The 56,998-nt window shown below is 69.1% G+C and carries 46 protein-coding genes, 2 tRNA genes, 1 pseudogene and 1 riboswitch (2 of these 50 running past the window's edge); of the genes and pseudogenes, 23 read left to right on the forward strand and 26 right to left on the reverse strand.

What is annotated here, in order from left to right; all coding sequences use genetic code 11:
• Together M1105_RS07970 and M1105_RS07975 are read left to right on the forward strand one after the other, a co-directional pair.
• On the forward strand, positions 1 to 114 hold the 3' end of the coding sequence (locus M1105_RS07970; protein ID WP_249579817.1) for a P-loop NTPase family protein. 984 nt of this gene lie to the left of the window's left edge; the window shows 114 of its 1,098 coding nt (coding positions 985-1,098); its start codon lies off the left edge, out of view; the stop codon is at positions 112 to 114.
• A complete protein-coding gene (locus tag M1105_RS07975; RefSeq protein WP_249579818.1) occupies positions 111 to 1,793 on the forward strand; it encodes an ATP-binding cassette domain-containing protein in 1,683 nt (560 codons plus the stop codon). The genes M1105_RS07970 and M1105_RS07975 overlap by 4 nt, the downstream gene beginning before the upstream one ends.
• Positions 1,794 to 1,850: 57 nt before the next feature.
• On the opposite strand, the gene M1105_RS07980 is transcribed toward M1105_RS07975, so the two are convergent.
• The 5 genes from M1105_RS07980 to M1105_RS08000 form a co-directional block, all read right to left on the reverse strand.
• A complete protein-coding gene (locus tag M1105_RS07980; RefSeq protein ID WP_249579819.1) occupies positions 1,851 to 2,552 on the reverse strand; it encodes a copper resistance protein B in 702 nt (233 codons plus the stop codon).
• A 4-nt stretch (positions 2,553 to 2,556) separates the two neighbouring features.
• Positions 2,557 to 4,416 (reverse strand): copper resistance system multicopper oxidase, encoded by a 1,860-nt coding sequence (locus M1105_RS07985; protein ID WP_249579820.1) that lies wholly within the window; start codon positions 4,414 to 4,416, stop codon positions 2,557 to 2,559.
• 67 nt (positions 4,417 to 4,483) lie between these two features.
• Positions 4,484 to 5,044, reverse strand: coding sequence for a cupredoxin domain-containing protein (locus M1105_RS07990; RefSeq protein WP_249579821.1), 561 nt, complete (start codon positions 5,042 to 5,044; stop codon positions 4,484 to 4,486).
• An 85-nt stretch (positions 5,045 to 5,129) separates the two neighbouring features.
• Complete coding sequence (locus tag M1105_RS07995; protein ID WP_249579822.1) at positions 5,130 to 5,492, reverse strand: hypothetical protein; 363 nt, start codon at positions 5,490 to 5,492, stop codon at positions 5,130 to 5,132.
• A gap of 685 nt (positions 5,493 to 6,177) precedes the next feature.
• Entirely contained in the window at positions 6,178 to 6,381 is a 204-nt protein-coding gene (locus tag M1105_RS08000) for a hypothetical protein (RefSeq protein WP_249579823.1), read from the reverse strand.
• 480 nt (positions 6,382 to 6,861) lie between these two features.
• Here M1105_RS08000 and M1105_RS08005 point away from each other — a divergent pair, with 480 nt between their 5' ends.
• Positions 6,862 to 8,082 (forward strand): outer membrane beta-barrel protein, encoded by a 1,221-nt coding sequence (locus M1105_RS08005; protein WP_249579824.1) that lies wholly within the window; start codon positions 6,862 to 6,864, stop codon positions 8,080 to 8,082.
• A 614-nt stretch (positions 8,083 to 8,696) separates the two neighbouring features.
• Entirely contained in the window at positions 8,697 to 9,263 is a 567-nt protein-coding gene (locus tag M1105_RS08010; protein WP_249579825.1) for a hypothetical protein, read from the forward strand.
• Positions 9,264 to 9,999: 736 nt separating this feature from the next.
• On the opposite strand, the gene M1105_RS08015 is transcribed toward M1105_RS08010, so the two are convergent.
• The gene (locus M1105_RS08015; protein WP_249579826.1) at positions 10,000 to 10,398 is read right to left on the reverse strand and encodes a hypothetical protein; all 399 of its coding nucleotides are present in this window, start codon (positions 10,396 to 10,398) and stop codon (positions 10,000 to 10,002) included.
• A gap of 255 nt (positions 10,399 to 10,653) precedes the next feature.
• Between M1105_RS08015 and M1105_RS08020 the strand changes: the two are divergent.
• Positions 10,654 to 11,793: pseudogene (locus tag M1105_RS08020) on the forward strand (integrase core domain-containing protein).
• Between the two features lie 454 nt (positions 11,794 to 12,247).
• Here M1105_RS08020 and M1105_RS08025 read toward each other — a convergent pair.
• The 6 genes from M1105_RS08025 to dctP form a co-directional block, all read right to left on the reverse strand.
• Positions 12,248 to 13,498, reverse strand: coding sequence for a peroxidase family protein (locus tag M1105_RS08025; protein WP_249579827.1), 1,251 nt, complete (start codon positions 13,496 to 13,498; stop codon positions 12,248 to 12,250).
• 437 nt (positions 13,499 to 13,935) lie between these two features.
• Complete coding sequence (locus tag M1105_RS08030; RefSeq protein WP_249579828.1) at positions 13,936 to 14,118, reverse strand: hypothetical protein; 183 nt, start codon at positions 14,116 to 14,118, stop codon at positions 13,936 to 13,938.
• A gap of 135 nt (positions 14,119 to 14,253) precedes the next feature.
• On the reverse strand, positions 14,254 to 15,807 hold the full coding sequence (locus M1105_RS08035) for a response regulator (protein ID WP_249579829.1): 1,554 nt from the start codon (positions 15,805 to 15,807) through the stop codon (positions 14,254 to 14,256).
• Between the two features lie 10 nt (positions 15,808 to 15,817).
• Complete coding sequence (locus M1105_RS08040; RefSeq protein WP_249579830.1) at positions 15,818 to 16,183, reverse strand: Hpt domain-containing protein; 366 nt, start codon at positions 16,181 to 16,183, stop codon at positions 15,818 to 15,820.
• A complete protein-coding gene (locus tag M1105_RS08045; RefSeq protein WP_249579831.1) occupies positions 16,180 to 19,908 on the reverse strand; it encodes a hybrid sensor histidine kinase/response regulator in 3,729 nt (1,242 codons plus the stop codon). Before M1105_RS08045 ends, M1105_RS08040 begins: the two co-directional genes overlap by 4 nt.
• A gap of 95 nt (positions 19,909 to 20,003) precedes the next feature.
• The gene (dctP, locus tag M1105_RS08050) at positions 20,004 to 21,065 is read right to left on the reverse strand and encodes a TRAP transporter substrate-binding protein DctP (protein ID WP_249579832.1); all 1,062 of its coding nucleotides are present in this window, start codon (positions 21,063 to 21,065) and stop codon (positions 20,004 to 20,006) included.
• Positions 21,066 to 21,589: 524 nt separating this feature from the next.
• On the opposite strand from dctP, the gene M1105_RS08055 reads away from it, so the two are divergent.
• Positions 21,590 to 21,736: a hypothetical protein gene (locus M1105_RS08055; protein WP_249580168.1), complete on the forward strand. Its 147-nt coding sequence runs from the start codon at positions 21,590 to 21,592 to the stop codon at positions 21,734 to 21,736.
• Positions 21,737 to 21,958: 222 nt separating this feature from the next.
• Here the strand turns inward: M1105_RS08055 and M1105_RS08060 are convergent.
• From M1105_RS08060 to M1105_RS08075, 4 genes are all read right to left on the reverse strand, one after another.
• A tRNA-Arg gene (locus M1105_RS08060) sits at positions 21,959 to 22,035 on the reverse strand.
• Positions 22,036 to 22,156: 121 nt separating this feature from the next.
• The gene (locus M1105_RS08065; RefSeq protein ID WP_249580161.1) at positions 22,157 to 23,542 is read right to left on the reverse strand and encodes a sensor histidine kinase; all 1,386 of its coding nucleotides are present in this window, start codon (positions 23,540 to 23,542) and stop codon (positions 22,157 to 22,159) included.
• 53 nt (positions 23,543 to 23,595) lie between these two features.
• Entirely contained in the window at positions 23,596 to 25,020 is a 1,425-nt protein-coding gene (locus tag M1105_RS08070) for a dihydrolipoyl dehydrogenase family protein (RefSeq protein WP_249579833.1), read from the reverse strand.
• Positions 25,021 to 25,059: 39 nt separating this feature from the next.
• Positions 25,060 to 25,806, reverse strand: coding sequence for a TVP38/TMEM64 family protein (locus tag M1105_RS08075; RefSeq protein WP_249579834.1), 747 nt, complete (start codon positions 25,804 to 25,806; stop codon positions 25,060 to 25,062).
• Between the two features lie 293 nt (positions 25,807 to 26,099).
• On the opposite strand from M1105_RS08075, the gene rpmH reads away from it, so the two are divergent.
• The 5 genes from rpmH to M1105_RS08100 all read left to right on the forward strand — a co-directional run bounded on the left by rpmH (position 26,100) and on the right by M1105_RS08100 (position 27,478).
• Positions 26,100 to 26,234: a 50S ribosomal protein L34 gene (gene rpmH / locus M1105_RS08080; protein WP_249579835.1), complete on the forward strand. Its 135-nt coding sequence runs from the start codon at positions 26,100 to 26,102 to the stop codon at positions 26,232 to 26,234.
• Between the two features lie 101 nt (positions 26,235 to 26,335).
• A complete protein-coding gene (rnpA, locus tag M1105_RS08085) occupies positions 26,336 to 26,707 on the forward strand; it encodes a ribonuclease P protein component (RefSeq protein ID WP_249579836.1) in 372 nt (123 codons plus the stop codon).
• A complete protein-coding gene (yidD, locus tag M1105_RS08090) occupies positions 26,704 to 26,946 on the forward strand; it encodes a membrane protein insertion efficiency factor YidD (protein ID WP_249579837.1) in 243 nt (80 codons plus the stop codon). The genes rnpA and yidD overlap by 4 nt, the downstream gene beginning before the upstream one ends.
• A gap of 47 nt (positions 26,947 to 26,993) precedes the next feature.
• Entirely contained in the window at positions 26,994 to 27,332 is a 339-nt protein-coding gene (locus M1105_RS08095; protein WP_249579838.1) for a DMT family protein, read from the forward strand.
• Positions 27,333 to 27,393: 61 nt separating this feature from the next.
• A tRNA-Leu gene (locus tag M1105_RS08100) sits at positions 27,394 to 27,478 on the forward strand.
• A 12-nt stretch (positions 27,479 to 27,490) separates the two neighbouring features.
• Here M1105_RS08100 and M1105_RS08105 read toward each other — a convergent pair.
• The gene (locus M1105_RS08105) at positions 27,491 to 28,300 is read right to left on the reverse strand and encodes an inositol monophosphatase family protein (RefSeq protein ID WP_249579839.1); all 810 of its coding nucleotides are present in this window, start codon (positions 28,298 to 28,300) and stop codon (positions 27,491 to 27,493) included.
• The gene (locus tag M1105_RS08110) at positions 28,297 to 29,094 is read right to left on the reverse strand and encodes a DeoR/GlpR family DNA-binding transcription regulator (protein ID WP_249579840.1); all 798 of its coding nucleotides are present in this window, start codon (positions 29,092 to 29,094) and stop codon (positions 28,297 to 28,299) included. The genes M1105_RS08105 and M1105_RS08110 overlap by 4 nt, the downstream gene beginning before the upstream one ends.
• A gap of 190 nt (positions 29,095 to 29,284) precedes the next feature.
• Between M1105_RS08110 and M1105_RS08115 the strand changes: the two genes are divergently transcribed.
• From M1105_RS08115 to M1105_RS08135, 5 genes are read left to right on the forward strand one after another with little or no spacing between them, the layout of a single operon-like run.
• On the forward strand, positions 29,285 to 30,238 hold the full coding sequence (locus tag M1105_RS08115) for an ABC transporter substrate-binding protein (protein WP_249579841.1): 954 nt from the start codon (positions 29,285 to 29,287) through the stop codon (positions 30,236 to 30,238).
• Positions 30,239 to 30,285: 47 nt separating this feature from the next.
• On the forward strand, positions 30,286 to 31,311 hold the full coding sequence (locus M1105_RS08120; protein ID WP_249579842.1) for a quaternary amine ABC transporter ATP-binding protein: 1,026 nt from the start codon (positions 30,286 to 30,288) through the stop codon (positions 31,309 to 31,311).
• Positions 31,311 to 33,341, forward strand: coding sequence for an ABC transporter permease (locus M1105_RS08125; protein WP_249579843.1), 2,031 nt, complete (start codon positions 31,311 to 31,313; stop codon positions 33,339 to 33,341). The genes M1105_RS08120 and M1105_RS08125 overlap by 1 nt, the downstream gene beginning before the upstream one ends.
• Complete coding sequence (locus tag M1105_RS08130) at positions 33,338 to 34,213, forward strand: choline/ethanolamine kinase family protein (protein WP_249579844.1); 876 nt, start codon at positions 33,338 to 33,340, stop codon at positions 34,211 to 34,213. Before M1105_RS08125 ends, M1105_RS08130 begins: the two co-directional genes overlap by 4 nt.
• Positions 34,214 to 34,220: 7 nt before the next feature.
• A complete protein-coding gene (locus M1105_RS08135; protein ID WP_249579845.1) occupies positions 34,221 to 36,671 on the forward strand; it encodes a GcvT family protein in 2,451 nt (816 codons plus the stop codon).
• Between the two features lie 232 nt (positions 36,672 to 36,903).
• On the opposite strand, the gene M1105_RS08140 is transcribed toward M1105_RS08135, so the two are convergent.
• The 4 genes from M1105_RS08140 to pdxR form a co-directional block, all read right to left on the reverse strand.
• A complete protein-coding gene (locus tag M1105_RS08140; RefSeq protein WP_249579846.1) occupies positions 36,904 to 38,025 on the reverse strand; it encodes an NADH:flavin oxidoreductase/NADH oxidase in 1,122 nt (373 codons plus the stop codon).
• A 310-nt stretch (positions 38,026 to 38,335) separates the two neighbouring features.
• Positions 38,336 to 39,151, reverse strand: a complete 816-nt coding sequence (gene thiD / locus M1105_RS08145) for a bifunctional hydroxymethylpyrimidine kinase/phosphomethylpyrimidine kinase (RefSeq protein ID WP_249579847.1) — start codon at positions 39,149 to 39,151, stop codon at positions 38,336 to 38,338.
• Positions 39,152 to 39,189: 38 nt separating this feature from the next.
• A riboswitch (TPP riboswitch) is annotated at positions 39,190 to 39,289 on the reverse strand.
• Positions 39,290 to 39,508: 219 nt separating this feature from the next.
• Positions 39,509 to 41,284 (reverse strand): sulfoacetaldehyde acetyltransferase, encoded by a 1,776-nt coding sequence (gene xsc / locus M1105_RS08150; RefSeq protein ID WP_249579848.1) that lies wholly within the window; start codon positions 41,282 to 41,284, stop codon positions 39,509 to 39,511.
• Positions 41,285 to 41,458: 174 nt separating this feature from the next.
• Positions 41,459 to 42,943: a MocR-like pyridoxine biosynthesis transcription factor PdxR gene (gene pdxR, locus M1105_RS08155; RefSeq protein WP_249579849.1), complete on the reverse strand. Its 1,485-nt coding sequence runs from the start codon at positions 42,941 to 42,943 to the stop codon at positions 41,459 to 41,461.
• Positions 42,944 to 43,020: 77 nt separating this feature from the next.
• Here pdxR and M1105_RS08160 point away from each other — a divergent pair, with 77 nt between their 5' ends.
• Positions 43,021 to 44,364, forward strand: a complete 1,344-nt coding sequence (locus M1105_RS08160) for an aminotransferase class III-fold pyridoxal phosphate-dependent enzyme (protein WP_249579850.1) — start codon at positions 43,021 to 43,023, stop codon at positions 44,362 to 44,364.
• Positions 44,365 to 44,549: 185 nt separating this feature from the next.
• Here the strand turns inward: M1105_RS08160 and M1105_RS08165 are convergent, their stop codons facing one another.
• The 4 genes from M1105_RS08165 to M1105_RS08180 all read right to left on the reverse strand — a co-directional run bounded on the left by M1105_RS08165 (position 44,550) and on the right by M1105_RS08180 (position 49,233).
• Positions 44,550 to 45,020 carry a c-type cytochrome gene (locus tag M1105_RS08165; RefSeq protein WP_249579851.1) on the reverse strand — a complete coding sequence of 157 codons (471 nt, stop codon included), beginning with the start codon at positions 45,018 to 45,020 and terminating at the stop codon, positions 44,550 to 44,552.
• 37 nt (positions 45,021 to 45,057) lie between these two features.
• Positions 45,058 to 46,320, reverse strand: coding sequence for a sulfite dehydrogenase (gene soxC / locus M1105_RS08170; RefSeq protein WP_249579852.1), 1,263 nt, complete (start codon positions 46,318 to 46,320; stop codon positions 45,058 to 45,060).
• A 256-nt stretch (positions 46,321 to 46,576) separates the two neighbouring features.
• Positions 46,577 to 48,586, reverse strand: coding sequence for a M3 family metallopeptidase (locus M1105_RS08175; protein WP_249579853.1), 2,010 nt, complete (start codon positions 48,584 to 48,586; stop codon positions 46,577 to 46,579).
• A complete protein-coding gene (locus M1105_RS08180) occupies positions 48,583 to 49,233 on the reverse strand; it encodes a glutathione S-transferase family protein (RefSeq protein ID WP_249579854.1) in 651 nt (216 codons plus the stop codon). The genes M1105_RS08175 and M1105_RS08180 overlap by 4 nt, the downstream gene beginning before the upstream one ends.
• Before the next feature lie 143 nt (positions 49,234 to 49,376).
• On the opposite strand from M1105_RS08180, the gene M1105_RS08185 reads away from it, so the two are divergent.
• The 6 genes from M1105_RS08185 to M1105_RS08210 all read left to right on the forward strand — a co-directional run.
• Positions 49,377 to 50,318: an aspartate carbamoyltransferase catalytic subunit gene (locus M1105_RS08185; RefSeq protein ID WP_249579855.1), complete on the forward strand. Its 942-nt coding sequence runs from the start codon at positions 49,377 to 49,379 to the stop codon at positions 50,316 to 50,318.
• Complete coding sequence (pyrC, locus tag M1105_RS08190; protein WP_249579856.1) at positions 50,315 to 51,604, forward strand: dihydroorotase; 1,290 nt, start codon at positions 50,315 to 50,317, stop codon at positions 51,602 to 51,604. The genes M1105_RS08185 and pyrC overlap by 4 nt, the downstream gene beginning before the upstream one ends.
• A complete protein-coding gene (gene plsY, locus M1105_RS08195; protein ID WP_406600609.1) occupies positions 51,594 to 52,214 on the forward strand; it encodes a glycerol-3-phosphate 1-O-acyltransferase PlsY in 621 nt (206 codons plus the stop codon). The genes pyrC and plsY overlap by 11 nt, the downstream gene beginning before the upstream one ends.
• Positions 52,215 to 52,283: 69 nt before the next feature.
• Complete coding sequence (gene dprA / locus M1105_RS08200; RefSeq protein ID WP_249579857.1) at positions 52,284 to 53,513, forward strand: DNA-processing protein DprA; 1,230 nt, start codon at positions 52,284 to 52,286, stop codon at positions 53,511 to 53,513.
• Between the two features lie 283 nt (positions 53,514 to 53,796).
• Positions 53,797 to 56,505 (forward strand): type I DNA topoisomerase, encoded by a 2,709-nt coding sequence (gene topA, locus M1105_RS08205; protein WP_249579858.1) that lies wholly within the window; start codon positions 53,797 to 53,799, stop codon positions 56,503 to 56,505.
• A 17-nt stretch (positions 56,506 to 56,522) separates the two neighbouring features.
• Positions 56,523 to 56,998: the 5' portion of an alpha/beta hydrolase family esterase gene (locus M1105_RS08210; protein ID WP_249579859.1), read on the forward strand. It continues 472 nt past the right edge of the window; the window shows 476 of its 948 coding nt (coding positions 1-476); it begins with the start codon at positions 56,523 to 56,525; its stop codon lies beyond the right edge, outside the window.

The following is a 56,998-nucleotide window of genomic DNA, read 5'->3' on the forward strand; positions in this document are numbered from 1 at the left end:
CGCGAGGCGCTGGCCGACCCGGCCTTCGCGGGCGAGCTCTTCGCGCGTGCGGTCTCGGCCGCCACCGGGCCCCGGCAGGGGGCCCTTTCCGCCGGCGGAGGCCTTGCGGCATGAGCCGGCTGCCCCGGATCGCGGCCGAGAGGCGCGGGCGGCGGATAGCGGTGCTCGCGCTGCTGGCGCTCGGCCAGGCGGCGGCGACCGGCGCGATCGCCTTCGCCATGCGCGACGTGTTCGCGGCCTTCGGCGAGGCGGGGGACCCGCTGCCGGCGGCGGCGCTTGCCACCGTCGCGGGCGGAGCGATCGCCATCGCGATCCTCAGGGGCGCCGAACATGTGCTCGGCGACCGCCTGGGGCACGACTATGCGGCGGCGCTGCGACTGCGGCTGTTCGAGCATGTCGCCCGGATGCCAGCGCGCGTGGTGGCGGGGCGCCGGAGTGGCGCGCTGTCGCTCCGCTTCGTCGGCGACCTCGCAGTCGTCCGTGGCTGGATCAGCCTTGGGGTGGCACGGCTCATCTCGGCCGCGATCGTGCTGCCGCTGACGCTGGTCGTGCTCGTTCTGCTCGACCCGCGGCTCGCGGCGACGGCGGCGGTGCCGCTGGGGCTGTGCCTCGTCCTGATGGCCGCGGCCGGCGCGGCGCTCGGGCCGCTGCACCGGCGGCTGCGAGCGCGCCGGGCCCGGCTTGCGGCGGATGTGAGCGAACGGCTGCCGCATGGGCCCGAGTTGCGGCTCCTGGGCCGCGTCGCAACCGAGCGCCGGCTGATCACGCGGCGGACGGAACGGCTGGCCGACGCCTCGGCGGCACGGGCGCGCGGCCTGGCGATGCTTCGCGGCGTGCCCGACATCGCGTCCGGGATCACCGGCGCGACCATTCTCCTCGTTTCGCTGAGGGGCGACATTCCAGCAGGCACGGCCGCGGGGGCGTTGGCTGCCCTGGGGATCGCCGCGCAGACCCTTCGCGACCTCGCGACCGCCTGGGACCGACATCGCGCCTGGGCCGAGGCGCGCGGGAAATGCGAGGCGCTGCTGGCCGAGCCACGCCTCGCCGCGTCGGGACGTGGCCAGCCCGCCGAACGGCCGGGTGATGCCCCGCCCGCCATTCGCTTCCGCCGCGCGGGATCGGCGCAGCTTCGCGGCATCGACGCCGAGGCGGAACCCGGCCGGCGCATCGCCGTCCTGGGCGCGAGCGGCGCCGGGAAGTCGACGCTGCTGGCGCTCGCCGCCGGGCTCGAGGCGCCGTCGCGCGGCCGGGTCCGGGTGGGCGGCGTCGCGCCCACAAACCTCACCGCGGCAGAGCGCCGGCGGATGGTGCACCTCGTCGGACCCCGCTCGCCCATCCTGGCCGGCAGCCTTCGCCGCGCGCTGACGATGGGCGCGGCGGTCGCCCATGACGACGCCGCGGTCGAGGCCGTGGCGCGCAAGTTCGGGCTTGCGCCGGTACTCGTCCGGCTCGGCGGGCTGGACGGGCGGGTCGGCGAGGGCGCGCGCACCCTGTCGGCGGGCGAGCGAAAGCGCCTGCTGTTGGCGCGCGCGGCCCTCTCGGGCGCGCACCTCCTGCTCCTCGACGAGCCGGACGAGACGCTGGGCTCGGAAGGCGCGGCGCTGGTCGCCCGGCTGCTGGCAGGCACCAAGGCCACCTGTCTCGTCGCGACGCACAGCCCAGCCGTGGCGGCCATGCTCGACGGGGCCTGGTTCCTCGATGCCGGCCGGCTGGTCGAGGCGGGCGAGATGACGGAACTGGCGCGAGCCGACGGGCCGACCTCGCGGTTCCTGCAAGCGCGCGAGGCGGCATGAACGGTCGGTTTCGTGGAAACGACGACCCCGGCGCCGTCAGGCGCCGGGGTCGATAGCTCAGAACATCACCCTGACGCCCGCGACGAAATAGACCGCTCCCGCATCCTCGCCGTCGGCCCGCGCAAGATCGGCGGTTTCGCCGAAGCTGCGCTCGTAATGGACGCCGACATAGGGCGCCACGGCCCGGTCGATCACATCGTAGCTCAGCCGCGCCCCGACCTCGAGCCTCGGACCCCATGCGCCGACGCCGATCGGCTCGTCGTCCGTGAACGGCAGTTCGAACTCGACGCTCGGGGTCAGGATGATCCGGTTGGTCAGCAGCGCCTCGTATTCCGCCTCGACGCGCGCGAAGGGCTCGTCCGAGACGAAGAGGTCGGCGTCGATCTCGAACCATTGCGGCGCGAGGCCATGCAGACCGACGACGCCGTGGACCCGGTCGGGGCCGGCGGGGGTCGAGACACGGACGCCGACGACAGCGTCGAAGAAGTCCGTGATCGGGGTCTGGAGCCGCAACTGGTTCTCCAGCTTCTCGAAGGCGTCTTCATCGAGCGCGTATTCGCCATCGCTGCGCCAGACGACCTTGAGCTCGTCCGTTCCGATCAGCGCGTCGGCATCCCACGCGAGGATGTCGGACCCCTCGCCCAGCCGGTATTCGAGCTGCTCGGCCTGGAAGCCCCAGATCAGCGGCTCGGCGAAGGCCGGGCCGGCAAGCGAGAGCGCCGGCGCAACGGCGCCGGCAAGGACATGGTGCAGACGCATCCGCTCAGCCCCCCGCGCCCCTGGCATGGCCGTGACCGTGCCCGGCGCCGAGATCGACGGCGGTGCCCTCGGGGCCGCCCTCGACGATGACCTCGCGCATCATGCCGGCTTCCATGTGATAGGCGAGGTGGCAGTGGAACACCCACCGCCCGGGGGCGTCGACCTCGACCTCCATCGCGACCGTGGTGCCGGGCGGCACGCTCACCACATGCTTGGCCGGGTTCCAGGCGCCGTTCCCCGTGTCGAGGATGGACCACATGCCATGCAGGTGCATGGGATGCGTCATCATGGTCTCGTTGACGAAGGTGAAGCGCACGCGCTCGCCATATTGCAGGCGGATCGGCTCGGCATCCTCGTGCTTCACGCCGTCGAAGGACCAGATGTAGCGCTCCATGTTTCCGGTCAGCCTCAGCTCGATCTCGCGGGTCGGCGCCCGCTCCGGGTAGAGCGGCTTCTGCGCCTTGAGGTCGGCGTATGAGAGGAACCTGCCGCCGTCCGCCACCACGGGCGTCAGACCGCTGCCCGGCGCGTAGAAGCGATCGGCTGGCGCGGCTCTATGCCCGCCATGCGCCATGCCCTCCATCACGCTCCCGTCGGGCATGGTGTGGGTGCCGCTGTCGCTGCCCATGCCGGCATGGGCAGCGCCGGCCATGACCGATCCGTTGGGCATGACATGCGTGCCCGCGGCGGCATCCCCCGCCGCGCCATGGTCCATGCCCTGCATCATCGTGCCATCCGGCATGACATGGCTGTCGCCGGCCGTGGCGCCATGACCCATCGACCCGTGATCCATGCCGCCATGCGCCATGCCCATGTCAGCCATGGTCAGCCGGGGCGGCTCGCGCAGCGCGGGCACCTCGGCCTCCATCCCCTCGCGCGGTGCCAGCGTGCCGCGCGCCATCGCCGTGCGGCCCACCGACTCGGCCAGGATCGAATAGGCGCGATCCTCGGTCGGGCGGACGATTACGTCATAGGTCTCGGCCACAGCGATCCGAAGCTCGTCGACGGTCACGGGCTGCACGTTCTGGCCATCGGCCTGCACGACGGTCATTTTCAGGCCGGGAATGCGGATGTCGAAATAGGCCATGGCAGACGAGTTGATGAAGCGCAGCCGCACCCGCTCGCCCGGCTCGAACAACGCCGTCCAGTTGCCCTCGGGGCCCTTGCCGTTCATGAGGGGGGTGAAGCCCTGCACGTCCTCGACATCGGTGGGCATCATCCGCATCCCGCCCCAGTCGGCGCGGTCGGACAGGGCGGCGCCGAGCCCCTCGTCCGCCGCGTCTCCGAGGAAGTCGAAAAGCGTGCGCTGCTGCCGGTTGTAGTAGTCCGGCATCATCTTGAGGTTCCGCATGATGCGGCTCCCGGGATGGGGATGCGCGTCGGTCAGCTGCACGACGTAATCCCGGTCGTAGCGGAAGGGCTCGCGCGTCGCGGGCTCGATCACGATCGCCCCATAGGCGCCATCGGCCTCCTGGAAGCCCGAATGGCTGTGGAACCAGTAGGTTCCGGCCTGCACGATCGGGAAGCGATAGGTGAAGGTCTGACCCGGCGCGATGCCCTCGAAGCTCACCCCCGGCACGCCGTCCTGCTGATAGGGCAGGATCAGGCCGTGCCAGTGCACGGACGTCCACTGGTCGAGATTGTTCGTCACGTTGATCGTGACGTCCTCGCCTTCCCTGAAGCGCAGCACCGGCCCGGGGCTGGCACCGTTGTAGCCGATGCCGGTCCGGGTGAAGGCGCCGGTGTCGATGCGGACGCGGTCAACGGTGAGGTCGTAGGTGCCGGCCCAAGCCGGGGCGGCCGACAATGCCGCGCCGACAGCGGCGGCGAGCACTCCGGCACGAAAGCGTGTGATCCTGGTCATTCGACCCTCTTCGATCGGGTATGGAGGCACGCGCGGCGGGCGCACCGCGCGGCCATTCCGCGCTGGTTCACGAGCCGGCGTCGAACTCGAAGCTGCCGACCATGCCGGATTCGTAATGGCCCGGCACGGTGCAGCCGAAGTCGAGGCGCACCTCGGTATTCTTCGGGAAGGTCCAGATCAGCTCCGCGGACTTGCCCGGCTCGATGAGCGCGCTGTTCGCATAGTCGTGGTCCATGCTGTGGCCCATCGCCTTGGACATCGCCTTCGCGGCCTCGCGGTCAAATCTGTCTGCCTTCAGCACACCGTGATCGACCATCATCTGCATCTCGGGCATGTGCTCGGCATGCATCTGCGCCGTGCCGATGTTGAACTCGTGGACCAGCGCGCCGGCATTGCGGACCTTGAAGCGGATCGTCTCGCCGGCGCGCACGCTGATCGCCTCGGGCTCGTAGTAGTTGTCATGCATGATGACCTCGACGGTGCGGGAGGCGGCGGACGCCGTCGCCGGCTGGCCGTGGATGCCGCCATGTCCGCCGTCATGGGCGCCCGCGGCATGGGCGATCACGGGCGCCGCCAAGATCATCAGGGTCGCGGCGACGCAGCCGCGCAGAGTCGTGGTGAAGGGCATTGCTTTCCTCGCTTGCCTGTTTCGTGCCGATGGTGGGACGCGCCGGTCGCGATGGGCCACGGGACGCGTTCCGGGGATCGACGGCTCAGCTGCGAGGCGGCGGCGTCTCGGCTTCCGGACGAAGTCCGCGCGTGGGCGCACCGCCCCCGGCCGTGAACGCGTCGGGCACGCCCGCGCCGATCAGGACGGCGACATCCGGGCAATCGATCACGAGCGCATTGCACCCATGCGGCAGGGCCTGGCAGCAGCTTGTCTGGGCAGCCTGCTCGGCGTCACAGGGATCCGCGTCGCAGTCCCACTGGGCACGGTCGTGAGATGCATGCTGATGCGCGACGGGTGCCTCGGCCCCGGATGCGGGCAAATGGGAATGATCGCGACCCGCCCCCGAGATGAGGACGACCGCGACGACCGCACCGATGATGATCCGCAATCCGCGCATTGGCGCCATGTAAGGGTTCCCGTAGGTGGAAGGTCAAGACGCGGCGCCACGCCAAGTGCCCTCGGACGAAATTTTCCCCGGCTGGGCAGTGGATCGAGCGAGCCCGGCGGCCCAGAGGCGCGCCACCGACGCAAGCGCCACGCAGGGCCCAATCGAAGTTCCTGCATGTCGCCCCTGCGCGCCCTGGGGCGTGCCGGAAAGCCCGGCCAGGGCAAGCGGGCTGCGAACGGCGGCAGACGAAGGCGCGACGCGGCCCCTTCGCGCACCCGGCTCGCCGACCTGTCCGGCAGGGGCGAGCCTGTCGGCGAGAGGGGCGGGGCAGCATCTTGGCGGGGCTGACCCTCGCGAGCGTGCTTGGCGCGCCGCCGTTCTGGCCCGCGACGGAGCATGCCCAACTCGCCCACGCGCATCATGACATGCCGCCGAACAATCCCCACCTTGTCAGGCATCGGCGCGGGCCGGATGCCCATGCGGTGGTGATCGACGATCCCCACCCCGCCTGGCAGGACCACGCAAGCCCTGCGAGGAGGGATCGCCTGTGGCCCCACTCGCCCGACATTCCCCTCGGGCCAGCGACGGTTGGCGGGTCGCGGGCAACGGCCGAGAGGCCCCCGATGGCGCCCATTGGCTGGACGACACCCGATCGCAGCCGGTCAATTCCGCTCAGGGGCGCCGCGACGGCGATTGCGGGGGCTCAGGCCTTCCAGCGGCGGGTGCGCTCGAACCGGCCACGAACCGCGTCGAGTTCCGCCTGGAGATCGGCGAGAAGCTGCTCGACCTCGGCCTTCTCCCATTCGTAGGCCGGCGTGCTGAGATTGCCGATCGTCGAGATCGCCTTTACGGCCTTCTCCTTGCGTTTCCCGCTCATGCTCAGGAACTTTTCGCGCTTCTCGCTCACTGGTCTCTCCAACTCCGATTTCATCATCCGGTCATGCTGCGTAGCCGAGCAAGGCGAGAACGCCAAGCCTTTCGCGTCGCGGAGCGGGGCTCGAGCACATGATGAAGCCGGGCAGTCGCGTCCGAAGGGCGCATGTGCCCGCCAACGAGATCCTCGGCGAGCATCGGTCAGCCTCCACGACCTCCACGCCGCGGCCGTCGCGCGGGTGGACCTCGCGTGCCAACCCGCCCGGTGTCGCGATCGACCTCGCACGTCACGCGAAAGGGGCCTGCCGATGCCGCATTTCATCGCGGAACTGCGCGGATCAGCCCGAGAGCGCGGCAGGTCCCGCCGGTGCCGAATGCTGATTGAATCTGTGCCTTCCAAATATATGCGGCCGGATGTCGACGCAGGCGGCTCGCCAGACACCGATTGCCGTGTTCTTCATTTGCATTGCTGCTTCGCTCAGCATGTCATCGCAAGTCCGCAGGGGGTGGAACGGTGAGCGCAGACTTCTGGCGTTATGGACATATCGGGCTCGCGGTCTTGCTGGCCAGTGTCAGTGCAGCCGCGTTGGCACAGGATGCTTCATCCACGGGTGGCGACTGGGACCTCGACGCCCGGCTGAAGGTCGGCGAGAGGTACGACGACAACATCTTCTCGACCGAGAACGACAAGCGCGGCGACTTCATCACCGTGATCGAGCCCGAAGTGACGCTCGAAGGCGGCAACGAGACCTACCGCCTTGGGCTGACCGCCGCGGCCGAGATCGGTGTCCATGCCCGCGAGCCGGGCGAGGACTACGAGGATTTCCTGCTCCGCGGCGAGGGACGCGTGAACCTTGGCGCCGAGAGCTTCCTGTTCGGCGGCGCCGACTACGCCTGGCTGCACGAGGAGCGTTCCTCGGCCGATGACGTCGATGGCACCAGGCCCACGAAATACACCGAAGCGAGCGGCTTCGTGGGCGCCTCGCACGACTTCGGCGATGTCGGCCTGCGCGTCGGCGCGAACCTGCGGCGCTTCGACTTCGGCAACGTCGCCGCCGCCGGCGGGGGCGTCATCGACAACAACGACCGCGACCGGCTGATGGGCGTGCTCGGCGGCGCCTTCCTCGGCTATCGTGCCGATATCGGCAGCATCCTGCTGGGCGTCGAACTCGAAGGCGACATGGGCGCGGCCGACTGGCACCACGCCTCGAACCGCAACTTCGGCGTCGAGCGCAAGGACAGCATCGGCGGCAGCGCCATCCTGGGGTTCCGCACGCGCAACGACGTCCTGCTCTACGCCCGCGCAGGCGCGGTCGGCACCAGTTTCGAGACGACCTATGCCACCGGAGGCGCGGCGGCCTCGGACACCGAGCGGCGCCTGGGACTGCGCGGCGGCGCCGGTGCGGAATTCCCGATCGGCAACGGCTTCTCGGGGCGGATGGAATACGTTCTCACCTCGTATGGCGACTACGACTTCGGTGTCAGCGCACCCGGCGACAACTTCGCCAACATGGAATCGGTCGCGCGCATCGGCCTCGTCTACAGCCTTGGCGAGCGCGAGGCGCGTGCGCCCCAGCCGGCCGACACGGATACCGCGGGCGAGCGGTGGAGGCGCCACCACAGTGCGGTCCGGCCTCATTCAGCGCCAGGATGGAGGCCACCGGCGCACGAAGCGCGCATCCCCGTCGACCAGACGCCGGTGAGGCACCAATCTTCAAACCGGACCACTCGGTAGGGGCCGCTCAGTTGCGATACGCGGAAAAAACGAGCGGCTCTTGAGCGCACTGAGGCTATCTATGCGCTCTACAGGCAGTTGTGTGACGAGGCCGGCAGCGATCACGTCCCCTACCACCACGCAGCTCAGTGCGCCAACGAGTGCGGACTCACGACGTCACGCGGAAGCCCCTACGACGCCGCCAAGGTGCGCGACGCGGTCCTGCAATACTGGAAACGCGAGCCGGCGAAAAAAGATCGAGAACGATCCTGAGTCATTGCGGCAGCCTCTACAGCTCATTTGGCGCGCTCACAGGGCTCGCCAGAGAGCCAGGAAGCCGTTCGCGGCCTTCTGGTGGTTTGGGCAGCACACTCGAGAGATGTCAGCCTATCACCGGCCCAGCGCGCCTCTGGGCGCTGCGGTCTTGAGGCTCGTAAGGGGGAAAAGCCACCCTCCGCACAATCCCGCGCCGGGCAAACTTTCCTGTCACAGAAGGCGTGATCGATCTTCCCAACCGGGAAATCGAATCCATGTCGCATCAGCCCCGGCAACCTGGCCGGTCATGCGTCCTCCTGCCACTGTTCGCCCGGTGGCACCCGCGATATACGCGTCCCGAGGGTGAAACGGAGGGGAACATGAGATTATATGGCGGACTTATTCTCGTGGGCGCGCTTCTGCTCGCGGCGTGTGCGGCAGACACGCAGCCACTGCCACAGTCGGCGGAGCGCGAAAGCCTCATAACCCGGCGCGCCGTGGTCGAGACGGTCGACGTCGAGGGGCGCCAGGTGCTTTTGCGGGGAGAGAGCGGCCGAATGCTGAGCATCACCGCCGGGCCCGATGTCCGCAATCTCGCCCAGCTCGAATCCGGCGACGTGGTGAAGCTCCAATACTACGAGGCGGTCGCGGTCAAGATGGCCGACCCGTCGAACCCAGGCGACCCGACGGCCGTCGCAGTGGTCGAACGAGCACCCGAGGGTGAGAGGCCCGGCGGCGCTGTCGGCAAGGCGGTGAACCTTGTCGTGGACTTCATTTCCTATGACCCGGCGAGTTCCGTCGCGACGTTCTCTCTGCCCGATGGCACAGTGGAAACTGCGGTCGTGAAGCCCGAGATGCGGGAGTTCGCTGCTGCACGAAAGTCCGGGGATCGCATCGACCTGACGATCACGCGCGCCTTGGCGATCTCGATCGAGGAATCCCAGTAGCCGCCGTTGACGCGAAGGACCGACACGACAGGCTGCAAGGGCCTCCCTTGATGAACGCCATGCTGAATGGCGCTCAGCTTTACCACCGTCGCGACGAGAGGATCGTCACCCCACTGCCCTCGGAGTTTCACAGAGTCGCCATCGAATCCGGGTAACAGCAGCCCTGCCGCGAGGGATTGGCGGCATGTCGGTTATCGTGGGCACCGGGCGGTCAGCGCGCTAGAGCGAGCTGACCGCCCTTTCCATTTGCAGCGCCGCTTTGCGGGCACCAGCGCAGTCCTTGCCTCACCGGGCAAGCACCCGGTCTGCCTCGGATCAACTCGCATCATTGCTCAGCGGCTCCCACGGGCGGAGCCATGCTCTCGGCGGCACGGCGGGCTCGGATGCGCGGTTCAGCAGTGGCTGGAAGCGGGCGGAGATCACGGATGTTGACCGCCCACCGACCTTGCTCCGCATAGATGCGACGCGATCACAATCAATCAAGGAGAGACGCATCACGGCCCTCAGCAGCAGCCGGCATGCCATGCAACACTCCACAATGGGCCGCAGGGCCGCCCAGCATCCGACATGCACAGTGGATGGAATGGACACGCCACCAAACTGCTTGCTTACAGGCGGTATGTCCTGCTTGCGTGGCGTTCCGCGGCTGCCCTCATTCTCCTGGAGGGTAGCCGCGCGTTACTCTTCGGGGCAAGTGCTCAAGCTTTCGCGAACGCCGACCGGGGCTCATGCCGCGTCAACCGGCCTCGATCTTGTCGGAAACTTCATTCCAACGCTCCAAGGCGCCATTGATGAAGGCTTCCAACCAGGTTTCATCTCTCGACCAGCTTGCAACCTCCGAGACCCGCGGAATCTGTCTGTCGATCTCGTTGAACAGCGCGACAGCATTATCGAGTTGCATTGCATCGCCGTCGTGCTTGCCAGCCCTGACGGCGCTCAGAAACATGATCTGCTCGTAGGTCGCATAAGCCATCAGCCATTTCGCGCCGGACTTTTTCGCGTCGATTTCGAGATTCTGGCGATACCTCACTCGCGATGTACGCAGTCGCGCGATCGCACTCTCGTCGTCGAGTGCAAGCGCGCTCTCCTTCTGAGATTTCTCCGCCGCGGTCGCAGCGCCATTGTTCATGGTCATGAACCCACCCCCAACATCGAGCGCACAAGGATGAACTTGAACGCATATCAGGTCAACGCCCGCCCCGTCTCGGCTCCGCGGTCCGCCCTCGCACGTTCTGCTTGAATGTGGCGTCGGTCAGCCCCGCCCGCAGCCCATCGGAGGCTTTATGGAATGCCTCGTCCGTCACTTCGCGGAACCTGTCCATTGAGCCTCCGGCATTGAAGTGACCCGCCCTGAAGTATGGAATGATCCCAGTTTCGAGAAGAGCGGACGATGGCGAGGAAGCGGTTCAAGCCCGAGGCGATCGTTGCGAAGCTGCGGCAGGTAGACGTGATGCAGTCGCAAGGCTTGTCGGCTTCGGAGGCGGTCCGGCAGATTGGCGTGACCGAGGTGACCTATTACCGCTGGCGGCGTGAGTATGGCGGGATCAAGAGCGGCCAGCTGAAGAGGCTGAAGGAGCTCGGGAAGGAGAACCAGCGGCTGCGGAAAGCGGTCTCCGATCTCACGCTCGACAAGCTGATCCTGACCGAGGCGGTCAAGGGTGCCGCAGGCCAGCGTAGCGCTATTGCTGAGCCCTTCGCGCCGCCGGCTTTGCATCGACAATGTGCGGCAGACCCTCAGCGTCAGCGAGCGCCGGATCTGCCGCACGCTTGGCCAGCATCGGTCGACCCAGCGGAAGTTACCGCGAGGCCGTGTGGACGAGGCGCAAGTGACGGCCGACATCCTGGAGTTGGCCCGGCAGTACGGTCGCTACGGCTACAGACGCGTGGCAGCCTTGCGGCGGCGAGCCGGCTGGGTGGTGAACGACAAGCGTGTCGAGCGGATCTGGCGGCGTGAAGAGCTCAAGGTGCCCCAGAAGCAGCCGCAGCGAGCCAGGCTCTGGCTCAACGACGGCTCATGCATCCGGCTGAGGCCGGAACGACGCAACGATGTCTGGTCCTATGCCTTAGAGCATGACCGGACCCATGACGGAAAGGCATTCAGGATGCTCAACATCATCGACGAGTTCACCCGGGAGGCGCTGATGATCCGCAGTCGGCCATGGCCTCCTCAATCGACCGCTTCCCAATGTGCTATGGCGCCGAGTTCACTGCCCAGGCCGTCAGGGACTGGATTGCGGCGGTCGGAGCAACGACCGCCTACATCGAGCCCGGCTCGCCTTGGGGTGAGACCGCGAAGCAATCGATCCAGTGGATCGATTGTAGGTCGAACGGATACTGCGAGAGCTTCAATGCGCGCCTACGCGACAAGCTCTTGAACGGCGAGATCTTCTTCTCCCTCCGCGAAGCCCAGGTCGTCATCGAGCAGTGGCGCCGCCACTACAACAAGATCCGCCCACACAGCGCCCTCCGATGGCAACCGCCCGCACCAGAGGCAATCGTCCCGGTCGACCAAAGACCGGCGATCCACTAACAATGAAACTGGACAACTCAGTGGGGGCCGCTCAGTCGAACGACGATGTCGGGAGCACGGCCGGCTCGCGAGCGGGATGGCGGACCAGCAATGCTCCAATTACGCGAGCCGATCACCATTGCCATCGGCCAAAGCAGGATAAATGCCGAGGAGATCGCCGAGGGCTGTCCATCCGGGGGGTCACCACGGGGCTTTCTCGCACAAGACTTCGAGCCGCTCGGTTTGACCTTGCTGGGGGCGCGCACCCCGGCCCTCCGGAGCGCTTGCGACATCAGCGGCCTGCCAAAGAACGCCGCCCCGAGCTGATCCCGAGGATTTGAGCCGCCGACCCCGCGCCGTGAAGTGCCATAAGCTGGCAGCGGGTTGGTCGCATCGTTGCGCGTCCGCGCCGGCTGATGCGCTGCACGAGGTGCCCATCGACTAGAGCACCCCGTGCGTTCGGTTTCACATTTCGTCAGGCCGCCGAGACGATCTTCCCGACCGTGTCGTAGGCACTGTCCGGGACCCAGTTGCGGTTCCCGCCGAGATAGCTTGCCGGGTCGAGCTCGAGCAGGCCGATGATCACCTCGGCGACGATCCGGGCGCCTACGGGGCCGAGACCCTCGGACTTGTCGAACTTCCCGGGCTCGGTTTCGCGGCCGATCTCCTCGGCCTCCGCAAGGATGTAGAGCCAGAGCGGCGCGCCCTCGGTGATGCGATCGCCCGAAAGCTCGCCGATCTTCTTCATCACCTTCTTGATCTCGTTGTCGGGGCGCTCCATCAGCTCGGCGATCTTGTCGCCGCCCGGCAGGAGGAACGAATTGCCCCGCAGGAGATTGCGGGTGGCAAGCGACGCCTCGCCCGACGTGATGAACGGCAGGGCAAGGAGGTCCGTGGCAAGTTTCGTGTCGAGCTTCTCCGCCTTCTGCACCGATCCCGGGCCGCCCGTCTCCAGAAGCTCGCCCCATTCGACGACGGCACTCTGCGACGAGACGGGAGAGAAACCCTCACCAAGCACCGGGCCGAAGAACTCGTGGACGCCCCCGCCTTTGCGGATGTTGATCTTCATCGGAACCATCGAGTGGCCAAAGCGGTAAGCCGCCACCGAGAATTCGACCGGGATGTAGGGCTCGAGGCCACAATAGAATTTCCGCCCGCAGGCCAGGATGTCGGTGACCACGCCTGCGCCGCACATCGTCACGAGAAAATCGTTCACCACGGCCCACTGGTAGTGCCAGGTGACATCGCGGCGGGCTTCCTCGAACAGCTCGACGCCTTCGTGCCCGGTCGAAGCGTGAAGGTCTTCGCAGCGCTTGTTGTGGAACCGGATCATGGCCAGCTGCATCTGGCTGATCACCCGGTTCTCGTCGTTGCGAGGGTCACCGATTATTGCCGGGCCGCGGCCGCCGCCGGGAACGGCCGGCGCGCGGAAGAGATCGGCGGCGGCGTTGGCGTCCGCTCCCGGCTCGTCCGCACCCGTCAGAAGCTTCGCCCCACGGAAGGGGCCAGAGTTGTGATAAAGGAAGGGATGCGGCTCCGGCCCCGCCCCGTAGATGCAGTCGAGATCGAGGGTCGGCGTGCGCTGGTTGGTGATGTCGCCCGGATCGTTCAGCCGGCCGAACTGTGACATCACGTCGAGCGTGATGTCATGGTCGACGAACTGACCGAAGATGACCTGACCCACGGCGACGGACTTGGTGCGGTTCTTGCCGGCCCCACCGTCCATCGGTCCGCCTTGGCGTCCAATGTCCGCGAGAACATCGGCGGGAACGTAAGCGGGTGGAAGATGGGGAAACATGCGTCCGAAGCGGTCAGACCGCTCGCGGTCGTGACCACGCATGCAATATGCGCCCTGCCCAGTCAGCGGCTGGAGCCCGTGATGCTTGGCCATTCAAGCTCTCCCTAGAATGAATCCATCGTCAAAATCAGCCGTTACGGAACGCTCAGCGAGACGCAGCAGAACCGATTTTTCCCGGAAGGCGCTGTGACGGGAGTCATGTGGCTGGAAGCTCGGGAAGATGGAGAAGCGAACTCGCGAGGCGCGGGAGAGTTCCACCGACCGCTGCTTCACTGCGAGAGCCGTGACTGGCGAGGGTCCGCCGAGGTTTGCGAACCGGCGCGACCGCGACCGCGGGCGAGCACAGCCCATTCAGCCGCGGCCTCTCACCCCGCCGGGCCACGCCTGCGCCACGCGATGATCTCGAAGGCCCCTTCAAGCAGTCGGCGCTCGAAGGCGTCGAAGGCATCCTCCGTGACGTCCTTCGTCGCCGCGTGCAACGTGTCGAGGAGCTCCACCTCGTGCAGCTCGATCGGGTCGTAGCCGCTGTCGCTGATCAGCGCCGCCAAGGGCGTTCACGGGGTGCTATTGCGGGCGCAATCCGAAGAATCCCAACAGTGTCGGGTTCCTCGATCTCGAGCGTGCGGGCCCACCAACCATGAAACTGGACCACGTGGCGGGCGCCGTTAGCCGTCGCGCCACAACTATCTGCGGTCGAGCGGGACCGTTACGGCAAACTCGTCGCCCGCCTGCTTGGGCTCGACCAGAAGGAAGCCGAGCAAGACGAGGCCGAATGCGGCCCAGGCGATGATCGGGAGTTGCTCGCCCAGAAGCAGCATGCCCCAGACGATCCCCGCCAGCGTCTGGGAATAGGCCATCTGACTGGCAAAGACCGCGCCCGCGGTCGCGACGAGATCGAGGGCCAGCGCGATCGCGATCCCCGAGGCGGCGCCGAGAACGAGGATGATGAGTTCAAGCCGGCCAAACCCAAATCCGGGCCACAGCATCATGCCTGAGCCCGAAGCGATCGGCATCAGCACGGCCGCCGAGAGCGCCATCATTACCCCCACGGTCGCGAAGGAACCCAGATCACGCGGCCGCCAGGCCATCAGCAGCGTGTGAATGGCAAGCAGAAGCGGCAGACCAAGCGCCGCCAGAAGCCAGATGCCATCGCCCTGCCCCTTGCCCGCACCGCCGAACACAAGCACGCTCGCGACCGCGGCGAACCCGAGGCCCAGCCCGGCGAGGCGCCGGAGATTTGGCCGCTCAAGCGCGATCAATGCGGCGAGGCCGAAAACCATAAAGCCTCGCGCGCTACCGATCAGTGCGATCATGGACGCCTCGACATGCCGCGCGACGACCACGGTTCCCAGCTGATAGATGCAGCCGAGGATCAGCGACCACGCGAGGAAGAACTTGGCGTGCTCCCCCTTCAGACGCGGCCAGCGTCCCCGCGCGCCGGCAATCGCGAGACAGACCAGCGCAGCTGAAATATTGGCCCAGACGACGATGCCGAGCGTCGGCGCGCCGAGCCCGCCCGCCATGCGGCCGAGGGCCGGCGCGATCCCGAAGATGCCACCCGCCGCGATCACGAGCAGCGTCCCCTTCAGGGTGCGCGCCGTCCGGTCGAAGCGTTTCTCGCGGTCATAGATCTCCTGCGCGAGACCGCGAAAGACCGAGGCGAGCCCGCCCAGCGGATCGCGCCGTCTGGCCACGTCGTCGAGATCGAGCTGCGACGGCCGGAAAGCGCCCGCCTCGATGACCTGTGCGGCGCGCGTGAGCTGTTCGACATCGCGGAAATAGGCGAGCTCGCGGTCGCGGAACTGCTTGCGCGCCAGCGAGGCGTCGAGACGGGCCTTGAGGATGGCGGGTTCGAAGTTCTTGGGCAGGAAATCCACTGCACCGAGCTCGATTGCCCGAACCACGCTCGGGATCTCGTCGTCGAGCGAGGAGATGACAATGACCGGAATGTTGGAGAGTGCCTCATCACCCATGATCGCGGTCAGGACATCGTAGCCGTCCATTCCCGGCATAACGATGTCGAGAAGGACCAGATCGAACGGATGCTCCCTCAGCCGCCGGAGGGCTTCGGCGCCGTCGGAGGCGATCTGTGCCCGGTGGCCGAGCGCCCGCATCGCGAGCGAGAGCTTCGCGGCGCTGATCCGGCTATCGTCCACGATGAGAATGTCGGCAAGCTTTTCGCGCGCCTCCGGCGGCACGGCGTCGCGATCGGGCTGCATGATGTCCGTGTCGTTCATGCCAGCACGATCATTCCGAGATGCTCCCGATGTCGACGGCATCGAGCGCCTGCCGCGCCGCCGCCTCCTCCCGCACGATCGCCGCGGCCTGCGAGGCCGCCTCGTGAAGGGCACCGTCACGGCATTGCCGCTCAAGCGCCTCGCAAAGCGTCGAGAGCCGCATTGCCCCGAAGTCCCGCGCATTCGATTTCAGGGTGTGCGCGGCGATCCGCAGCGTGTCGAGATCGCCGCTCCGCGCCGCCGAGTCGATCTGTGCGGCGAGCCCGGGTGCGATGTCACGATAGTCCGCGAGCAGTTCGCGGAGGTCCGCGGGGTCGCCGCCGATAAGATCGAGCAGCCGGTGCAACGCGCTCATGTCGATGATGGACCCGGTCATCCTGCCCCCTCGCCCTGCGGCCGCCGATCCGCCTGATCCGCCGCCGCGCGCGCACTCCTGCCGAAAAGCGCCGCGGCGCGGAGCGTCTCGACGAGCCTCTCCTCGCTTACGGGCTTGCTGAGGTAGTCGTCCATCCCCGCGCCGAGATAGGTCTCTCGATCCGAGGTCATCGCATTGGCGGTCAGCGCCACGATGAATGGGCGCGGGCCGCCGGCGGCGCGTTCGCGGATCGCGGCGGCGGCGGTGACGCCGTCCATGTCGGGCATCTCGATGTCCATCAGGACGATGTCGTAAGCGACCTTCGCACAGCTATCGATCGCCTCCTGCCCACTGCCGGCGATGTCGGCTTCATGGCCGATCTTCTTCAGGAGCTTTCGCCCGACCTTCAGATTGATCGCATTGTCGTCGACCAGGAGGATCGAGAGCGCGCCGTCCGGGGCAGGCCCGGCCGCATCGGCCATGCGCGGGTCGGATGTCGCCGTCTCCGCACCGAAGGCCGCCGCGAGAGCATTGAGCAACTGGCCCGATCGCGCGGGCTTGGTAAGAATCGCGGAGAACCCCGCCTCGCGCACGCGCTGCCAGAAATCCGCCTCGCCCGGCGAGACTGACGTGAACATCACCATGGGCAAGGATGCCTTGCCGGGCATCCCGCGAATCCGGCGGCCAAGGTCGATGCCGTTCATCTGCGGCATCTTGTAGTCGATCACCAACACGTCGAACCGATCGCCGTCGGCAAGCTGTGCGAGCGCCTCGGCCGGGGTGCCGACGGCGGTGACGCGAAGCTCCCAGCCGCGCAGTTTCTCGGCAATGATCAGGCGGTTCGTGCGGTTGTCGTCCACGACCAACGCCGTCCGCCCCCGTAGCGCGTCGAGCTGCCGGCGCCGGCCTGCGCGGTCCGGGCGCTCGGCGATCTCGAGCGGGAGCGTGAAGGAGAAGGTCGATCCGCGTCCGACCTCGCTCTCGACCCGGATTTCGCCGCCCATCAGCTCGACGAGACGCTTGGTGATGACGAGGCCGAGGCCGGTGCCGCCATACCGACGGGTCGTTGAGGCATCGACCTGGCTGAACGAACGAAACAGCCGGTGCATCCGGTCCGCGGGGATCCCGATCCCAGTGTCGCGGACCGCGAAGGACAGAAGCGCCTGCTGGCCCGGCCGGGTTCCGCGCGAGAGCGAGGATACGGTCAGGACCACTTCGCCCCGCTCGGTGAACTTGACCGCGTTGTTGAGGAGGTTGAGCAGGATCTGCTTGAGCCGGACGGGATCGCCGATAACCCCCCGCGGCACGTCGGGACCGATCCGGCACGCGAGTTCGATCCCCTTCTCGGCCCCCTTGGCGGCGACCAGTTCGGCTGCGGACTCGATGACCTCGGCAAGATCGATCGCAACCGCCTCGAGCTCGAGCGCCCCGGCTTCAACCTTCGAGAAGTCGAGGATGTCGTTGATGATGGAGAGCAGCGTTTCGGCCGCGTCGCCAATAGTCGTGGCGAAGTCGTGCTGCTCGGGGTCGAGCCGTGTCCCGAGCAGCAGGCGGCTCATGCCGATCACGCCGTTGAGCGGGGTCCGTATCTCGTGGCTCATCGTGGCGAGGAACGAGCTCTTGGCCTCGTTCGCCGCCTCGGCGGCGTCCTTGGCGCCTTGCAGCTCGTCGCTCATCAGCTTGATGTCCGAGATGTCCGAGACCACGACGACCGTGCCGCCGCCTTCGGTCTTGCGGATGCTGGTCTGATGCCAGGTCCTCCCAGCAGCCTCCTGCATGAACTGTGTCGCACCGCCACGGATTCTCGCAACCTGGCGCGCAATCCAGTCGGGATCGGTCGCGCTTCGGGGAAACCGCTTCTCGCGTGCCGCGCCCGCGACGATCTCGGAGAATGTCATTCCGGGGCGGCAGTCGTCGGCGGCATCGCCCAGCATGATCTCGCGGTAACGGCGGTTGGCCACGACGAGCCGCTCGTCCGCGTCAAACAGGGCAAAGCCCTCCGAGATGCTTTCGATGGCATCGAAAAGCCTCTGGCGGGCCGCCGCAATCTCCCGCAGGTTACTCGCCTCCATCTCCGCCGCTGTGTCGCGGAACACCCTCAGCGCATGCATGAGCCGCGAGACCTCGTCGCGCCCGCTGGGCTCGGGGAGCGTTACGCGCAGATTGCCCCCGGCCAGCTCCAATGCGGCGTTGCTGTAGGCGCTGAGGCGCGAGCCGAGACTGCGGTTCACGTAGACCGCCGCGCCTGCCATCGTCAGGATCGTGACCCCGACGACGAGCACGAGCGTCGTCCGGCTCGAGGCGAGCGAGTCGACAACGGTCGCAGCGGCAGCATCTGTCATCCGTCGGGCATCGGCGACGATCTGTGCCGAGATCGAGCTCATGTTCAGGCTCAGGGCGTTCGTCCGGAACAGGAGATCATCAGCCTTGCCGAGGGTTTCGAGCTCTTCGCGCCGCAGGGCGAAGATTCCATCCTGACCGAGACCCAAACCGATCAGTGCCCCGACGAGCGGCGCGACGGCGGCCACATCCTGCCCGGTCCCGATCCGGTCGAGGATGACCGCGACCTCGCGCTCGGCCATTCCAAGTTCGGATTGCAGCGCGTCGAGCGCCGGTCGTTCGCGCGCGAATGCGGCCACCGACAAAAGGCCGACGACCCGGTTTCCCAAGGCCTCGAGTTCGAGCAGGGCGCCATAGCCATCGACGCTGGCATTGCGGATCGCACTCAGGCTGGCCGAAACTTGGCGATTGAGGTCCATACCCACGTTGACTGCCTGCCCGCGAATGAGGGTGATCGACAGCCGCACCTCACGTTCCAGAGCCCGGAATGCCTCGCGAAGCTCCATCTCGATCCGCTCGTGGGCCGCGTCCGGGATCGTTCCGGCGCCGAGCGCCTCGCGCCGGGCCTCGAAGAAACCCGCACTGCCGACGGTCCGCTCCAGAATGCCGTCGAGGCCCGCGGCAATCCCGTCGGTATCGATCACATCCTGTGCCGCGGGGCTTGCCCGGATCTCGTCGACGTTGCGGACGGCAACCGAGCTTGCTCGCACGAAGTCGCCCCAGTGGCCGTCGAGCGCAGTCTCGGTTGAGGCCGCTGCTGCTGCGGCGACGGAATCCTCCATCCTCGCAAGCTGGGTGCTCATGCTGAGAACTGAGATAAGGGACTTGACGCTCATCTCGTTGAGGCGCTGAAGCGATGCGTCCGTATGGGCAGCGACGCGGGCACTCTCCGAGCCCAGCAAGTCGAGCTGACGCGAGATCAGCGGCTCGATCGCCGCGTTGAACTTCGCATGATCGACGGCCAGCGTCTCGATGCGGTCGCGAAGCAACTGCCGCAGCCTCAGGCGCTCGCCGACCGTCGATGCCAGCTCGCCGGCAAGCACGTCGATGTCATCAACCGCCTCGGTCAGCCTTGCGGCGGCGCGCGAGTCCACATTCTCGATGCCGAGCCGTCCGATGATGCCGCGCGTGTCGGAGATATGGTTGGTCAGGAGCGCCTTGCGGCTGGCAAGGGCGGACTCGCTCTCGGCTGTCGCCATCGCCGAGGCGACGGTCCTGATGTTCGTCGTCACCTCCGAGACGCGGTGCGCGGTAACGAGCGAGGGCAGGTTGTCCCGGGTTATCGCGGAAAGCTGCTGCTCGACGAGCACATTCGCCCTCTGCGCAATGATCGCGCTCGCCGCCGCGGCGAGAAAGATGACCCCGAAGACCAGGAACAGCTTCCCCCGGATCGTCGTGGGCAGCAAACTCACTCGTCGCGCGGATACGGTCCCCGCCGCTGGCCCCGCATGGGCTGGCCCGTCCTCGCGGGCCAATTGGCGAGAGGACGAGGCGGCGGCCATCACTCCAGCGAGAAGCCCCTGAGATCGTCGGGGGTCAGGTAGGCAACTGCCGGATTGAGCATCACGTCGAGATGCAGTTTGAAGAGCCGCGCCGAGTCACGGTCCTTCTGCGCCCATTCGAACCACAGAGGCAGCGCGATCCGCCGGAACCGCTCGACATCCTCCTCGGATAGCCGCGTCACCACCACGCCCGCCGCCTCGAAGTCCGCCCAGGCCGCAATGTTCGCCTGTTGGTGCGCCGTGAAATGCTCGTGCGAAAAGGCCCGAACCAGTTCGGTGAGGAGCGCCTGCGTCGCATCCGAGAGGGCGTTCCAGACCGCCTGGTTGAAGACGATGATCGTCAGATCTACCGGCTGGTGGAGGCAGGGCGTCGAAACCGGTCCCATGATGATGTATTTGCTGACTTCCGCGAAGCCGAGATCGTAGTTCATCGCGGGTCCCGTGAAGTCGGCCGCATCTATCGCGCCCGATGCCAGCGCGGGCCGAACCTCAGAACCTGCCAGCGCGACCGTTCGGGCGCCCACCGCCTTGAAGCAGTCCGCGATGAGCCCGCCCGGCATGCGCAGATTGAGGCCGTTGAAATCGTCAAGCGAGTGAATCGGCTTGTTCGAATGGATCAGGTTCATGTCGTGATGGACATGCCCGACGAAATGCAACCCGTGCCGGGCATAAAGCTCCCGGGCGAGTTCGGTGGCACCATAGCTGTCGAACAGCATGTCCCACTGATGCGGGTGCGGCAGGCCCATCGGAAACGAGGTGAGGAAGGCTCCCGCGGGCATCACGCCGGTGATTGCGGTGTAATGCGGCACCCAGTGCATGGCATCGAGAACGCCGGCGGCGGTCGCGTCCATCATGTCGAAGATTTCCGCGATTGTCCCGCCCGGGAAGGGCAGCAGCCTGACCTCGCCGCCCGTGAGTTCTTCCACACCCGCGCACCAGTCCCGGAAGGTGCGATAGCCGATGGTGTTCTCGGTCCAGAGGCTCTGGACCTTCAGCTCCTTCGTCGCGGCGGCACGTGCATTGCCAAGATAGGGCGCCGCGAGACCCGCACCTGCGGTCACGGCAGCCCCGGCGAGTGCGCTCCTGAAGAATGCGCGGCGTCCCGAGCGCACCGCCAAATGTTCACTACCCCGCGGTCCCCCGGACGAAATCGGCATAGCTCCCCCGTTACGCAATCACGCTTCTTTTCGTTTCGCCGGCTCTGTGATCCTTCACGGCAGCGTGAATGGACAGAATCTTGCACGGTTCGCCGTGTCAGGCCAGAGATTGTTTCCCAAGTGGCAAATGAGTCTGGAGTGGCCCACATCTCGCAGGCTCTTCCGATTCCGCCGCTTCACATGCCCCGCTTCAGACCCACAGCCCTCTGCCTGGGTCATGCAGGTCTGGACCAGCGCACTGCTGATGAAATCACCATCGCCCGCGGTCTGGATGAAGCTCGCGCCGTTCAGCGTCTCGCCGCTTTCATTGTAGCTCGCGAGCCCAGTAAGCACGGTCGAGCCTTGTTCCCCGTCAGCGCCTGCAAGCCGAATTGACGTGATTGGCTGACGGAGGATTTCTGGCTCAACGTGACCTCCATGGAGTGGAGATGAGACAGAAATCCGGGAGGCCGAAGCTGACGGCGGATCAGGTCGTGACGGACATCCGTCGCAGGACGCGCAACCACCATTCCGCCGAGGAGAAGATCAGGATCGCGCTGGGGGGTGCGCGGAACGTCGGTCACGCTCATGAATGAGGCGGGGCTCTCGATCCAGCAGGTGGCCTCGACCACCGGGCACACACTGTAATCCGCGACGCGGATCCTCCGGAAATATGGAGCTCGGACGAGGCGTCTCGCGAGGGCCGCGCTCCTCGGGTGGGAGAGCGCAAAAGAAACGCGATTTGCAGGCCGATTACAAACCTAGCCAGTAAGCGGCCTAGCGCCAATCAGAACAGTAAATGATATCAATAGGGTGATTGGCGCACCGGGAAGGATTCGAACCTCCGACCCCCAGATTCGTAGTCTGGTGCTCTATCCAGCTGAGCTACCGGTGCATTTGGTCCGCCAGAGGGGTTGCCTTGGCGCGACAGGGGGCGATTTAGCCGGGACAGGGGCTGATTGCAAGGAGCAAATTGCGGGTTTGCGGCGGCTCGGGCGGCTGGGGGAGTGCCGCGTTCAGTCCGGCAGGTGGATCTCGAAGCAGGTGCCCGTCTCGCCCGTCTCGACCAGTTCGAGCCGCCCTCCGCCCGCGCGCGCGAGTTCCGCGGCGATCGCGAGGCCGAGCCCCGTGCCACCCTGCCTCGCGCCGCCATGGAATGCGCGGAACAGGTTCTCGCGCGCCTTCCTGGGCATGCCGGGGCCGGTGTCGCGCAGCCGCAGGATGCTCGTCCCCTCCCCGGGGTGCAGGCTCAGCGCGATCTCGCCGGGCAGCCCTGAGGCCCGGATCGCCTCGCCAGCGTTGCGCATCAGGTTCAGCAGGACGCGATAGAGGTGCTTGGGGTCGGCCTTCACCACCGCGTCGGGCGGGATGCTGGCGACGAGGCGGACCGTGCCGTCGCTTGCCGTCACGCCCGCGGCCTCGGCCACCTCGTCGATCAGCGGCGCCAGCTCGATGCGACGAAGCTCGGGCGCGCGCTCCTCGGGGCGGCCGAAGTCGAGCGTCGTCTGGCACAGCGCGATCGCGCGGTCGAGCGAGCCGATGAGCTTCGGCAGCACCCGCGCGACCAGTGGATCGTTCGACATCTCGAGCCGGTCGGCCATCAACTGCACCGAGGCGAGGATATTGCGCAGATCGTGGCTCACCTTGGCGACCGCCTCGCCCAGCGAGGCGAGTCGTGCCCGCGCCCTGAGCGCCATGTGGACGTCGCGCTGCATCGCCGCGAGCGCGCGCTCGGCCTCGGCCACCTCGCCGAGCCGGCTCGCCGGCGTGATCACGCGGGCAGGGTCCTCGGGGTTCGCCTGGAATGCCTGCATGCTGCCGATGACGCCGAGCAGGGGCGCGACGACGAAGCGCCGGACCACGAGGAAGACGCAGGCCGCCGTGATCAGCGAGATGATCAGCGAAAGCTGAAGGATCCTGATGCCGTAGTCCATCATCGCCGCACGCAGCGGCTGCGCGTAGAGCGTGATCTCGACCTGGCTGAAGACGCCGTTCCCGGTCTCGCCGATCACCCGGATGACGGTGCCCTCCTTCTCGCCGAACAGGCAGTCGATGGCGTCGCGGATCAGGTCGAGCGCGGTCGCATCGCGCAAGTCGAAGGTCATCGCCATGCTCTCGATCGGCTCGCCCGGCAGAGCGAGGATACGGACGCCGGCCTCGCGGACCGCAACGTTCAGCGTGCCGGAATTGCGCAGGAGGCGCGTCTGCAGGTCGCGCGCGACATGGCCGTCGGGCGCCGCCATCACCGTCATTGCGGCGATCTCGGCGCGGACGATGCGCTCCTGCAGGTAGTCCATCCGGAAGCGCGCGACCGAGGGGACGAAGATCGACACTTCGACCAGCATCACCACGACGACCGTCAGGACCAGGAGGCGCCCCGATATCCCCGCCATCACACGCATGACCACGCCGTCAGCGATCCCTCGCGCCCGACGATGAGCGCAGCCGCCTCACCTTAGCCGAGACGCGCGAGAAGTCGAATCAAACGTCCGATCCACGGCCGGCCGAACAGCCGGGGCGTGAAATAGGCGCCCGCGACGCGCTTCGACACCTCGGACAGCGTGGGATAGGGCGCGACCACACCGGCCATCGCCCCGATCTTCATCCCCTGCCCGATGGCCAGCGCCCAGGGCAGGATCAGCTCGCCCGCATGCGGCCCCACGATCGACGCGCCGCGGATCCTGCCGCCGCGCGCGACCACGATCTTGATGAGCCCCTCGGTCCGCCCCTCGGCCACTGCGCGATCGTTCCGAGAGAAGTCGAAGCGGTGCACCTCCCATCCCTTCGGCAGGGATTTCGCCGCCTCGGCCTCGGTCATGCCGACATGGGCGAGCTCGGGGTCGGTGTAAGTCACCCAGGGGATAATGTCGGTGCGGTTGCGCACTGGCAGCCGGAACAGCGCGTTGCGCACCACCAGGCTCGCCTGGTAGCCCGCGACATGGGTGAACTGGAGCCCGCCCGCCACGTCGCCGATGGCGTAGACCCGGCGGTTCGAGACCGAGCGCAGGCCGGCGTCGACCGTGACGCCCCGGCCCGTGTGCTCGACCCCCGCCTTGTCGAGGCCGAGATCCCCCACATTGGCGCGCCGGCCGACAGCGAGCAGGAGATGCGTGCCCTCGATCTCGCCGCCGCGCTCGATGGCGACGCGGATCGCACCGGCACGGCCCGAGACGGCGGCGACCTTGGCGCCCTCGCGGATCTCGACCCCTTCGGCCCGCAGGCGGGAAAGCGCGATGGCGACCGTCTCGGGATCGTCGCGGCCCAGCGCCTTCAGCGCCTCGACCACCACCACCTCCGAGCCGAGCCGCCGGTGCGCCTGCGCCATCTCGAGCCCGATCGGCCCCCCACCGATGACGATCAGCCGCCCGGGCCGCTCGCGCAGGTCCCACAGCGTCTCGTTCGTCAGGTAGGGCACGCCGTCGAGCCCCGGGATCGCGGGCACCAGGGGCGACGAGCCGGTTGCGACGACGAAGCGGCGCGCGCGCACCACATGGCCGCCGGCCTCGACCTCGGAGGGGCTGATGAAGGCCGCGCGCGCCTGGATCACGCGCACGCCCAGGCCCTCGAACCGCTCGACCGAGTCGTGCGGCGCGATCGCCGCGATGGTCCGGGCCACATGCTCCATCGCCGCGGCATAGTCGACCGCGGGCTCGTCCGCGGCGATGCCGTAGGGCGCCGAGCCGCGATGCGCCTCAGCCCGGGCAGCCGCGGCGATCAGGGCCTTGGACGGCACGCAGCCATAGTTGAGGCAGTCGCCCCCCATCCGGTGGCCCTCGATCAATACGACCGAGGCACCGATTTGCGCCGCCCCCGCCGCGACCGAGAGCCCCCCGGAGCCGCCGCCGATCACGCAGATGTCCGTATCGATCCACTCGGCCATGTGCCGTCCCCCGATCTTTCCCTGCCCCGTCCTGCCGCCTCAGGCGCGCGGCCCGCGCAGCTTGCGGACGACGACCGGCAGGGCCGAGAGGGCCGCGAGGCCGACCAGCGGGCCGAGGATCGTGGGGGTGAAGATCACGCCCAGGTCCGGCTTGCCGCCAAGGTCGAGCACGCCGCCTAGGCCCGCCCCGACCGAGGCATAGACCGCCGTGCCGGGGACGATGCCGACGAGCGTGGTCCAGGAAAAGGTGCGCAGCCTCACGCCCAGGAAGGCGGGCGCGAGGTTCGCGACGAAGAACGGCACCGCGGGCACCAGCCGCATGATCAGGAGGTAGCTGACCTCGCCCTCGCGGAACCCGGCCTCGATGCGGTCGAGCCAGCGCCCGGCCTTCTCGTGCAGCACCGCGCCAAGCGAGGTGCGCGCCGCGCAGAAGATCATGATCGCCCCGATGGTGGCCGACAGCACCGTCGCCGCGGTGGCAAGCGCGGTGCCGAACAGGAATCCGCCGGCGATGGTGAGCCACACCGCCCCCGGCACCGAGAAGGCGACGGCGGCGATGTAGAGCCCCATGTAGAGCGCAACCGAAAGCGCGAAGTTCTGATCCCGGAAGGCCGCCAGCGTGTCGCGGTTCTCGGCGAGCGCGTCGAAGCTCAGATAGTCCCGCCCGTACAGCAGCGCCGCCACCGCGCCCGCGGCGATCAGCAGCATCGGCAGCCACCGCAGCAGCGTCCGGCGCGGCGCGTCATCGGTCTCGCGGTCCCGTCTCACGAGTTCAGCTAGGGACATGTTCCGTCTCCGATGCAAGGGCGTCGCCGCAGTCATAGGCGCAAGGTGTGGCGGCAGAGTGTGACAATCCATGCATCTCACGCGGGCTTGAAGAAACGCGAGAAGTGTTACGCCTGGGCATCCATGACCCGCCTGCGGGCGAGGCGCCTGCCCCGCCGCTCGGCGTTGACTCGCCACACCCCTTTCGCTATAGCCCACGGCTCTGAGAGACACCCCGGAGCGCAGGCCCCGCGCCACGCGCCTCCGTCAAGACCATCGGCCACCCATGGCGGGGCCGGTTACTGGAGGACAAGATGAAGCGCACCTACCAGCCGAGCAGGCTTGTCCGGAAGCGCCGCCACGGTTTCCGCGCCCGCATGGCGACCGCCAACGGCCGCAAGGTGATCGCGCGCCGCCGCCGGCAGGGCCGCAAGCGCCTGACGGCCTGAGCACCGGCACGGGCGCGCACCCTCGGGGAAGCGCCATGCACACCGATCGCAGGACGAATGATCCGCCGGCCCGGCGCCCCGCCGCGGCCGGCGGTACGCGTATGTCGGGCCCACCGCCCGAGACGCTGAAGAAGCGCGCCGACTTCCTCGCCTGCGCGCGGGCCCTCAAGCAGGCCACGGCCGGCATGATCGTGCAGGCCCGCCGGCGCGAGCCGGCCGACGATGCGCCCCCGCGCGTCGGCTATACCTGCTCGAAGAAGGTGGGCGGCGCGGTCGCGCGCAACCGCGCCAAGCGCCGTCTGCGCGAGGCCGCCCGCGCCGTGATCCAGGCGCAAGGCCGGCCGGGCTGGGACTATGTCCTGATCGGCCGGGCGGGCGCGACGGCCGCGCGCCCCTTCGACGCCCTCGTCGCAGATCTCGAGGCCGCGCTCGCCCGCCTCCATGCCGCAGGGCCGCGCGGGGCCATGCGGTGAGCCCGCTCGCGCGCCTGCTGGCCCTCCCCGTGCAGGCCTATCGCCTGATCCTGAGCCCCTGGCTGGGCCACAGCTGCCGCTTTCAGCCGACCTGCTCGGCCTATGCGCTCGAGGCGCTCGAGAAGCACGGCGCGCTGCGCGGGCTCTGGCTCACGGCGCGGCGGCTCCTGCGCTGCCGGCCCGGCGGCGGATCGGGCTACGACCCGGTGCCCGACCCGCCGCCCAGGCGCCACGCCTGACCCGGATCGTGCCGCCCGCCGCAGACCGTTCGCGCATCGAGCCCGACATGAGCCCCCAGATCACCGCCATCGGCCTTCTCACGCTCTCCAACGTCTTCATGACCTTCGCCTGGTACGGGCATCTCAAGTTCAAGGCCGCCCCCCTCTACGTCGTGATCCTCGCGAGTTGGGGCATCGCCTTCTTCGAATACGTCCTGCAGGTGCCCGCCAACCGGGTCGGCCACCGGGTGTTCAGCGCGGCCGAGCTCAAGACGATCCAGGAGGTCATCACGCTCAGCGTCTTCGCGATCTTCTCGGTGACGTATCTGGGCGAGGCGCTGCGATGGAATCACATCGCGGGCTTCGCGCTCATCGCGGCAGGGGCGTTCCTCGTCTTCCAGAAGTGAGCCGGCGTGACTTGGCGCTTAAACTCGGGCCGCCGCTGGTGTAGAGCCCGGACAGGCCGCCGCGGGCGTGGTGGAATGGTAGACACAAGCGACTTAAAATCGCTGGGGCCTGGCCCATGCCGGTTCGAGTCCGGCCGCCCGTACCAACCTTCCGACGCTCATGCGAAGGGGGCCAGCACCTCGACCAGCCGTGCGTGGACGGCGGGCGAGCCCGCCACGACGCGGCCGTCCGAGCCGATCCGCAGCGGGCGCCCCTCCCAATCCGTCATCACCCCGCCCGCCGCCTCGACCAGCGGCAGCACGGGCAGGTAATCGAAGGGCTCGAGCCCGTAATCCACCACCCCGTCGATCCAGCCGGCCGCGAGCTGGACGTAGGAATAGCAGTCCGCCGTCGCCCGCTGGTAACGTCCCTCGGCCAAGAGGGCGCCCAGCGCGGCGGGCTGGGCGGCAAGGATGCGCGGGGCCTCGTTGATCGCGACGAAGGCCGCGCCCGGCTCCACCCCCTCGCGGACATGCAGCGCCGTGGGCGCCTCCGCGCCGTCCTGAGCCAGCCAGGCGCCCAGCCCCGGGCCACCCCAGGCCAGTTCGCCCAGCGCCGGCATGCCGACGAGCCCTGCGACCGGCTCGCCCATGTGCAGGAGGCCCAGCAGCGTGCCCCACATCGGGTGGCCCGAGATGAAGCTCTTGGTGCCGTCGATCGGGTCCACGACCCAGACGAACTCGGCGTCGAGCCCCGCGCGCCCGAACTCCTCGCCCAGAATGCCGTGGCCGGGATAGCGGCGGCCGATCTCGGCACGGATCGCGGCCTCGGTCTCGCGGTCGGCGACGGTCACGGGGCTCTCGTCGGCCTTGGCCTCGACCGCGAAGCCCCGGCGGAAATGGCGCAGCGGCACCTCGCGCGCAGCCGTGGCGATCTCGCGCGCGGCATGCGCGAGCCCCGCGCGCTGGTCCACCGTCAGTCCGGTCATGTCGCCTCTCCCTCGGCCAGCACCACGCGCACGCCCGCGCCCGCCAGCATCGCGGCAATGTCGGGCGGGGGCGGTGCTTCGGTGACAACTGTGCCGATCGCGCCGGGATCGGCAATGCGGATCGGCGCCCAGCGCCCGAATTTCGTGGCATCGGCCGCGATCACCGCCTGCTGCGCGCAACGGATGATGGCGCGCGAGAACTCGGCCTCGCGCAGGTCGTGGAGCAGGAACCCCTCCTCCGCCGTGATCCCCACGACCGAGAGCACCGCATACTGCACCCGGAACTGCTGCACGAACGCGAGCGCCTCGGCCCCGAAGGCGCCCCCGTCATGCGAGCGCAGCTCGCCCCCCGCCATGAACACCCGGTTGCCGTTGGTGGTGGCCAGCGTCTGCGCCACGGGCAGCGAGTTGGTGACCACGAACAGGTTGCGGTGCCCCCTCAGCGCCTGCGCCACATAGGCGGTCGTCGAGCCGACATCGAGGAACAGCGACGCCCCGTCCGGGATCATCGCCGCCAGATGGCGCGCGACCTTTCCCTTGGCCGCGGGGTTCTCGGCAAAGCGCTGGGTGAAGCTGGGCTCCTCGACCCAGCCCTTCAGCACCACGCCGCCATGGACGCGCGTGACCAGCCCCCGGGCCTCGAGCCTGCGGACATTGCGCCGGATCGTCTCCTCCGAGACGCCAAGCTCGTGCGCCAGGTCCTGAATCCGGCCCGATCCCGCGCCGCCAAGAACCTGGAGGATCTCGCTCTCGCGATGCGTCGCCCGCCGCGTGTCCGTCTCGCTTGCCACCATGCGCCTATTTTTCCCGCAACCACTGCCGAGAAGCAAACGCATTTCCAACGAAAAGCCACAAAACCCAACATTCCCGTTTGACAGACGGCCAGATTCGCCCCGACCCTTCGACGCAGAACCCGGCCGTTTCGGGCGGAGCCGGGCCGCATCGCGCCGCCGCACCGGCGCCGGCAGGAGAGGGAGAAGGACGATGACCACCAAGGCATTGCTGAGCTCGGCCGCGGCTCTCGCGCTCGCGCTCGGCCTCGCGGGTCCCGCCGCGGCACAGGTCGAGAGCGACGACCCGATCCGGCTCACGCTGCACGACTGGACCGGGCAGCTCGTCACCACCAACCTGATGGCCCGCGTGCTCGAGGAAGCGGGCTACACCGTGGAACTCGTGCAGGCCGACTACATCGCCCAGTTCGCCGGGCTCAAGACGGGCGATCTGCACGTCGCCATGGAGATGTGGGAGACCACCGGCCGCCAGGCGATGGACGAGGCGACCGCCACCGGCCAGGTGGTCAATTTCGGCCCCACCGGCATGGAAGCGGTCGAGGAGTGGTGGTACCCCAGCTACATGAAGGAGAAGTGCCTGGGGCTCCCGGACTGGAAGGCGCTCAACGACTGCGCCGAAGCCTTCGCCACCGCCGAGACCGCGCCCAAGGGCCGTTATCTGGGCGCCCCCGTCACTTGGGGCGGCTTCGACGAGGAGCGGGTCGAGGCGCTTGGCCTCAATTACGAGGTGATCCATGCCGGCACCGACGCGGCGTTGTTCGCCGAGCTCGAATCCGCCTATCAGCGGCAGGCGCCGATCCTGATGTGGGTCTACGCGCCCCACTGGTCGCAGACCAAGTACGAGGGCGAGTGGATCGAGTTCCCGCCCTACGAGGCCGCCTGCTACGAGGACCCAGCATGGGGCATCAACCCGAACAAGACGCATGACTGCGCCAAGCCCCGCGGTCCGATCTGGAAGGTCGGCTGGGCGGGTGTCGCCAACAAGTGGCCGGGGGCTGCGAAGGCGATCGGGGCATTCACCATCTCGAACGCCGAGATGGACAGGATGATCGCCCGCATCGACCTCGACGGCGAGCAGCTCGATGCCGTGATCGCCGACTGGATGGCGCAGAACGAGGCCGTCTGGCAGGGCTGGATCGCGAAGTGACACCGGCGGGCGCCCCCGCGGCGCCCCCCGCCCGGCCCGGAGAGACCATGCAGCACCGCCCCGTCAAGCTCGCATGCCGCGGCGTGTGGAAGATCTATGGCCCCGACCCCGCGCGGTTGCTCGCCGGCGGCGCGCGGCCCGATCTCGCGACGATCCGCGCGAGCCACCATGTCGGCGCGGTGCGCGACGCCACGCTCGACGTGGGCGAGGGCGAGATCTTCGTCATCATGGGCCTATCGGGCTCGGGAAAGTCGACGCTGGTGCGCTGCCTCTCGCGGCTCGTGGAGCCGACGGCGGGCGAGATCCTGTTCGACGGGCGCGATCTCCTGAAGGCATCCCGCGCCGAGATGATCGCGATCCGGCGCCACAAGATGGGCATGGTGTTCCAGCACTTCGCGCTCTTGCCGCATCTCACGGTGCTGGAGAACGTGGCATTCCCGCTCGAAGTCCAGGGGGTCGCGCGACCCACCCGCGAGGCCCGCGCGCGCGAGGTGATCGCGCTGGTGGGGCTCGAGGGGCGCGAGGGGCATTACCCGCGCCAGCTCTCCGGCGGCCAGCAGCAGCGCGTGGGCATCGCCCGCAGCCTTGCGGTCGAGCCGGAGCTGTGGTTCCTCGACGAGCCCTTCTCGGCGCTCGACCCGCTCATCCGGCGCGAGATGCAGGACGAGTTCCTGCGCGTGCAGCGGCTGTTGAAGAAGACCATCGTCTTCATCACCCATGATTTCGACGAGGCGATCCGGCTCGCGGACCGCATCGCCATCATGAAGGACGGCGCACTGATCCAGATCGCGACGCCCGAGGAACTGGTGCTTTCGCCCGCCGACGACTACGTGGCCGACTTCACCCGCCATGTCGCGCGCGCCAAGGTGGTCACGCTCGGCCGCATCATGACGCCGGGCCCGGCCGCAGAGGTCGCGGGCGCCCTGCCGGCCCATGCTCGGGTCGAAGCTGTGGCCGACCGGATCGAGGGGAGCCCCCTGCCGCACGCCGTGATCGACGAGGCGGGCCGCGTGATCGGCCATGTCGGCGCGCGTGCGGTGATCGACGTGCTGATCGGGCGGCGGATCGGGTGATGCGCGCGGGGGAAGGCATCGCCGGGGCCGTGCCGCGCGCCGGGCTGCGCGGATCGGGCGCATGGCAAAGGGGCGCATGGCTCTGGGGCGGGATCGTCGCCGCCTCGCTCGCGCTCGCGGCATGGGTGGGGCCCGTCCCGGTGCCGAAGGCGCTCACCCCCGACATGGCGGGCTGGGTCAGCGCCGCATTGCGCTGGCTGGTCGAGCGCGCCGATCTGGGACTTTTCAGCTTCAAGGAGCTGACCCGCGCCATCGCCGCCGTCATCGAGTGGCCCTACAGTCTCGTGCGCGCGGCCCTCGTGGACGGCTGGGTCGAGGGGCGGGGGAGCCGCGCGCGCACGATCCTGCAGCCACTGAGCTGGATCGCCGTGATCGCGATCGTCGCCGCGATGGGCGCTTATGCCCGAAGCTGGCGGCTCGGGGCATTCGTCGGCGCCTGCTTCCTCTATCTTGCGGTGTTCGGGCGGTGGGAGAGCGCGATGGTCACCCTCGCCTCGATCCTGATCGCGGTGCCCATCGGCGTCGCGGGAGGGCTTGGGCTTAGCATCGCCGCCTGGCTCTGGCCGCGCTTCGAGCGGGCGCTCGCGCCCATCCTCGACCTCATGCAGACGGTGCCGATCTTCGCCTATCTGGTGCCGATCCTGTTCCTGTTCGGCTTCGGCCCGGTGGCCGCGCTGATCGCGACGGTGATCTACGCGATGCCGCCGATGGTGCGCGTGACCACGCTCGCGCTGAAGTCGGTGCCCCCCGAGCTTGGCGAATTCGCCACCATGGCGGGCTGCACCACGGCGCAGCGCATCCGCAAGGTGCTGCTGCCCGCCGCGCTCCCGGACCTGATGGTGGGCGTCAATCAGGTCATCATGCTCTCGCTCAACATGGTGATCATCGCCTCGATGATCGGCGCCGGAGGCCTCGGCTTCGACGTGCTAAACGCGCTGCGGCGCCTCGACATCGGGGCGGGGATCGAGGCGGGGCTTGCCATCACCGCGCTTGCCATCGCGCTCGACCGCCTCAGCCAGGCCTATGCCGCGCGCACCGCCGACGTGCCGATGTCGGCGGGCGCCTCGGGCGGCTGGCCGAGGCGCCATCCGTGGCTTTCGACGGTGGCGCTGGTGATCCTCGGCACCGCGCTCATGGGCCTCGTTCTGCCCCCGGTCGCGAGCTACCCGGCCGAAGCGGTCATCACCACCAAGGCCTTCTGGGGCGATCTGGTGAAGGCCATCAACATCCGCTACTTCGACGATCTCGAGGCGATCAAGACCGCCTTCCTCACCTTCGTCATGCTGCCGGTGAAGCGCTTCCTGCTGGCGCTGCCCTGGCCCTGGGTGCTGGCGGTCGCGGCCTTCGCGGGCTGGCGGCTCGGTGGCGCGCCGCTCGCGGCCACGGGCGCGGCGCTCGGGGCCTTCGTGCTTGCGACCGGGCTCTGGGAGCAGGCGATGACCACGGTTTACCTGTGCGGCGTGGCGGTGGTGATCGCGGCCTTCATCGGCATCCCGCTCGGCATTCTCGCCGCCGCGAATGACACGGCGGGGCGGGTGATCGGCGGCATCATCGATACGCTGCAGACCCTGCCCTCCTTCGTCTATCTGATCCCGGTCGTGATGCTGTTCCGCGTGGGCGACTTCGCGGCGCTGATCGCGGTCGTGCTGTTCGCTCTCGCCCCTGCCGTGCGCTACACCGCCCACGGTCTGCGCTCGGTCCCGCCCGAGATGATCGAGGCCGGCATCGTCTGCGGCTGCACGCCCCGACAGGTGCTGACCCGCATCCGCCTGCCGCTGGCGCTCCCCGAGATTCTGCTCGGCCTCAACCAGACCATCATGCTCGCGCTGTCGATGCTGGTGATCACGGCGCTGGTGGGGACCCGCGACCTCGGGCAGGAGGTCTATATCGCGCTGACCCGCGCCGACACCGGGGCGGGCGTGATCGCGGGGCTGGGGGTCGCTGCCATCGCCATCATCGCCGACCGCCTGATCGCCGCGGGCGCCGCCCACGCCCGCGCGCGGCTGGGCCTGCAACGGGGGACGCCATGACATCCGCGATCGAGCGCGCCCGCGCGCTGCCCATCTGGGCCGGCCCCGTCGACCCCGAACCGCTGGGCGGCGGCATCACCAACGTCAATTTCGTGGTGAACGACGGCGGCCGCCGCGCGGTGGTCCGCATCGGCGAGGATATCCCCGTCCATCAGGTCATGCGCTTCAACGAGCTTGCCGCCAGCCGCGCGGCCCATGCCGCGGGCATCTCGCCGCCCGTGCTCTACCACGAGCCCGGGGCGCTGGTGATCGGCTTCATCGAGGGGCGCACGCTCGCGGCCGAGGACGTCCGCGCGCCCGGCATGCTGGAGCGCATCCTGCCGCTGGTCGCCCGCGCGCATCGCGAGATACCGCGCCACCTGCGCGGCCCGGCGCTGGTGTTCTGGGTGTTCCACGTCATCCGCGACTACGCCGCGACCCTGACCACAGATGGCAGCCGCCACGCGCCCGCGCTGCCCGGTCTCCTCGCCACCGCCGAGCGGCTGGAGGCAGCGGTCGGCTCCATCGACCTCGCCTTCGGCCACAACGACCTCCTTCCCGCCAACCTGATCGACGATGGCGCGCGGCTTTGGCTCATCGACTGGGACTATGCGGGCTTTAATTCGGGGCTCTTCGACCTCGGCGGGCTCGCGGCCAACAATGGCCTGTCGCCCGATCAGGAGGCCTGGGTGCTGGAGACCTATTTCGGCCGCCCGCCCGATCCCACGCTGTGGCGGCGCTACCGCGCGATGAAGGTCGCGGCGGCGCTGCGCGAGACGCTGTGGTCGATGGTCTCGGAAATCCACTCGGAACTCGATTTCGACTTCGCGGCCTACACCGACACCAACATGGCCGCCTTCCGCGCGGCCCTCGACGCCTTCGAGCAAAGCTGAGGACATCATGAGCGACTTTCCCACCACCGCCCGGGCCGTGGTCATCGGCGGCGGCATCGTCGGCTGCTCGACCGCCTATCACCTCGGGCAACTGGGCTGGACCGACACGGTGCTGCTGGAGCGCAAGAAGCTCACGTCAGGCACCACCTTCCACGCCGCGGGGCTGGTGGGACAGCTGCGCACCTCGGCCAACATCACGCAGTTGCTGGGCTATTCGGTCGATCTCTACAACCGGCTCGAGGCCGAGACCGGCATCGCCACCGGCTGGAAGATGAACGGCGGCCTGCGCCTCGCCTGCAATGCCGAGCGCTGGACCGAGGTGAAGCGCCAGGCCACCACCGCCCATTCCTTCGGGCTCGAGATGCACCTGCTCACACCCCGCGAGGCGAAAGACCTCTGGCCGCTGATGCAGGTCGATGACCTCGTCGGCGCCGCTTATCTGCCCACCGACGGGCAGGCGAACCCCTCCGACATCACGCAAAGCCTCGCCAAGGGCGCCCGCGCCGCGGGGGTGCGGATCTTCGAGGACACCCCCGTCACCCGCATCATCGTCGAGCAGGGCCGCATCAAGGGCGTCGAGACGCCCCGCGGCACCATCGAATGCGAGCGTATCGTCTGCTGTGCCGGGCAATGGACGCGCACGCTCGCCGCCACCATCGGCGTCAACGTCCCCCTCGTCTCGGTCGAGCACCAGTACATGATCACCGAGGCCATCCCCGGCGTCACCCCGAACCTGCCAACCCTGCGCGACCCCGACCGGCTGACCTACTGGAAGGAGGAGGTCGGCGGCCTCGTCATGGGCGGCTACGAGCCGAACCCGGTGCCATGGGCGCTCGACGGCATCCCCGAGGGCTTCCATTTCGAGCTCCTCACTTCGAACTTCGACCACTTCGAGCAGTTCATGGAACTTGCCATCGGCCGCGTCCCGGCGCTCGAGAGCGCGGGCATCAAGCAATTGGTGAACGGGCCCGAGAGCTTCACGCCCGATGGCAACTTCATCCTGGGCGAAGCGCCCGAGCAGCGCGGGTTCTTCGTCGGCGCGGGCTTCAACGCCTTCGGCATCGCGTCGGGTGGCGGCGCGGGCATGGCGCTGGCGGAATGGGTGGCGAAGGGCGAACCTCCCTTCGACCTCTGGCCGGTCGATATCCGCCGCTTCGGGCGCGTCCATCTCGACACTACTTGGGTGCGCACCCGGACGCTGGAAGCCTATGGCAAGCACTACACCATCGCCTGGCCGTCCGAGGAGCACGCATCCGGACGCCCCGCCCGGCGCTCGCCCCTCTACGGGCATCTCAAGGGCGCGGGCGCCTGCTTCGGCGAGAAGCTGGGATGGGAGCGGCCGAACTGGTTCGCCGACCTCGCGGGCGGCGAAGAGCCCGTCGACCGTTACAGCTTTGGCCGCCCCGGCTGGTTCGACGCGGTGGCGCGCGAGCACCGCGCCTGCCGCGAGGCGGCGGTGCTGATCGACCAGTCGTCGTTCGCCAAGTTCACGGTCAAGGGGCCGGATGCTGCATCGGCGCTCAACTGGATCGCGGCGGGGAACGTCGACCGCGCGGTGGGCAGCCTCACCTACACCCAGATGTTGAACCGCAAGGGCGGCATCGAATGCGATCTGACGGTGGCGCGGGTGGCGCGCGACGAGTTCTACATCGTCACCGGCACGGGCTTTGCGACCCATGATTTCGACTGGATCTCCCGGAACATGCCCGAGGCCGCGCGGGCGCAAATCGTTGACGTGACCTCCGGTTATGCCGTGCTGTCGCTCATGGGACCGCGTTCGCGCGAGGTGCTGTCGCGCGTCAGCCGCGACGACCTCTCGAACGCCGCCTTCCCCTTCGCCACCGCCCGGCGCATCGGCGTCGCGGGCTGCCCGGTGCTGGCGCTCAGGGTGACCTATGTGGGCGAACTGGGCTGGGAGCTGCACATCCCCACCGAGTTCGCGGTCAATGTCTACGAGGCGCTGATGGCGGCGGGTGCCGACCTCGGCCTCATCAACGCCGGCTACCGCGCCATCGAGACGCTGCGGCTGGAAAAGGGCTACCGCGCCTGGGGCGCCGATATCGGCCCCGACCACACGCCGGTCGAGGCCGGCCTGGCCTGGGCCTGCAAGCTGCGCACGAACATACCCTTCCTGGGCCGCGAGGCGCTCGCGGCGCAGGTGACGGGCGGCGTGACCAAGCGCCTCGCGGGCTTCACGGTGGACGACCCCGACGCCGTCCTGCTGGGCCGCGAGACGATCTACCGCAACGGCGAGCGCGTGGGCTGGCTGAGTTCAGGCGGCTTCGGCCACACCATCGGAAGGGCCATCGGTTACGGCTATGTCCGCAACCCGGACGGCGTAACCGAGGACTTCGTCCTCTCGGGCCGCTACGAGCTCGAGATCGCGACCGAGCGGGTGCCCTGCCGCGTCACCCTCGCGCCCCTCTACGACCCGAAGATGGAGCGGGTGAAGGCGTAGGCGGGTCGCCACGACAGGCGCTGCCCCGGGCTTGACCCGGGGCCCCGCAGTCGCCTGAAGCGCGCGGGTTTCACGCGTGAAATCATGTTCAAATAATTGATAAAAATTGATTTCTGAACAGATCGTCGCGTGAGGGCAACATTCCGCCCGACTGCCGCCCGGCCGTGGCGGACGCGCCTCTGACTTTTCGCGCGAGGCCCCGGGTCGAGCCCGGGGCAGCGTTCAACCCGCCTCAGCCGCTTTTGGCCACCGGCGGGTTCCCAGGCACCGGGATACCCTGAAGCGTGGGATGCGCGCGCAGATACTGCGCCGGGAAGGCCGCCTGATCGCCCAGTCTTTCTGCCGCGTGCCACGCCCAGCGCGGGTCGTAGAGGGCGCCGCGCGCCAGCGCCACCATGTCGGCCTGGCCGGTGGCGAGGATCGTCTCGGCCTGCACCGGGTCGGTGATCCGCCCCACCGCAATGGTTGGCAGGCCCGTCGCGCGGCGGACCTCGGCGGCAAAGCCCGTCTGGTAGCCGAAGCTCGCGGTGATCTTCTGGGCGGGCGAGAGGCCCCCGCTAGACACATCGACAAAATCGCAGCCCCGTGCCTTCAGCGCCTCGGCGAAGGCGACCGAGCTTTCCAGATCCCAGCCCCCCTCGATCCAGTCGGTGGCCGAGAAGCGCACGCCCAGCGGCTTACCCGCGGGCCAGACCTCGCGCACCGCATCGAACACCTCTAGCGGAAAGCGAAGCCGGTTAGGCAGGCTGCCGCCATAGCCATCCTCGCGCAGGTTGGTCAGTGGCGACAGGAAAGTGTGCAGCAGGTAGCCATGCGCGGCGTGCAGCTCGATCAGGTCGAAGCCCGCCCGCTCGGCCCGCCGTGCCGCCTGCACGAAGGCCGCGCGCACCCGCGCGAGCGTCTCGCCGGTCATCGCCTCGGGCACCGGCCAGCCGGGCGCGACCGCGATGGCCGAGGGCGCGATGGTCTGCCACGCGCCCTCGCCGTCCTGCAGCGCGGCCCCCCCCTTCCAGGGCAGGTTCGCGGACGCCTTGCGCCCGGCATGGCCAAGCTGGATGCCGATCCGCGCCGCGCCATAGTCGCGGAAGAAGCGCACGACGCGAGCCATCGCCGCCTCGTTCTCGTCCGACCAGAGACCGGTGCAGCCCGGCGTGATCCGCCCCTCGGGCTCGACGCCGGTCGCCTCGACGATCACGAGGCCGGCGCCCGACACCGCGAACTGGCCCAGATGCATAAGGTGCCAGTCGGTCATCGTGCCGGCCTCGGCGCTGTATTGGCACATCGGCGCCACGACCATTCGGTTGGGGAGCTCGAGCGCGCCGAGCGTGATCGGCGAGAACAGGTGTGACGGCATCTGGCGGTCCCTTGCGGCTTCGGATCTGCGGGGCGGGTGCGGTTGGCCCATGGGGCGTGAATCTCCGCTTTTCTTAGCCGAGAGGCGCGGCGAGCGCGAGGGGAAGCGGGCGAGATCGAGGCCGGCGCCAGGCCGCGCGGGGAAAGCGGCACTCCCCGGGCTTGACCCGGGGCCTCGCCGGCGTCGTCCGCGCGCTCCCGGCCCGTTGGGCTCCGGCTCGACGGCAGGGGTGGCGCAGCTGCCAGCGCCCGCTCATCGAGGCCCCGGGGCAAGTCCGGGGCAGCGGGGATGGCGGGCAAGCGGAGCCGGCTCAGCCGTGGGGCCAGAGCGCGTGGAAATGATGCGTCGGGCCGTGGCCGTGACCGACCGAGAGCCGCCCCGAGGCCGCAATCGCCCCGGCGACGTAATCCTTCGCCGCCCGCGCCGCCGCGGGCGGGGGCATCCCCCGCCCGATCAGCGTGGCGAGTGCCGCCGACAGCGTGCAGCCGGTGCCGTGGGTGTTGGGGGTCGCGTGGCGCGGGCCGTCGAGCCAGATGACGCCATCAGCGGTGACCAGCGCATCCGGGCTCGACGCGCCCGGCAGGTGGCCGCCCTTGGCGAGCACCGCGCTCGGCCCGCGGTCGAGAAGCCGTCCCGCCTGATCCGCCATCGCCTCGCGGCTTTCGGCCTCCTCCTCGCCCAGAAGCGCCGCAAGCTCGGGCAGGTTGGGGGTCAGCACGCTTGCAAGCGGCAGAAGGCGCGCGCGTACCGCCTCGACTGCATCGGGTGCCAGCAGGCTCGCGCCACCCTTCGCCACCATCACCGGGTCGAGCACCACGACGGGCGGCGCGTGGCGCGCGAGCGCATCGGCGACGGCCACGGCGATCTCGGCCGTCGCGATCATGCCGACCTTCACGGCGTCCACCCCGATGTCGGCGAACACCGCGTCGATCTGGGAGGCTACGAAATCGGGCGGAACCAGATGGACGCCGCTCACCCCTTGCGTGTTCTGCGCGGTCAGCGCGGTCAGCGCGGCCATCGCATAGCCGTGATTGGCCGAGATGGCCTTGATGTCCGCCTGGATCCCCGCGCCCCCCGAGGGGTCGGAGCCCGCGATGCTCAGGACATTCGGAATGCGCGCCTGCATCTCATCCTCCCGCGGCGGAGAAATCGGACAGGCGCGGGCGTCGCGCCCGAGCGACTCCCTCCGCCGGCATTATCCGGGTCAGGTTCCAAGGGTGCATCTCAGCCCGCGGCCCCGCCGCGAGCGCCCCCGTCTCTCGTGTCCCAGACAGATGCACCATCCGGGGCGCGCTGTCACGCCCCCGGATGGTGCGGGCTCATGCACGTCTTCCCCCGAGTTCACCTCGTCCCGTCCGCGATGTGCTGCGCGCCTCGGGCTCGAGCCGGGGCCTCGCGCAGTCAGCGGGCGGGACGAGGCCCCGGCTCGTGGGCCGGCGCAGCGGAGGTTCCAACGATCGGTTTCGATCGATGCAACCCGGTATCAGGCGCCCTGCTGAGGGCGCATGTCGGCGGGGTCGATGCCCGCGACCTGAACGGGCTTCTTCATCGCGTCGCGGCGGAAGGGCTCGCCCAGCTCCTGGTTCAGGATCGCCTCGATGAAGGTGGTGACGCCCTCCCGCTGCGCGGCGCAGGCGGTGGCGAGCGCCTCCTTCAGTTCCTCCATGGTGCGGACCTGCACGCCCTTGAGCCCGCAGGCCTCGGCGATCTTCGCGTAGCTGAGATCGGGATGCAGTTCGGTGCCGACGAAGTTGTCATCGTACCAGAGCGTGGTGTTCCGCTTCTCGGCGCCCCACTGGTAGTTGCGGAAGACCACCATGGTGATGGCGGGCCACTCCTCGCGCCCGATGGCGGTCATCTCGTTCATCGAGATGCCGAAGGCGCCATCGCCGGCGAAGCCCACGACCGGCACGTCCGGGCAGCCGATCTTGGCACCGACGATGGCGGGAAAGCCATAGCCGCAGGGACCGAACAGGCCCGGCGCGAGGTATTTGCGCCCCGCCTCGAAGGTCGGATAGGCGTTGCCGATGGCGCAGTTGTTGCCGATGTCGGTCGAGATGATGGCGTCCTTGGGCAGCGCAGCCTGCACTGCGCGCCAGGCCATGCGCGGGCTCATCCGGTCGGGCTGGCGGGTGCGCGCGCGCTCGTTCCAGGTGGTGCCGGGATCGTCGTCCTCGTGGTCCATCGAGGCGAGCGTCTGCAGCCAGCGCGAGCGGGTCTGGTGGATCAGCGCGCGACGCTCCTCGCGCCCGGCATCGCCCGCGGCCGGGGACAGTGCCGCGAGAATCTGCCCGGTCACGCGCTTCGCGTCGCCGCAGATGCCCACGCTGACGCGCTTGGTCAGCCCGATCCGGTCGGGGTTGAGATCGACCTGGATGACCTTTGCTCCCTTCGGCCAGTAGTCGATGCCATAGCCCGGCAGGGTCGAGAACGGATTGAGCCGCGTTCCCAGCGCCAGCACCACGTCGGCCTTCGCCACCAGCTCCATCGCCGCCTTCGAGCCGTTGTAGCCGAGCGGCCCCGCGAACAGGGGGTGCGAGCCGGGGAAGGCGTCGTTGTGCTGGTAGTTGCAGCAGACCGGCGCATCCAGCCGCTCGGCCAGCGCCGCGCAATCGGGGATCGCGCCCGCCAGCACCACGCCCGCGCCCGAAAGGATCACCGGGAACTTCGCCTCGCTGAGCAGGCGCGCCGCCTCGGCCACCGCGTGATCGCCGCCCGCGGGGCGCTCGATGCGCACGACCTGGGGCAGCTCGATGTCGACCACTTGCGTCCAGTAATCGCGCGGCACGTTGATCTGCGCGGGGGCCGAGCCGCGCAGCGACTTCTCGATCACGCGGTTCAGCACCTCGGCGATGCGAGAGGGGTCGCGCACCTCCTCCTGGTAGCAGACGCAGTCGGCAAAGAGCCGCATCTGCTCCATCTCCTGGAACCCGCCCTGCCCGATGGTGCGGTTCGCCGCCTGCGGCGTGACCAGCAGCATCGGCGTGTGGTTCCAGTAGGCGGTCTTCACCGCGGTCACGAAGTTGGTGATGCCCGGCCCGTTCTGGGCGATGCACATCGCCATCTTGCCGGTCGCGCGGCCATAGCCGTCCGCCATGTAGCCGCCGTTGCACTCGTGCGCCACGTCCCAGAACCGGATGCCGGCGCGAGGGAACAGGTCCGAGATCGGCATGAAGGCCGAGCCGATGATGCCGAAGGCATGTTCGATGCCATGCATCTGCAGGACTTTGACGAAGGCTTCCTCGGTGGTCATCTTCATGGCGGGCATTCCTTCCCTTGCCGCGGCGGTGCATCGGGGCACGGGCCGCGCATGTTCGCGATGGAGCCTCGGCTCCGACGACGCAGAAGCTAGCCGAGCGCCCGCCCGCGCTTTAGCGCCAGTTGACGGCAATTCCGGGTCCAGCCCCGGGGGCGACGCTGGCAGGCGTCGGGATCAGAGCGCGTCGCAGGCCGCGCGCAGCCGCGCGATCCCCTCGGGGATGCGATCGGCGGGGATCGAGGAGAACCCCATGCGGAAGTTCCGCCGCCCCGCGCCCGCCCGGGCGAAGAAGGGCTCGCCCGGCTCGATCACCACCCCCCGCTCCAGCGCGCGCCGTGCCAGCGCCGCGGCGTCGAGCCCCTCGGCCCCGGTCAGCCAGTAGCTCGACCCCCCGAAGCCGGGGCTGCGCGCCCAGCCGGGCAGATGCGCCTCGATCGCCTCGGCCATCACCTGCCAGCGCTCGCGATAGGTGCGGTGGATGCGACGCACCAGCACGTCGAAATGGCCATTCGCAAGGAACAGCGCGGCGGCGCGCTGATTGTTGCCCGGCGGATGGCGCAGCATCAGCCGGCGCAGCGCGCGCAACTCGGCGATCACCGCCTCGTCCGCCGCGATGAAGCCCAGCCGCAGCCCCGGCATCAGCGATTTCGAGAACGAGCCGACATAGATGACCCGCCCGTCCTCGTCGAGCGACTTCAGCGCCGGCAGCGGCGCACCGATGTAGTTCGCCTCGAACTCGTAGTCGTCCTCGACGATCACCAGACCCTCGCGCCGCGCCTTCTCCAGCAGCGCGCGCCGCCGCTCGAGGCTCATCGTCACCGTGGTGGGATAATGATGCGAGGGCGTGCAGAACAGGATGGACGCCCCGTCCAGCGTGTCGTCGACCGTCATGCCGTCCTGATCGACCGCCACCTGCCGCAGCGCGTCGGACCGTCGCGCCAGCATCAGGCGCAGGTCGGGGTAGCCCGGCTCCTCCATCGCGACGGGCGTGGTCCGCCCGACCAGTAGCGCGGCGATCAGATAGAGCGCGTTCTGCGCGCCCAGCGTCACCAGCACATTGGCGGGCGAGGCCGAGATCCCGCGCCGCGGCAGGATGCGCCGGGCGATTTCCTCGGTCAGCAGCGCGTCATCCTCGGAATAGCGGTCGAGCGTCCAGGCATCGAGCCAGCGCCGCCCCATCGCCTGGCGCACGCAGTCGCGCCACTCGGCGATCGGGAAAACCTGCGCGTCCACCTGGCCGTAGACGAAGGGAAAGGGGTGGCGCTGCCAGTCGGCCGGGCGGAACACGAGGCGCTTGTCGTCGCACTGCTCGACCAGCCGCGCGCGCCAGTCGATGCCACGCCCCTCGCCGTCGCCGCGCGCCGCCGGCTCGGGCCGCGCCGCCATGCCGTCCACCGCCTGCGGGTCGACGAAATAGCCCGACCGCTCGCGTGCCGTCAGGAACCCCTCGGACACCAGCGCCTGGTAGGCCAGCGTTACAGTGTTCCGGCTGACGCCCAGCTGCCCCGCCATCGCCCGGGTCGAGGGCACCGGCTCGCCCGGCTTCAACCGTCCTGCCGCGATGGCGCCGGTCAGCACCTCGCGGATCTGCGCCTGAAGGGTCGCAGGTTGCGAGCGTTCGAGGTGGAACAGCGTCTCGCGCATCGTGGCCCGGAGCATCGCCCCCAACTGGTCCTATCTTGGAGCCAGCCTACGGCCCTAGGGTGGGACAACGCAACCATGCCCGGAGAGCGGCAATGCACGACATGGACATCAAGGGCGCCGAGCGCTCGAACTCGCTGGAAGAGAACTGGATGCCCTTCACCGGCAACCGGGACTTCAAGGAGAACCCCCGCCTGATCATCCGCGGCGAGGGGATGTATTATACCGACCACAAGGGCGGAAAGGTCATCGACGGCTCGTCGGCGCTGTTCTGCTCGCCCGCGGGCCATGCCCGGCCCGAGATCGCGGAAGCCGTGCACAAGCAGCTTCTGGAGAACAGCTACTCGGCGCCCTTCCAGTTGGGCCATCCCGGCCAGTTCGAGCTGGCCCGCAAGGTCGCGGCGCTGCTGCCCGAGCCGATGAACCATGTGTTTTTCGTCAACTCGGGGTCCGAAGCCATCGACACCGCGCTTAAGATGGTGATGGCCTACCACCGCGCGAACGGCGAGAGCCAGCGCCTGCGCTTCGTCAGCCGCGAGCGCGCCTATCATGGCGTCAACATTGGCGGCGTCAGCCTCTCGGGCATGGTCAAGAACCGCGAGACCTTCCCCGTGGTGATGCCGAACATCGTGATGATGCGCCACACCTGGACGGGCAAGGAGCTGTTCTGCGACGGCCGGCCCCAGCAGGACGGCGTCGAGCTTGCCAATGACCTCGAGCGCCACTGCATGACCTATGGCGGCGCCACCATCGCCGCCGTGTTCGTGGAGCCCGTGGCGGGCTCGACCGGCACGCTGGTGCCGCCGGTGGGGTATCTCGAGCGCCTGCGCGAGATCTGCGACCGCTATGGCATCCTCCTGGTGTTCGACGAGGTCATCACGGGCTTCGGCCGGCTGGGGGCGCCCTTCGCCTCGCAGCTGTTCGGCGTGACGCCCGACATCTGCACCATGGCCAAGGCGCTGACGAACGGCTGCATCCCGATGGGCGCGGTCGCCTGCCGCGACGAGATCTACGAGACGGTGACCGACGCTGCCCCCGACAACGCCATCGAGTTCTTCCACGGCTACACCTATTCGGGTCACCCGGCGGCGTGCGCGGCCGGCATCGCCGCGCTCGACATCTACGAGCGCGAGGGGCTGTTCCGGAAGGCCGCCGACCTTGCGCCCTATTTCGCCAAGGCGGTGATGGGGCTGCGCAGCCACAAGCTGGTCAAGGACATCCGCACCATCGGCCTGATGTCGGGCGTCGAGGTCCACCCCGGCGCCGCCCCCGGCATCCGCGGGCAAGAGATGCAGAAGGCGATGTTCTGGAACGGCTGCCACGTGAAGTTCACCGGCGACACCGGGATCGTCGCCCCCGCGTTCATCGCTTCGGAGGCCCATGTGGACGAGATCGTCGACCGGTTCCGCTACACGCTGGACCAGTTCGCGGCGATGTAAAGGGAATTCTTGACCCCCGCTTCATATGTGAAACGGGGGTCAAGTTATTGATATATTGAATATTTATAAGTCGCAACCAAAAGCCGTTGTTATCTGTGCGCGACGTTGGGAGAGCGGCTGCCTGGCGCCTTTGCCGAACATTTGCGGCGACGGCGACCGCCGCTCGGGGTCGAGCGTGGGGCTTGTCACCAGGGCTTTGCACCCTGCGTCGCCCAAACATCCGTGAAATTGTCACGGTTCGGCATCGCGACATCGGGCAACGTCTCGGCAGTGATGGTGTCGCCCTCGGCGATCACACCGTTCCGGCTCAGGATGAACGCGGTGAGCGCATACGCTTCGTTATTCGAGAGTGACTTCGGAGCATCCAGCGGCATGGCGCGCCGAATATAGGCGAAGATCGTCGTCGCATAGGGCCAGTACTTGCCCGCCGGCTTTTCCCATACGTCGTTCGGTCCGACCGGCGGCATGATCGGCCCCTCGATCCCGGTCTCGCCATGGCATTGGGCGCATTTCGCGGCGTAGATCTCGGCACCGTCGGCGGCCGTGCCGCTCCCCGGCGGAAGGCCGCGGCCGTCCGGCATCGCGTAGATCGCGTAGAAGGGGCTCTCGTCGGCAGCGAGCGGGACGCCAAGTCCCGGGCCGCCGGCCGCGGCCATGTCCGCAAGCGAAGCAAGGGCGGCGGCGGCGATGACGCTACGCATAGACATTCTGCACGCTCCCCTCCGGCGTTATCTGCCACGGCTGGATCGCGTTGTAGTGGAGGAAGTTCGAAGGGTCGTACCTGGCCTTCCAGCTCGACCGCGTCGGCTGGACTGCTCCCGTCGCATCTTCGGCACGGCTCATCAACAGCGTCGGCGCCCCCTCCCAACGCCAGGGCAGGCGGAAGCGCGTCAGCGCCCTCGGGAGCACTGGCTCCTGAAGCGCGGCCTCGGCCCAGCTCTCGCCACCGTCGGCCGAGATCTCGACCTTGCGAACAGACCCGGCCCCCGACCAAGCGATCCCGGATATCTCGTAGAAGCCGGGACCGCTCATGGTCATGGTCGCGGAAGGATGGGTGATGACCGACTTCACCCCCATCGCGAAGGTGAACTTCACCGACGAGCCATTGGCCAGAATCTCGGTGTATTCGCCGGACTCGTGCTTGGTGTAGGCGGGGGCATCCGTCACCCACAGGCTGGTGAGCCACTTGACGTTCATGTTGCCCTCGAAGCCGGGCAGCAGGAGCCGCATGGGATAGCCCTGTTCGGGCCGGATGCGCTCGCCGTTCTGGTAGAGGGCGACAAATGCGTCATCCATCAGCTTTTCGACCGGGATCGAGCGGGCGAGGCTGGGGGCGTCGTTGCCGACGGCAAGCACCCATCGGCCCTCGGGCCGGACGCCCGCCTCTTCGAGCAGGACGCGGACCGGGACGCCCGTCCACTCGCTGTTGGACAACAGGCCGTGGAGCATGTCGCAGCCTGACTGCATCGGCTCTGGCATCACGGCGTTGAAGAAGCTGTTACCCGAACATTCGAGAAAATGGGTCGCGGTGACCATCGGATAGCGCTCGAGCGCGTTGAGGTCGAACTTGATGGGGCGTTCGACCATTCCATGGATCATGAGGCGATGGCCGTCCGGGTCGAGATTCGGCCTGCCACCATGATGCACTTCGAAATGAAGGCCGTTCGGCGTGATCGTGCCACGAAGCTTGTGGTGCGGCGTCCCAGAGAGGCTGAAGGCTCGCGCAAGATCGCCGAACGGTTCGATGATCGCGCGCTGGACGTCCGCCTCCTGCTCCGCCGGCATGCCATAACCGCGAGCGCGCTCGCCTGCGACGGTCACCCATTCGGGGAGAGCCGGCTCCGCTTGCGCCGGCCGGGGCATCGCGAGGGCGGCGAGTGCCGCTCCGCTTCCGGCCGCGGCGCCGCGCAGCAGCATACGTCTGCTGAGCAGGCCGCCGCCCGCGGCGAATTCCAACTTGGGAGCAGAGACGCTTGGGTCTGCCATCATGATTGCCCCTGTCGTTGACATCCGCTGCTCGGATCGGGGCCTCAGTGGCGGCGTTGTTTGGCGCCTGAGGAAGACTAGCACATCCCACGAGGTAGAAGAAGCACACCGCCTGAATTTGTCGTTTCCGTCGGGAGCGCCAGGGCTGAGGCGGGACCCGTCACCTAGACGGCTTGCCGCGTGTCGCGTTTGTCCGGCTGAACGGACATCGCCAATCGGAATGCGCTCACCCCACCCCCTCCACCAACCCCCGCCCCTCCATCAGCGCCTCCGGACCCGGCAGAGCGCCCCGGAAGGCGACGTAAGCCTCCTCGGGCGGTGTCCGCCCACCCGCCGACAGCACGTGGCGCGCGAGCCGCCCGGCGGTGTCGCGGTCGAACGGATCGCCCGTCTCCTCGAAGGCGCGGAAGGCGTCGGCGTCCATCACCTCGGACCACATGTAGCTGTAGTAGCCCGCCGAATAGCCGTCGCCCGCGAAGACGTGCTGGAAGTGGGGCGTCGCGTGGCGCATCACTACCCCGGACGGCATGCCGATCCGGTCCAGCACCCCGGCCTCGAAGCTTTCGGGGTCGAAGTTGTCCGCATCGGTCAGCGTGTGCATCTCGAGATCCACCAGCGCGGATGCGAGGTATTCGACCGTCGCGAAGCCCTGGTTGAAGGTCTCGGCCCCCTTGATCCGGGCAATCAGGTCGGCGGGCATGGGCGCGCCGGTCTCGACATGGCGGGCGTGGGTGGAGAGGATCGCGGGCACGCTCAGCCAGTGCTCGAACAACTGGCTCGGCAGTTCCACGAAGTCGCGCGCGACCGCGGTGCCCGAAATGAAGGGGTAGCGCACGTCCGACATCAATCCATGCAGCGCGTGGCCGAATTCGTGGAACAGGGTGCGCGCGTCGTCCCAGGTCAGCAGCGCCGGGTCTGATTTCGCGAAGTTGCAGGTATTGAGAATGACCGGCCGTCCCGGCTCCCACAGCCCCTGCTGGGTGCGGAGCCCGCTCATCCAAGCGCCCGAGCGTTTCGAGGGGCGGGCGAAATAGTCGCCGATGAAGAGGCCGAGGTGGCTGCCATCGGCGCGCGTGACCTCCCACGCCCGGGCGTCGGGGTGATGCAGGGTCAGCCCCTCGACCGGGCGGAAGCTCAGGCCGAACAGCCTCCCCGCCACGTCGAAGGCGGCGGCGATCACGGAATCGAGCGCGAGATACGGCTTGGTTTCCGCCTCGTCGAGGTCGTGCAGGCGCTTGCGCAGCTTCTCGGCGTAGTGGCGCCAGTCCCAGGGCGCGATCTCGGGCGGCGCGCCTTCCTCGGCGGCGAGGCGGGCGAGCGCCGCGGCCTCGGCCACGGCCTTGGTGCGCGCGGGCGCCCAGACCCGCATCAGCAGGTCCCGCACGGCGTCGGGCCCCTTGGCCATCTCGTCCGCGAGCTTGAACGACGCGAAATCGGGGAAGCCCAGCAGCTTTGCCCGCTCGACGCGCAGGCGCACCATTTCGGCCACCACCGGCCAGTTCGACGCGGTGCCGCGCGCGACCCAGGCCCGCCAGGCCCGCTCCCGCAGCTCGCGCCGGGTCGAGAAGGTCAGGAACGGCTCGATGGACGAGCGCGAGAGGGTGATCGCCCAGCCCTCGGCGCCGCGGGCCTCGGCCTCGGCCCGCGCGGCCTGCACGAGGAAGGGGGGAAGGCCGCCGAGGTCATCGGCCCCAAGGATCATCGACCAGTCGGCCTCGTCCTTGAGCACGTTCTGCGAAAACTCGGTCCCGAGCGTCGCGAGGCGCGACAGGATCGCGCGCATCCGCTCGCGCGCCTCGCCCTCGAGCCGCGCGCCCGCGCGGACGAACATCTTGCGGTAGAGGTCGAGCACGCGCGCCTGCTCGGGGTCGAGGCCCTCGGCGCCCACCGCCTCGATCCGCGCGAAGAGGCGCGCATCAAGCATCAGGCGCGAGCGGTGCTCGGCCAGCTTCGGCGCCATCTCGCGCTCGATGGTCTGAAGCGCAGGGTTGGTGTGCGAGCCGCAGAGATTCCAGAACACCGCGCCGACGCGGCCGAGCGCACGCCCCGCCCGCTCCATCGCCTCGACGGTGTTGCTGAAGTCCGGCGCGGCGGGGTCGGTGGCGATGGCCTCGATCTCGGCGAGGTGCTCGGCCATCGCGGCCTCGAAGGCCGGGGCGAAATGCTCTGGCCGGATGGCGTCGAAGGGTGGCAGGCCGAAGGGCGCCGTCCAGCAGGCAAGCAGCGGGTTCGTCATGCGGCCTTCCCCGGCAGGGCGCAGGAGGGGCGGGCGCGAACGCGCCCGATCCATGCGGCGAGGCTTGGCAGATCGTCGGGGACCGGCTCGCGGATCACCTTGAGGAAGTCGATGGCGACGATCGCGGTGATGTCGGCCACGGTGAAGCGGTCGGCCGCGAGATACGGGCTGCCGGCGAGGCGCGCGTCGAGCCGGGCGAGATGGCCCGCGATGCGCTTGCGGTTGACCTCGCCCCAGTCGGGGCACTGGTCCTCGAGCGCGGCCATGTGCGGGTTGGTGTGGCGGAACGTGGCGGTCACGGCAGCGAACAGGCCGAACTCGACCCGGCGCTGCCACATGTCGATGACCGCGAGCTCGAGCGGTTCGCGGCCCATCATGTTGGGCTCCGGATGCAGCGCCTCGAGATAGCGGCAGATCGCCTGGCTTTCGGTCAGCACGGTCCCGTCCTCGAGTTCGAGCGCGGGCACCTGCGGGATACCGGCCTTGGCGAGGTAGTCGGGCGCCTTGTGCTCGCCCTCGATGAGGTTGAGCGAGTGGCGTTCGATCTTGATGCCCTTCTCGGCGAGGAAGATGTTGACCCGGCGCGGGTTGGGCGCGAAGGACTGGTCGAACAGGCAGACGGGGGCGGGCAGGTTGGGCGTGCTCATCTGGGGCCTTCCGGTCGATTCCCGCGAGGTGCGCGGGCGGCGGCGCCGAGCCTATCCATCCTGGCCGTTCCGCGCAAAGGCCCGTCTTGCGTGGCCCCGGACCATCGGTCATAAGACGCCGACGCCTGCGACGAGGAGCCCGGATGAGCGCCTTTCCCCATCGCCACCTCCTGGGCATCCACGACCTCTCGCCCTTCGACATCCGCGCGGTGCTCGACCTGGCCGAGGACTATGCGCGGCTCAACCAGAGCCCCGAGAAGCACGCCGACGCGCTGCGCGGGCTCACCCAGATCAACCTGTTCTTCGAGAACTCGACCCGCACGCAGGCGAGCTTCGAGATCGCGGGCAAGCGGCTGGGCGCGGACGTCATGAACATGAATGTCGGCACCAGTTCAGTGCGCAAGGGCGAGACGCTGCTCGACACCGCGGCCACCCTCAACGCCATGCGGCCCGACCTTCTGGTGGTGCGGCATCACCATTCCGGGGCGGTGGCGCTGCTCTCGGAGAAGGTCAACTGCGCGGTGCTGAACGCCGGCGACGGGCGGCACGAGCATCCCACGCAGGCGCTGCTGGATGCGCTGACCATCCGCCGCCACAAGGGGCGCATCCAGAAGCTGACCATCGCGATCTGCGGTGACATCGCGAACTCCCGCGTCGCGCGCTCGAACATGCTGTGCCTTGGCAAGATGGAGAACCGGGTGCGGGTTATCGCGCCCCCCACCCTTCTGCCAGCCGGCATCGACCGCTTCGGCGTCGAGGTGTTCACCGAGATGGAGGAGGGGCTCAGGGACTGCGACGTGGTGATGATGCTGCGCATCCAGACCGAGCGGCTGGAGGGGCAGGCCGTGCCCTCGACGCGCGAGTATTTCCACCGCTATGGCCTAACCGAGGAAAAGCTGGCGCTCGCGAAACCCGACGCCATCGTGATGCATCCGGGGCCGATGAACCGCGGCGTCGAGATCGAGGCGGGTGTGGCCGACAGCGCGCGATCCGTGATCCGCGAGCAGGTCGAGATGGGGGTTGCGGTGCGCATGGCGGCAATGGACCTGCTGGCGCGCAACCTGAGGGCGGAGCGCGCGGCATGAGCCTGACCTTCGTCAATGCCCGCCTGATCGACCCCGCCACCGGCCAGGACGGCCCCGGCGCGCTGCGGGTGGTGGATGGTGTGATCGCCGATGTCGCGTTCGGCCACGCGCCCCTGCCGGGCGAGGGCGAGGTGGTCGATTGCGAGGGCAAGGTACTGGCCCCGGGCATCGTCGACATGCGCGTCTTCGTGGGCGAGCCCGGCGCGCGCCACCGCGAGAGCTATCGCAGCGCGGGCGCGGCCGCCGCGGCCGGGGGTGTCACCACCTTCGTGGCCCAGCCTGACACGAACCCGCCGCTCGACGACCCCGCACTGGTGCAGTTCGCGCTGGCACGTGCGCGCGAGGCGGCGCCCGTGCGCGTCCATGCCATGGGGGCGCTGACGAAGGGCCTCAGGGGCGTCGATATGACCGAGCAGCGATTCCTGCTCGACGCCGGCGCCATCGCGCTGACGGACGCCGACAACGCGATCGAGAGCGCCAAGGTCATGCGCGCTGTGATGCTCTATGCCACCTCGACCGGCGCGCTGATCGTGCACCACCCGCAGGAGCCGACGCTGGCACGCGGCACCTGCGCCACGAGCGGCGAATTCGCCTCGCGCCTCGGCTTGCCCTCGGTCGGGCCGGTGGCGGAGCGCGTCGCGCTCGCCCGCGACCTCATGCTCGCGCAGAACACGGGGGCGCGCTACCACGCGGACATCGTGACCACGGCCACCGCGCTCGACGCGCTCGCGCGGGCGAAGGACCTGGGCGTACGCGCGACCGCGGGCGTCTCGATCCATCACCTCACGCTCAACGAGTTCGACATCGCCGACTACCGCAGCTTCTTCAAGTTCGACCCACCCTTGCGGGCCGAGAACGATCGGCAGGCGGCGGTCGAGGCCGTGGCGGCCGGGCTGATCGACGTGATCGTGTCCTCGCACCAGCCCTGGGACGAGGAAGCCAAGCGCCTGCCCTTCGAGGAAGCCGCGCCCGGCGCGGTAGGGCTCGAGACCTTCCTGCCGGCCTGCCTGCGGCTGGTGCATGGCGGCGCGATGACGATGGCGCAGCTGTTCCGCGCAGCCTCGCTGCGGCCGTCCGAGATCCTGGGCCTGCCGTCGGGGCGCCTCGCCCGGGGCGCGCCCGCCGATCTCGTGCTGTTTGACCCGAACGCGCCCTTCCTGCTGGACCGCGAGACCCTGCGCTCGAAGTCGAAGAACACTCCCTTCGACCGCCAGCGGATGGAGGGCCGCGTCATCGGCACCTGGGTCGCGGGCGCGCGCGTGTTCGGAGGAGCCGATGCTGCATGAGGTGATGGCCCCCGACCGGGCGCTGCCCTGGCTCGCACTGGCGCTGGCCTGCGGGTATCTGGCGGGCTCGGTCCCGTTCGGGGTGATCGTGGCGCGGCTGTTCCGCCTCGGCGACCTGCGCAAGATCGGCTCGGGCAATATCGGCGCCACCAACGTGCTGCGCACCGGCAACAAGGTCGCCGCGGCGCTGACGCTGGTGCTCGACGCGATGAAGGGAACCGTGCCGGTGGTCGTGTTCCTCGGCTGGGGCGATCTCGCCGCGCAGGCGGCGGGGGCGGGCGCGATGCTTGGGCATTGCTTCCCGGTCTGGCTGAGGTTCCGGGGCGGCAAGGGGGTCGCGACCTTCATCGGCGTCGTGCTGGGGCTGAGCCTGCCGGCGGGGCTGCTGGTCTGCGCGACATGGCTTGCGGCGGCGCGGATGTCGCGAATCTCCTCAGTCGGGGCGCTCGCGGCAGCGGGGCTTGCGCCGCTGTGGTTCTGGACGCTGGGACGGATCGAGGCGGTTCTGACCGTCGCGGGGCTGGCCGCGTTGGTCTGGATGCGCCACCACGCAAACATCCGCCGCCTGATCGCGGGCGAGGAACCGCGGATCGGCACGAAGCGGCCCTGAGCCGCGGTTCGGTTAACCGGCGTTTAACCACAGCGCTGCTTTGCTCCTCGCGATCGAGGAGTGCGCGTAATGAATCATGTCCAACTGTCCCTCGCCGTCGGCGGCATCGCCCGGCAGGTCATCCCCGCCGACAGCGACGAGGAGCGGCTCGCCCGCCTGCGTCTCACCCGCAGCGAGAATGTCGGCCCCCGCACCTTCCTGCACCTGCTGGGCCGCTACGGCACCGCGCGGCGCGCGCTCGAGCACCTGCCCGATCTCGCGCGCCGCGGCGGGCGGGGGACCGAGTATCTCGCCTGCTGCACCGACATCGCCGAGGCCGAGATCGAGGCGGGGCTGGCCTGCGGCGCGCGCATGGTGATGCTGGGGGACGCCGATTATCCCGATGCCCTCGCCGCGATCGAGAGTCCGCCGCCGGTGCTGTGGATGCGAGGCGGAGTCGAGCTGTTCCGCCGGCCCTCGGTCGCCGTGGTCGGCGCGCGCAACGCCTCGGCGCTGGGCCTGCGCACGGCGCGCTGGCTTGCGCGCGAGCTGGGCGTCGCGGGGCGCGTCGTGGTCTCGGGCCTTGCCCGCGGCATCGATGCAGCCGCCCACGAGGCGGCGCTGCCGACCGGCACGGTCGGCGTGCTGGCGGGCGGGATCGACCGCGTCTACCCCGAGGAGCACACGGACCTCGCCCGCCGCATGGTCGAGGCCGGCGGCGCGCTGGTGGCCGAATGCCCCGTCGGGACCGAGCCCACGAGCCGCCACTTCCCGCGGCGCAACCGCTTGATCTCGGGCCTCGCGCAGGGCGTGGTACTGATCGAGGCGGCGATCCGCTCGGGCAGCCTGATCACGGCGCGTTTCGCACTGGACCAGGGGCGCGAGGTGATGGCCTGCCCTGGCGCGCCCGAGGACCCGCGCTCGGGCGGCTGCAACCAGCTGATCCGCGAGGGCGCGGCGCTGATCCGCACGGCCGAGGACGTGCTCGACGCGCTGACCGCGCCGCGCGGGCTGCAACTGTCGGAAGAAGGGGCCGAGTTCCTGTTCGACGGCGCGGGCTTCGACGCCGAGAGCTTTGCCGATGGCCTCAGCCGCGACGAGTTCGACGCGCTCGCGGATTTCGACGAGGAGGAAGGCGGCGAGGACGACGGCCTGCTGGCCGAGCACATCCTCGGCCTGCTGGGCCCCGCGCCGGTCGAGCTCGACGAGATCACCCGCGCGACGGGCGCCTCGCCCGCCGAACTCTCGCTCGCCCTGCTCGAGCTCGATCTCGCGGGGCGCATCGAGCTCCTGCCGGGGGGGATGGTGGCGCGGGCCTGACCCCGCCGGGGCGCCGCCGGCCGCACACGTGGCCGCGTCCGCGCCGCACCCGCCCGCGGCAGGCGGGCACGTGCGGCGGCGCACCCGGCGCGCAGCTTCGGGTCCCCATGCGACCCGCGCGCACAGCCTTCCCGCCGTTGGTGAGTTCGGCGCGATTGCACCGCCCGCCGCGCGCGCACTCGTGCGCGCGCACCCCGCGACGGGACATGCCGTCTGTTGACACGCCTTCGGCCCTGACCCATGTTCCCGCGCACGCCGCCACCCCGGCGGTGAAGGAGAGCGCATGGCCGTCGTCGTCGTCGAATCCCCTGCAAAAGCCAAGACAATCAACAAGTACCTGGGGAAAGACTTCACTGTCCTCGCCTCCTACGGCCATGTTCGCGACCTGCCCGCGAAGGACGGATCGGTCGATCCCGACAAGGGCTTCGAGATGAAATGGGAGGTCGCCAGCGACAGCAAGCGGCACATCCGCGCCATTGCCGAGGCGCTCAGGGACGACGACACCCTGATCCTCGCAACCGACCCCGACCGCGAGGGCGAGGCGATCTCGTGGCATCTGCGCGAGGCGCTGGCGTCCTCGCTGAAGAAGGGGAAGTCGGTCAACCGCGTGACCTTCAACGCCATCACCAAGGCGGCCGTGACCGAGGCGATGCAGAACCCGCGCGACATCGACATGGAGCTGGTCGACGCCTATCTGGCGCGCCGCGCGCTCGACTACCTGGTCGGCTTCAACCTCAGCCCCGTGCTGTGGCGCAAGCTGCCGGGCGCGCGCTCGGCGGGGCGGGTGCAGTCGGTGGCGCTGCGGCTCATCGTCGAGCGCGAGATGGAGATCGAGGCCTTCCGCCCCCGCGAATACTGGAACGTGCGGGCCGTGCTGACGACGCCCTCGGGCGAGAACTTCGAGGCGCGCCTCGTCACCCTCGACGGCCGCCGACTCGATCGTTACGACCTCGCTGACGCGGCCTCGGCCGAGGCGGCACTGCGGGCGGTGATGGCGGCCGACCTGGCGGTGGCCTCGGTCGAGGCGAAGCCCGCCGCGCGCAACCCCGCGCCCCCCTTCATGACCTCGACCCTGCAACAGGAGGCGTCGCGCAAGCTCGGGCTCGGCGCGCAGCAGGCGATGCGCACGGCGCAGGCGCTCTACGAGGCCGGCCACATCACCTATATGCGGACGGACGGCGTGGACATGGCGCCCGAAGCCGTGCAGGCCGCCCGCGCGGCCATCGCCGCCCGCTATGGCGCGCGCTACGTGCCTGAAAAGCCCCGCTTCTACAAGACAAAGGCCAAGAACGCCCAAGAGGCGCACGAGTGCATCCGGCCAACCGCGATGGACCGCACTGCCGCCGACCTGCACCTCGCGGGAGACCAGGCGCGGCTCTACGAGCTGGTCTGGCAGCGCGCGCTGGCAAGCCAGATGGAGGCCGCGCGATTCGAGCGCACCACCGTCGAGATCGCGGACGCCAAGGGTCGCGCGGGCCTGCGGGCGACCGGGCAGGTCGTGGTCTTCGACGGCTTCCTCGCGGTCTACGAGGAGGGCCGCGACGAGCCCGCGACCGACGACGAGGATCGCCGCCTGCCGCAGATCGCGGAAGGCGACCGGCTGGGCCGCGCGAAGGGCGCTCTGACCCGCGTCTTCGACAAGGCGGCGCCCGAGGGCGTCGAGCCCGCCGCCATCCGCGTCAGCGACGGCCTGCGCCGCCACGACGCGGCGGTCATGGACGCCGACGGCGCGATCCTCGCGGTGCAGAGCTTCACCCAGCCGCCGCCGCGCTACACCGAGGCGACCCTGGTCAAGCGGATGGAGGAGCTGGGCATCGGCCGGCCCTCGACCTACGCCTCGATCATCACCACGATCGAGGACCGCGAATACGTCAGCAAGGACAAGGGCCGCCTGGTCGCCGAGGACAAGGGCCGGCTGGTGACGGCCTTCCTGGTCAACTACTTCCCGCGCTACGTCGAATACGACTTCACCGCCGGGCTCGAGGAGGAACTCGACGACATCTCGGGCGGGCGCATCGAGTGGAAGGAGGTGCTGGCCAAGTTCTGGCGCGATTTCTCGGCCGCGCTCGCCGACACCGCCGAGCTTCGCATCACGGACGTGCTCGAGAAGATCAACGAGGCGCTTGGGCCGCACATCTTCCCCGACAAGGGCGACGGCTCGGACCCGCGGCTCTGCCCGGTCTGCGGCGCGGGGCGGCTCTCGATCAAGACCAGCACCCGGAACAATTCGGCCTTCATCGGCTGCTCGAACTACCCCGAGTGCCGCTACACCCGCCCCTTCGGCGCGCCGGGCGATGGCGCCGATGCCGCGTCCGAGCGCGTGCTGGGCACCGACCCCGAGACCGGGCTGGAGGTCAGCCTGCGCACCGGCCGCTTCGGCCCCTATGTCCAGCTAGGCGAGGCGGGCGAGGACAATCCCAAGCCCAAGCGCTCGTCGCTGACCAAGGGCATGCAGCCGGCCGAGATGACGCTCGAGAAGGCGCTGAGCCTCCTGTCGCTGCCACGCCCGATCGGCCCGCATCCCGACGATGGCGAGCCGGTCGAGGCCGGGATCGGCCGCTTCGGGCCCTATGTCCGGCACGGGCGGGTGTTCGCGAACATCCCGGCGGGCGAGGATGTGCTGACCATCGGCATGAACCGCGCCGTGACGCTGCTGGCCGAAAAGGCGGGCCGGGCGCCCGGCCGGTCCGCGACCCCCGCGCCCCTGCGCGAGCTGGGCACGCACCCTGATGGCGGCACGATCGCGCTGATGAGCGGGCGCTACGGCCCCTACGTGAAGTGGGAGGGCGTCAACGCCACGATCCCCAAGACCGCGGACCCCGCGGCGCTGACGCTGGAGGAGGCGCTCGCCCTGATCGCCGCGAAGGCGCCGAAGGGTGTGAAGTCCGGGAAGAAGCCGGCCCGCAAGGCGCCCGCCAAGTCCGCGAAGCCGAAGGGCGCGGGCGCGGCAAAGGCTGCGAAGACGCCGGCGCGCGCAAAGGCGAAGGGCTGAGACCGGAGGGCAAGCGGATGGGCGCAGGCGAGCGGGTCGGCAGGGCGGGGCGTGATCGCCCCAATGCACCCGCCACCGCCCGCCCGACCGGCGCCATCCGCACGACGATCGCGGCGGTCGCACTCGCGCTCGCTGCGGGATGCACGAAGCCGGAGGTGCCCGGCCGCGGCACGGCGGATGTCAGCATGGAACTGAGCGGCCGTGCCAATGCGCCGCTTCTGATCGCGCTGCACGGGCCAGAGGGCTCGGCCGCGCGCCTGCGCCATCTCTCGGCCTTCCGACTCGGGGCCGAAGGCTGGTCGATCGCATGGCCCGACGCGAGCGGGCGCGGCTGGATGGACCCCGGGACGGACGAGATCGCGCGGCTCGAGACCCTGGTGCGGCGCCTCGCGGGCGGGGGGCTGGTCGACCCGACACGGGTGTTCGTCGCGGGCTTCTCGGACGGCGGGCAGCTCGCGCTGCGACTGGCCTGCGAGCGGCCGGATCTGGTGGC

Source organism: Thermohalobaculum sediminis (assembly GCF_023487995.1).
Lineage (GTDB): Bacteria > Pseudomonadota > Alphaproteobacteria > Rhodobacterales > Rhodobacteraceae > Thermohalobaculum > Thermohalobaculum sediminis.

Excerpts from the sequence above, each read along its gene's own strand:
- M1105_RS07975 (WP_249579818.1), top strand. The coding sequence starts at position 111 with ATGAGCCGGCTGCCCCGGATCGCGGCCGAGAGGCGCGGGCGGCGGATA.
- M1105_RS07980 (WP_249579819.1), bottom strand. The coding sequence starts at position 2,552 with ATGCGTCTGCACCATGTCCTTGCCGGCGCCGTTGCGCCGGCGCTCTCG.
- M1105_RS07985 (WP_249579820.1), bottom strand. The coding sequence starts at position 4,416 with ATGACCAGGATCACACGCTTTCGTGCCGGAGTGCTCGCCGCCGCTGTC.
- M1105_RS07990 (WP_249579821.1), bottom strand. The coding sequence starts at position 5,044 with ATGCCCTTCACCACGACTCTGCGCGGCTGCGTCGCCGCGACCCTGATG.
- M1105_RS07995 (WP_249579822.1), bottom strand. The coding sequence starts at position 5,492 with ATGGCGCCAATGCGCGGATTGCGGATCATCATCGGTGCGGTCGTCGCG.
- M1105_RS08010 (WP_249579825.1), top strand. The coding sequence starts at position 8,697 with ATGAGATTATATGGCGGACTTATTCTCGTGGGCGCGCTTCTGCTCGCG.
- M1105_RS08015 (WP_249579826.1), bottom strand. The coding sequence starts at position 10,398 with ATGACCATGAACAATGGCGCTGCGACCGCGGCGGAGAAATCTCAGAAG.
- M1105_RS08025 (WP_249579827.1), bottom strand. The coding sequence starts at position 13,498 with ATGGACGGTGGGGCCGGCAAGAACCGCACCAAGTCCGTCGCCGTGGGT.
- M1105_RS08035 (WP_249579829.1), bottom strand. The coding sequence starts at position 15,807 with ATGAACGACACGGACATCATGCAGCCCGATCGCGACGCCGTGCCGCCG.
- M1105_RS08040 (WP_249579830.1), bottom strand. The coding sequence starts at position 16,183 with ATGACCGGGTCCATCATCGACATGAGCGCGTTGCACCGGCTGCTCGAT.
- M1105_RS08055 (WP_249580168.1), top strand. The coding sequence starts at position 21,590 with ATGAGACAGAAATCCGGGAGGCCGAAGCTGACGGCGGATCAGGTCGTG.
- M1105_RS08065 (WP_249580161.1), bottom strand. The coding sequence starts at position 23,542 with ATGCGTGTGATGGCGGGGATATCGGGGCGCCTCCTGGTCCTGACGGTC.
- M1105_RS08070 (WP_249579833.1), bottom strand. The coding sequence starts at position 25,020 with ATGGCCGAGTGGATCGATACGGACATCTGCGTGATCGGCGGCGGCTCC.
- M1105_RS08075 (WP_249579834.1), bottom strand. The coding sequence starts at position 25,806 with ATGTCCCTAGCTGAACTCGTGAGACGGGACCGCGAGACCGATGACGCG.
- rpmH (WP_249579835.1), top strand. The coding sequence starts at position 26,100 with ATGAAGCGCACCTACCAGCCGAGCAGGCTTGTCCGGAAGCGCCGCCAC.
- rnpA (WP_249579836.1), top strand. The coding sequence starts at position 26,336 with ATGTCGGGCCCACCGCCCGAGACGCTGAAGAAGCGCGCCGACTTCCTC.
- M1105_RS08095 (WP_249579838.1), top strand. The coding sequence starts at position 26,994 with ATGAGCCCCCAGATCACCGCCATCGGCCTTCTCACGCTCTCCAACGTC.
- M1105_RS08105 (WP_249579839.1), bottom strand. The coding sequence starts at position 28,300 with ATGACCGGACTGACGGTGGACCAGCGCGCGGGGCTCGCGCATGCCGCG.
- M1105_RS08110 (WP_249579840.1), bottom strand. The coding sequence starts at position 29,094 with ATGGTGGCAAGCGAGACGGACACGCGGCGGGCGACGCATCGCGAGAGC.
- M1105_RS08115 (WP_249579841.1), top strand. The coding sequence starts at position 29,285 with ATGACCACCAAGGCATTGCTGAGCTCGGCCGCGGCTCTCGCGCTCGCG.
- M1105_RS08120 (WP_249579842.1), top strand. The coding sequence starts at position 30,286 with ATGCAGCACCGCCCCGTCAAGCTCGCATGCCGCGGCGTGTGGAAGATC.
- M1105_RS08125 (WP_249579843.1), top strand. The coding sequence starts at position 31,311 with ATGCGCGCGGGGGAAGGCATCGCCGGGGCCGTGCCGCGCGCCGGGCTG.
- M1105_RS08130 (WP_249579844.1), top strand. The coding sequence starts at position 33,338 with ATGACATCCGCGATCGAGCGCGCCCGCGCGCTGCCCATCTGGGCCGGC.
- M1105_RS08135 (WP_249579845.1), top strand. The coding sequence starts at position 34,221 with ATGAGCGACTTTCCCACCACCGCCCGGGCCGTGGTCATCGGCGGCGGC.
- M1105_RS08140 (WP_249579846.1), bottom strand. The coding sequence starts at position 38,025 with ATGCCGTCACACCTGTTCTCGCCGATCACGCTCGGCGCGCTCGAGCTC.
- thiD (WP_249579847.1), bottom strand. The coding sequence starts at position 39,151 with ATGCAGGCGCGCATTCCGAATGTCCTGAGCATCGCGGGCTCCGACCCC.
- xsc (WP_249579848.1), bottom strand. The coding sequence starts at position 41,284 with ATGAAGATGACCACCGAGGAAGCCTTCGTCAAAGTCCTGCAGATGCAT.
- pdxR (WP_249579849.1), bottom strand. The coding sequence starts at position 42,943 with ATGCTCCGGGCCACGATGCGCGAGACGCTGTTCCACCTCGAACGCTCG.
- M1105_RS08160 (WP_249579850.1), top strand. The coding sequence starts at position 43,021 with ATGCACGACATGGACATCAAGGGCGCCGAGCGCTCGAACTCGCTGGAA.
- M1105_RS08165 (WP_249579851.1), bottom strand. The coding sequence starts at position 45,020 with ATGGCCGCGGCCGGCGGCCCGGGACTTGGCGTCCCGCTCGCTGCCGAC.
- M1105_RS08175 (WP_249579853.1), bottom strand. The coding sequence starts at position 48,586 with ATGACGAACCCGCTGCTTGCCTGCTGGACGGCGCCCTTCGGCCTGCCA.
- M1105_RS08180 (WP_249579854.1), bottom strand. The coding sequence starts at position 49,233 with ATGAGCACGCCCAACCTGCCCGCCCCCGTCTGCCTGTTCGACCAGTCC.
- M1105_RS08185 (WP_249579855.1), top strand. The coding sequence starts at position 49,377 with ATGAGCGCCTTTCCCCATCGCCACCTCCTGGGCATCCACGACCTCTCG.
- pyrC (WP_249579856.1), top strand. The coding sequence starts at position 50,315 with ATGAGCCTGACCTTCGTCAATGCCCGCCTGATCGACCCCGCCACCGGC.
- plsY (WP_406600609.1), top strand. The coding sequence starts at position 51,594 with ATGCTGCATGAGGTGATGGCCCCCGACCGGGCGCTGCCCTGGCTCGCA.
- dprA (WP_249579857.1), top strand. The coding sequence starts at position 52,284 with ATGAATCATGTCCAACTGTCCCTCGCCGTCGGCGGCATCGCCCGGCAG.
- topA (WP_249579858.1), top strand. The coding sequence starts at position 53,797 with ATGGCCGTCGTCGTCGTCGAATCCCCTGCAAAAGCCAAGACAATCAAC.